Source organism: Streptomyces sp. NPDC058291 (assembly GCF_042880855.1).
Lineage (GTDB): Bacteria > Actinomycetota > Actinomycetes > Streptomycetales > Streptomycetaceae > Streptomyces.
The window spans coordinates 84074-141744 of record NZ_JBHVYK010000007.1 but is presented as its reverse complement, the minus strand read 5'-3'; the positions used below and the strand labels follow the sequence as shown (position 1 = coordinate 141744).

Annotated in this window: 48 protein-coding genes; 31 read left to right on the top strand and 17 right to left on the bottom strand. The window is 71.5% G+C overall.

Translation table 11 applies throughout. The features are described 5' to 3' along the window. Window positions 1-60 precede the first annotated feature (60 nt). A complete protein-coding gene (gene mshC / locus ACFVYK_RS05840; protein WP_389768995.1) occupies window positions 61-1290 on the top strand; it encodes a cysteine--1-D-myo-inosityl 2-amino-2-deoxy-alpha-D-glucopyranoside ligase in 1230 nt (409 codons plus the stop codon). A 148-nt stretch (window positions 1291-1438) separates the two neighbouring features. On the opposite strand, the gene ACFVYK_RS05835 is transcribed toward mshC, so the two are convergent. Next, window positions 1439-2374: a PAC2 family protein gene (locus ACFVYK_RS05835; protein WP_389768992.1), complete on the bottom strand. Its 936-nt coding sequence runs from the start codon at window positions 2372-2374 to the stop codon at window positions 1439-1441. Window positions 2375-2588: 214 nt separating this feature from the next. Beyond that, a complete protein-coding gene (locus ACFVYK_RS05830; RefSeq protein ID WP_389768989.1) occupies window positions 2589-3260 on the bottom strand; it encodes a FadR/GntR family transcriptional regulator in 672 nt (223 codons plus the stop codon). A gap of 263 nt (window positions 3261-3523) precedes the next feature. Between ACFVYK_RS05830 and mtnA the strand changes: the two genes are divergently transcribed. Then, complete coding sequence (mtnA, locus tag ACFVYK_RS05825) at window positions 3524-4555, top strand: S-methyl-5-thioribose-1-phosphate isomerase (protein ID WP_389768986.1); 1032 nt, start codon at window positions 3524-3526, stop codon at window positions 4553-4555. A 51-nt stretch (window positions 4556-4606) separates the two neighbouring features. Here the strand turns inward: mtnA and mtnB are convergent, their stop codons facing one another. Genes mtnB through ACFVYK_RS05810 form a run of 3 tightly spaced genes read right to left on the bottom strand, consistent with a single transcriptional unit; the run spans window position 4607 to window position 6539 of the window. Further along, window positions 4607-5215, bottom strand: coding sequence for a methylthioribulose 1-phosphate dehydratase (gene mtnB / locus ACFVYK_RS05820; protein WP_389768983.1), 609 nt, complete (start codon window positions 5213-5215; stop codon window positions 4607-4609). Next, entirely contained in the window at window positions 5212-5946 is a 735-nt protein-coding gene (mtnC, locus tag ACFVYK_RS05815) for an acireductone synthase (RefSeq protein ID WP_389768980.1), read from the bottom strand. The genes mtnB and mtnC overlap by 4 nt, the downstream gene beginning before the upstream one ends. Continuing rightward, complete coding sequence (locus tag ACFVYK_RS05810; protein WP_389768978.1) at window positions 5943-6539, bottom strand: acireductone dioxygenase; 597 nt, start codon at window positions 6537-6539, stop codon at window positions 5943-5945. Before ACFVYK_RS05810 ends, mtnC begins: the two co-directional genes overlap by 4 nt. A gap of 490 nt (window positions 6540-7029) precedes the next feature. Here ACFVYK_RS05810 and ACFVYK_RS05805 point away from each other — a divergent pair, with 490 nt between their 5' ends. Genes ACFVYK_RS05805 through mtnK form a run of 4 tightly spaced genes read left to right on the top strand, consistent with a single transcriptional unit; the run spans window position 7030 to window position 11921 of the window. Then, window positions 7030-8130 carry a substrate-binding domain-containing protein gene (locus ACFVYK_RS05805; protein WP_389768975.1) on the top strand — a complete coding sequence of 367 codons (1101 nt, stop codon included), beginning with the start codon at window positions 7030-7032 and terminating at the stop codon, window positions 8128-8130. After that, window positions 8117-9652, top strand: a complete 1536-nt coding sequence (locus ACFVYK_RS05800; RefSeq protein WP_389768973.1) for a sugar ABC transporter ATP-binding protein — start codon at window positions 8117-8119, stop codon at window positions 9650-9652. Before ACFVYK_RS05805 ends, ACFVYK_RS05800 begins: the two co-directional genes overlap by 14 nt. A 34-nt stretch (window positions 9653-9686) precedes the next feature. After that, window positions 9687-10733 (top strand): ABC transporter permease, encoded by a 1047-nt coding sequence (locus ACFVYK_RS05795; RefSeq protein ID WP_389768970.1) that lies wholly within the window; start codon window positions 9687-9689, stop codon window positions 10731-10733. Window positions 10734-10748: 15 nt separating this feature from the next. Next, window positions 10749-11921, top strand: a complete 1173-nt coding sequence (gene mtnK, locus ACFVYK_RS05790; protein WP_389768968.1) for an S-methyl-5-thioribose kinase — start codon at window positions 10749-10751, stop codon at window positions 11919-11921. A 237-nt stretch (window positions 11922-12158) separates the two neighbouring features. Here mtnK and ACFVYK_RS05785 read toward each other — a convergent pair whose 3' ends face one another. From ACFVYK_RS05785 to ACFVYK_RS05770, 4 genes are all read right to left on the bottom strand, one after another. Further along, on the bottom strand, window positions 12159-13775 hold the full coding sequence (locus tag ACFVYK_RS05785; protein WP_389768965.1) for an FAD-dependent oxidoreductase: 1617 nt from the start codon (window positions 13773-13775) through the stop codon (window positions 12159-12161). 8 nt (window positions 13776-13783) lie between these two features. After that, window positions 13784-15322, bottom strand: coding sequence for a glycerol kinase GlpK (gene glpK, locus ACFVYK_RS05780; protein ID WP_389768962.1), 1539 nt, complete (start codon window positions 15320-15322; stop codon window positions 13784-13786). Window positions 15323-15396: 74 nt separating this feature from the next. Continuing rightward, window positions 15397-16191, bottom strand: coding sequence for an MIP/aquaporin family protein (locus ACFVYK_RS05775; protein WP_389768960.1), 795 nt, complete (start codon window positions 16189-16191; stop codon window positions 15397-15399). A gap of 412 nt (window positions 16192-16603) precedes the next feature. Next, window positions 16604-17368 (bottom strand): IclR family transcriptional regulator, encoded by a 765-nt coding sequence (locus ACFVYK_RS05770; RefSeq protein ID WP_389768958.1) that lies wholly within the window; start codon window positions 17366-17368, stop codon window positions 16604-16606. A 354-nt stretch (window positions 17369-17722) separates the two neighbouring features. Between ACFVYK_RS05770 and metH the strand changes: the two genes are divergently transcribed. From metH to ACFVYK_RS05755, 3 genes are all read left to right on the top strand, one after another. After that, window positions 17723-21238, top strand: coding sequence for a methionine synthase (gene metH, locus ACFVYK_RS05765; protein WP_389768956.1), 3516 nt, complete (start codon window positions 17723-17725; stop codon window positions 21236-21238). A 136-nt stretch (window positions 21239-21374) separates the two neighbouring features. Next, the gene (locus tag ACFVYK_RS05760) at window positions 21375-22073 is read left to right on the top strand and encodes an HAD family hydrolase (RefSeq protein ID WP_389768954.1); all 699 of its coding nucleotides are present in this window, start codon (window positions 21375-21377) and stop codon (window positions 22071-22073) included. Between the two features lie 476 nt (window positions 22074-22549). Further along, a complete protein-coding gene (locus ACFVYK_RS05755; RefSeq protein WP_389768952.1) occupies window positions 22550-24157 on the top strand; it encodes an ABC transporter substrate-binding protein in 1608 nt (535 codons plus the stop codon). Window positions 24158-24263: 106 nt separating this feature from the next. On the opposite strand, the gene ACFVYK_RS05750 is transcribed toward ACFVYK_RS05755, so the two are convergent. Both ACFVYK_RS05750 and ACFVYK_RS05745 read right to left on the bottom strand, forming a co-directional pair. Beyond that, entirely contained in the window at window positions 24264-24935 is a 672-nt protein-coding gene (locus ACFVYK_RS05750; RefSeq protein WP_069771826.1) for a response regulator transcription factor, read from the bottom strand. Window positions 24936-24949: 14 nt separating this feature from the next. Beyond that, the gene (locus ACFVYK_RS05745; protein WP_389768949.1) at window positions 24950-25993 is read right to left on the bottom strand and encodes a RecB family exonuclease; all 1044 of its coding nucleotides are present in this window, start codon (window positions 25991-25993) and stop codon (window positions 24950-24952) included. A gap of 188 nt (window positions 25994-26181) precedes the next feature. On the opposite strand from ACFVYK_RS05745, the gene ACFVYK_RS05740 reads away from it, so the two are divergent. The 3 genes from ACFVYK_RS05740 (at window position 26182) to ACFVYK_RS05730 (ending at window position 29659) form a co-directional block, all read left to right on the top strand. Beyond that, window positions 26182-27912 (top strand): site-2 protease family protein, encoded by a 1731-nt coding sequence (locus tag ACFVYK_RS05740; protein WP_389768947.1) that lies wholly within the window; start codon window positions 26182-26184, stop codon window positions 27910-27912. Between the two features lie 58 nt (window positions 27913-27970). Further along, entirely contained in the window at window positions 27971-28873 is a 903-nt protein-coding gene (locus tag ACFVYK_RS05735; protein ID WP_389768945.1) for a tRNA (adenine-N1)-methyltransferase, read from the top strand. A gap of 219 nt (window positions 28874-29092) precedes the next feature. After that, window positions 29093-29659, top strand: a complete 567-nt coding sequence (locus ACFVYK_RS05730; RefSeq protein ID WP_389768942.1) for a hypothetical protein — start codon at window positions 29093-29095, stop codon at window positions 29657-29659. Between the two features lie 67 nt (window positions 29660-29726). Here ACFVYK_RS05730 and ACFVYK_RS05725 read toward each other — a convergent pair whose 3' ends face one another. Next, window positions 29727-30032, bottom strand: coding sequence for a ferredoxin (locus tag ACFVYK_RS05725; RefSeq protein ID WP_389768940.1), 306 nt, complete (start codon window positions 30030-30032; stop codon window positions 29727-29729). Between the two features lie 242 nt (window positions 30033-30274). Here ACFVYK_RS05725 and arc point away from each other — a divergent pair, with 242 nt between their 5' ends. The 6 genes from arc to prcA all read left to right on the top strand — a co-directional run bounded on the left by arc (window position 30275) and on the right by prcA (window position 36446). Further along, window positions 30275-32041 carry a proteasome ATPase gene (arc, locus tag ACFVYK_RS05720; RefSeq protein WP_389768938.1) on the top strand — a complete coding sequence of 589 codons (1767 nt, stop codon included), beginning with the start codon at window positions 30275-30277 and terminating at the stop codon, window positions 32039-32041. Between the two features lie 233 nt (window positions 32042-32274). Continuing rightward, on the top strand, window positions 32275-33786 hold the full coding sequence (gene dop, locus ACFVYK_RS05715) for a depupylase/deamidase Dop (protein WP_389768935.1): 1512 nt from the start codon (window positions 32275-32277) through the stop codon (window positions 33784-33786). 189 nt (window positions 33787-33975) lie between these two features. Continuing rightward, on the top strand, window positions 33976-34194 hold the full coding sequence (locus ACFVYK_RS05710; RefSeq protein WP_190148692.1) for a ubiquitin-like protein Pup: 219 nt from the start codon (window positions 33976-33978) through the stop codon (window positions 34192-34194). A gap of 49 nt (window positions 34195-34243) precedes the next feature. Continuing rightward, a complete protein-coding gene (locus ACFVYK_RS05705) occupies window positions 34244-34849 on the top strand; it encodes an endonuclease VII domain-containing protein (protein WP_389768933.1) in 606 nt (201 codons plus the stop codon). Further along, the gene (prcB, locus tag ACFVYK_RS05700) at window positions 34801-35646 is read left to right on the top strand and encodes a proteasome subunit beta (RefSeq protein WP_389768930.1); all 846 of its coding nucleotides are present in this window, start codon (window positions 34801-34803) and stop codon (window positions 35644-35646) included. The genes ACFVYK_RS05705 and prcB overlap by 49 nt, the downstream gene beginning before the upstream one ends. 62 nt (window positions 35647-35708) lie before the next feature. Then, window positions 35709-36446: a proteasome subunit alpha gene (prcA, locus tag ACFVYK_RS05695; protein WP_389768927.1), complete on the top strand. Its 738-nt coding sequence runs from the start codon at window positions 35709-35711 to the stop codon at window positions 36444-36446. An 89-nt stretch (window positions 36447-36535) separates the two neighbouring features. On the opposite strand, the gene ACFVYK_RS05690 is transcribed toward prcA, so the two are convergent. After that, window positions 36536-37552 carry a LacI family DNA-binding transcriptional regulator gene (locus ACFVYK_RS05690; RefSeq protein ID WP_389768924.1) on the bottom strand — a complete coding sequence of 339 codons (1017 nt, stop codon included), beginning with the start codon at window positions 37550-37552 and terminating at the stop codon, window positions 36536-36538. 119 nt (window positions 37553-37671) lie between these two features. On the opposite strand from ACFVYK_RS05690, the gene ACFVYK_RS05685 reads away from it, so the two are divergent. From ACFVYK_RS05685 to ACFVYK_RS05630, 12 genes are all read left to right on the top strand, one after another. Next, on the top strand, window positions 37672-38931 hold the full coding sequence (locus ACFVYK_RS05685; RefSeq protein ID WP_389768921.1) for an MFS transporter: 1260 nt from the start codon (window positions 37672-37674) through the stop codon (window positions 38929-38931). 9 nt (window positions 38932-38940) lie between these two features. After that, on the top strand, window positions 38941-40302 hold the full coding sequence (pafA, locus tag ACFVYK_RS05680) for a Pup--protein ligase (protein WP_389768918.1): 1362 nt from the start codon (window positions 38941-38943) through the stop codon (window positions 40300-40302). Window positions 40303-40436: 134 nt separating this feature from the next. Next, the gene (locus ACFVYK_RS05675; protein WP_389768916.1) at window positions 40437-41441 is read left to right on the top strand and encodes an FKBP-type peptidyl-prolyl cis-trans isomerase; all 1005 of its coding nucleotides are present in this window, start codon (window positions 40437-40439) and stop codon (window positions 41439-41441) included. Between the two features lie 65 nt (window positions 41442-41506). Then, on the top strand, window positions 41507-41878 hold the full coding sequence (locus tag ACFVYK_RS05670; protein ID WP_020128331.1) for an FKBP-type peptidyl-prolyl cis-trans isomerase: 372 nt from the start codon (window positions 41507-41509) through the stop codon (window positions 41876-41878). 154 nt (window positions 41879-42032) lie between these two features. Then, window positions 42033-43010, top strand: a complete 978-nt coding sequence (locus tag ACFVYK_RS05665) for a helix-turn-helix transcriptional regulator (protein WP_389768913.1) — start codon at window positions 42033-42035, stop codon at window positions 43008-43010. 18 nt (window positions 43011-43028) lie between these two features. Beyond that, window positions 43029-44090, top strand: coding sequence for a helix-turn-helix transcriptional regulator (locus ACFVYK_RS05660; protein WP_389768911.1), 1062 nt, complete (start codon window positions 43029-43031; stop codon window positions 44088-44090). Next, window positions 44087-44371 carry a hypothetical protein gene (locus ACFVYK_RS05655; RefSeq protein WP_389768908.1) on the top strand — a complete coding sequence of 95 codons (285 nt, stop codon included), beginning with the start codon at window positions 44087-44089 and terminating at the stop codon, window positions 44369-44371. The genes ACFVYK_RS05660 and ACFVYK_RS05655 overlap by 4 nt, the downstream gene beginning before the upstream one ends. Window positions 44372-44466: 95 nt before the next feature. Beyond that, window positions 44467-44661, top strand: coding sequence for a hypothetical protein (locus tag ACFVYK_RS05650; RefSeq protein WP_389768906.1), 195 nt, complete (start codon window positions 44467-44469; stop codon window positions 44659-44661). A gap of 305 nt (window positions 44662-44966) precedes the next feature. Continuing rightward, window positions 44967-45254 (top strand): Sec-independent protein translocase subunit TatA, encoded by a 288-nt coding sequence (tatA, locus tag ACFVYK_RS05645; protein ID WP_389768903.1) that lies wholly within the window; start codon window positions 44967-44969, stop codon window positions 45252-45254. Window positions 45255-45301: 47 nt separating this feature from the next. Then, window positions 45302-46246 carry a twin-arginine translocase subunit TatC gene (gene tatC, locus ACFVYK_RS05640; protein WP_389768900.1) on the top strand — a complete coding sequence of 315 codons (945 nt, stop codon included), beginning with the start codon at window positions 45302-45304 and terminating at the stop codon, window positions 46244-46246. A 31-nt stretch (window positions 46247-46277) separates the two neighbouring features. After that, the gene (locus tag ACFVYK_RS05635) at window positions 46278-47168 is read left to right on the top strand and encodes a diacylglycerol kinase (RefSeq protein ID WP_389768897.1); all 891 of its coding nucleotides are present in this window, start codon (window positions 46278-46280) and stop codon (window positions 47166-47168) included. 131 nt (window positions 47169-47299) lie between these two features. Next, complete coding sequence (locus tag ACFVYK_RS05630) at window positions 47300-50152, top strand: DEAD/DEAH box helicase (RefSeq protein ID WP_389768894.1); 2853 nt, start codon at window positions 47300-47302, stop codon at window positions 50150-50152. A 76-nt stretch (window positions 50153-50228) separates the two neighbouring features. Here ACFVYK_RS05630 and atzF read toward each other — a convergent pair whose 3' ends face one another. From atzF to ACFVYK_RS05610, 4 genes are read right to left on the bottom strand one after another with little or no spacing between them, the layout of a single operon-like run. Further along, entirely contained in the window at window positions 50229-51899 is a 1671-nt protein-coding gene (atzF, locus tag ACFVYK_RS05625) for an allophanate hydrolase (RefSeq protein WP_389768892.1), read from the bottom strand. Between the two features lie 14 nt (window positions 51900-51913). Then, window positions 51914-55420, bottom strand: coding sequence for a 5-oxoprolinase/urea amidolyase family protein (locus ACFVYK_RS05620; RefSeq protein WP_389768889.1), 3507 nt, complete (start codon window positions 55418-55420; stop codon window positions 51914-51916). Continuing rightward, on the bottom strand, window positions 55417-56031 hold the full coding sequence (locus ACFVYK_RS05615) for an urea amidolyase associated protein UAAP2 (protein WP_389768886.1): 615 nt from the start codon (window positions 56029-56031) through the stop codon (window positions 55417-55419). The genes ACFVYK_RS05620 and ACFVYK_RS05615 overlap by 4 nt, the downstream gene beginning before the upstream one ends. Further along, complete coding sequence (locus ACFVYK_RS05610; protein WP_389768884.1) at window positions 56028-56855, bottom strand: urea amidolyase associated protein UAAP1; 828 nt, start codon at window positions 56853-56855, stop codon at window positions 56028-56030. The genes ACFVYK_RS05615 and ACFVYK_RS05610 overlap by 4 nt, the downstream gene beginning before the upstream one ends. 171 nt (window positions 56856-57026) lie before the next feature. On the opposite strand from ACFVYK_RS05610, the gene ACFVYK_RS05605 reads away from it, so the two are divergent. Beyond that, a complete protein-coding gene (locus ACFVYK_RS05605) occupies window positions 57027-57653 on the top strand; it encodes a TetR/AcrR family transcriptional regulator (protein ID WP_389768881.1) in 627 nt (208 codons plus the stop codon). Window positions 57654-57671 lie beyond the last annotated feature (18 nt).

Below are 57671 nucleotides of genomic sequence, written 5' to 3'. Positions count from 1 at the left end.
CCCGGCCGTCTGCACCGCTCCGGTTCGTATACGCAACTTCGGTCCGGTTACGCTCATGACATGCATGCCTGGCCCGCTTCCGAGGTCCCCGCCCTGCCTGGTCAGGGCCGCGACCTGAGGATCCACGACACCGCGACCGGCGGTCCGGTCTCCCTCGACCCCGGTCCCGTCGCCCGTATCTACGTCTGCGGCATCACGCCGTACGACGCGACCCACATCGGTCACGCGGCGACCTACAACGCGTTCGACCTCGTCCAGCGCGTGTGGCTCGACACCAAGCGGCAGGTTCACTACGTCCAGAACGTCACCGACGTCGACGACCCGCTCCTGGAGCGCGCCGAACGCGACGGCGTCGACTGGGTCGCCCTCGCCGAGAAGGAGACGGCCCTCTTCCGCGAGGACATGACGGCCCTGCGGATGCTCCCGCCGCGGCACTACATAGGCGCCGTCGAGGCCATACCCGGCATCGTCCCGCTCGTCGAGCGGCTGCGGGACGCGGGCGCCGCCTACGAACTCGACGGCGACGTCTACTTCTCCGTCGAGTCCGACCCCCATTTCGGCAAGGTCGCGAACCTGGACGCGGCGGCCATGCGGCTGCTGTCCGCGGAGCGCGGCGGCGACCCGGACCGCCCGGGGAAGAAGAACCCGCTCGACCCGATGCTGTGGATGGCCGCCCGCGAGGGCGAGCCCAGCTGGGACGGCGGCTCGCTCGGCCGCGGCCGGCCCGGCTGGCACATCGAGTGCGTGGCCATCGCCCTGGACCACCTGGGGATGGGCTTCGACGTGCAGGGCGGCGGCTCCGACCTCGCCTTCCCGCACCACGAGATGGGCGCCTCCCACGCCCAGGCGCTCACCGGCGAGTTCCCGATGGCCAAGGCGTACGTCCACGCCGGCATGGTCGCCCTCGACGGCGAGAAGATGTCCAAGTCCCGGGGCAACCTCGTCTTCGTCTCCCGGCTCCGCCAGGACGGCGTCGACCCGGCCGCGATCCGGCTCGCCCTCCTCGCGCACCACTACCGCGCCGACTGGGAGTGGACCGACCAGGTGCTGACGGACGCCGAGGCCCGCCTCGGCCGCTGGCGCGCCGCCGTCTCCCGCCCCGACGGCCCGCCCGCCGAGGCGCTCGTCGAGGAGCTGCGCGAAGCACTCGCCGACGATCTCGACGCCCCGGCCGCGCTCGCCGCCGTCGACCGCTGGGCCGCGCTCCAGCAGGAGCGGGGCGGCGCCGACATCGGCGCCCCCGGCGTCGTCTCGCGGGCGGTGGACGCGCTGCTCGGCGTGGCGCTGTAAGACGTCGGCACCGTCAGACGAGAGGGGCGCCTCCCGATCCCGGGAGGCGCCCCTCGGCCGCTCACGGCCCCGTACGTTCCGCGGGTTCCGTCGTCCCGCGTGATCGTGCGCGATCCTCACCGCGGGGCGAACGCCCGGGGCGATCCGCTCAGTCGTCGGACGAATCGCTGTCGTCCGGAGTGTCCCCGCTGGACTTCGGCGGCTTGGGGGGCCGGGTGCGCTCCCCGGGGTCGGGCGGGCCGCCGCCGTCCCGACGCCGCAGGTAGCGCTCGAACTCGCGGGCGATCGCCTCGCCCGACGCCTCCGGCAGCTCCGCGGTGTCCCGGGCCTCCTCCAGCGTCTGCACGTACTCGGCCACCTCGGTGTCCTCGGCGGCCAGCTGGTCCACGCCCACCTGCCAGGCCCGCGCGTCCTCGGGCAGCTCGCCCAGCGGGATGCGCACGTCGATCAGGTCCTCCAGGCGGTTGAGGAGGGCCAGCGTCGCCTTCGGGTTCGGTGGCTGCGAGACGTAGTGCGGCACCGCCGCCCAGAGGCTCACCGCGGGCACGCCCGCATGCGTGCACGCCTCCTGCAGGACGCCGACGATGCCCGTGGGGCCCTCGTACTTGGTCTCCTCCAGGTCCATCCGCTGCGCCAGGTCGGCGTCCGACGTGGTCCCGCTGATCGGCACCGGACGCGTGTGCGGGGTGTCGCCGAGCAGCGCGCCCAGGATGACCACCAGCTCCACGCCCAGCTCGTGGGCGAAGCCCAGCAGCTCGTTGCAGAACGAGCGCCAGCGCATGGACGGTTCGATGCCGCGCACGAGCACCAGGTCGCGCGGTTTGTCGCCGCCGACCCGGACGACCGACAACCTTGTCGTGGGCCATGTGATCTTGCGCACGCCGGCGTCCAGCCACACCGTGGGGCGGTTCACCTGGAAGTCGTAGTAGTCCTCGGCGTCCAGCGCCGCGAACACCTCGCCCTTCCACTCCCGCTCCAGGTGCGCGACCGCGGTGGAGGCGGCGTCGCCGGCATCGTTCCAGCCCTCGAACGCGGCCACCATGACCGGGTCGATCAGCTCGGGAACCCCCTCGAGCTCGATCACCCAGCGCCTCCTTCCGACGTGCCCTCGCTTGACCACCCAACCTTACGGCGTTCTGCGGGGGCGCCCGCAGCCCCCTCGCACGGGGGAGTGACCGGATCACTGCCCCGTTCGCCACCCCGGGACACCCCGCGTCATCGGATCTGTCGCCGACCGGCGAAGCCCCGCGAAGACGCCCGTGGCCAACCGCCGTCATGAGCCGCCCCTCGTCACCGGACTACAGCGAGGACCGCAGCCACTGCTCGACGCTCGCGATGTGCACCGTCGCCCATGAACGCGCGGCCTCCGCGTCCCGGTCGCGCAGCGCCGCCAGGATCGCCCGGTGCTCGCGCAGGGTCCCGGCGACCGCGTCCTCCTGCGTCAGCCCGCGCCAGATACGGGCCCGGGTGGTGGGCCCGGACAGTCCGTCGAGCAGCGAGCACAGCACCGAGTTGCCGGCGCTCTGCACGATGCCCCGGTGGAACTCCAGGTCGCAGGCGACGAGTTCCTCCACCGACGGATCGCCCCCGAGCTTGTCCAGCTGGGACTCCAGCGCGTCCAGCTGCTGCTCGCTGACGCGCAGCGCGGCCATCGCGGTGGCGGCCGGCTCCAGGATGCGGCGCACCGCGAGGAACTCCAGGACGGTGTCGTCGCGGTGGAAGTCGACGACGAAGCTCAGCGCCTCCAGGAGCAGTTGGGGATCGAGGCTGGTCACGTACGTGCCGTCGCCCTGCCGTACGTCCAGGATCCGGATCAGCGACAGGGCGCGCACCGCTTCGCGCAGTGAGTTGCGGGACAGGCCCAGCTCGGCGGCCAGCTCGCTCTCCTTGGGCAGCCGGTCCCCGGGGCGCAGCGCACCCGAGACGATCATGCCCTTGATCCGCTCGATCGCCTCGTCGGTGACTGCCATGTCGGTCCTCCTGTCGTTCGCCGCCCGAGACATCCGATGTCTCAGCGGCCATTATGAGGCCAGATCGGCGCACTGCCCCCGAAGCGGGGATCGCCGACCGCCCTCCGGGCCCCTCCCCGGCGCGCGTCTCGCCATACGGACGAGAGGGGAGGGTCGGGTCCGCCGGGCGCCGCCCACTCGGACGCCTGCTCGACGGCTCGAACGGTGGTTCCCCAGGTCGGGTACGGTTGCTGACGCCACCGGAACATCAGGAGCGTCCCGTAATGTCCCAGGAACTGCGTGCCGTCGAGTGGACCGGAGACGGTCTGGTCCTCATCGACCAGACGCTGCTGCCGTACCGATACGAGACCGTGGTCGTCCGCGATGTGGACACGCTGGTCGACGCCATCCGCCGACTGGTCGTGCGGGGAGCTCCCGCCATCGGCGCGGCCGGCGCGTACGGCGTCGCGACGGCCCTGCTCCAGGGCGAGCGCGAGGGCTGGTCCGAGGGCGAGGTGCGCGCGGCCGTCGCCCGCGTCCGCGAGGCGCGTCCGACAGCGGTGAACCTCATGGTGTGCGTCGACCGGGTCATGACCCGCTTCGCCGAGGGGCTCGACGCGGTCCTCGCGGAGGCGGCCGCCGTCCAGCGCGAGGACGTCGACGCCAACCGCGCGATGGGCGCCGCCGGCGCGGACTGGCTGCTGAAGCGGGTCGGCGAGGACCGCCCCCTGCGCGTCCTGACGCACTGCAACACCGGCGCGCTGGCCACCGCGGGCTGGGGCACCGCCCTCGGCGTCGTCCGCGAACTGCACGCGCGCGGACGTCTGGAGGTGGTGTACGCCGACGAGACCCGCCCGCTGCTCCAGGGCTCGCGGCTGACCGCCTGGGAGCTCGTCCAGGAGGGCATCGCGCACTTCGTCCAGGCCGACGGCGCGGCGGCCGGCACGATCCTGCGCGGCGAGGTCGACGCGGCGATCGTCGGCGCCGACCGCATCGCGGCCAACGGCGACACCGCCAACAAGGTCGGCACCGTGGGCGTGGCCCTCGCCTGCGCCGACGTCGGCGTCCCGTTCCTGGTGGCCGCGCCCACCACCACGGTCGACCTCTCCACGGCGACCGGCGCGGACATCCACATCGAACTCCGGGGCGAGGAGGAGGTGTTGGAGTGGGCGGGCGTGCGCACGGCGCCGGTCGGCTCACGCGGCCACAACCCCGCGTTCGACGTCACGCCGGGCCGCCTGGTGACGGGCCTGGTCACCGAGCGGGGCGTGCTGGAGGTCTCCGCCGGGGAACTGCCCGGCGACCGACTGCGCTGAACCCCCGGCGCGTGTTCGGGCGGCCCGCGCGTCGGGGGCGGTGCGCTGCGCTCAGCGGCGGGTGAGTTCCAACTCCAGCAGCCACTCGACGACTTCGGTGTGGTGGCGGGCCTGACGCGGGTGGTCGCCCCACACGTACAGACCGTGCCCGGCCACGACCACGGCGGGCATCCGGGGGTCGCGGGCCGCCTCCAGCCGGTCGCCGAGCACCTTCATGTCCTGGCTGTTGGCGATGACCGGCAGCGTCACCTCGACGTCGTGGGCGGGCTGGCCGACGCCCTTGAGCATCTCCAGGTCCCGGAAGACGATGCCCCCCGGGTGCCGGTACCCCAGGGCCACGGACGCCACCGTGTGCACGTGCACCACGGCCCCGGCGCCGGTCAGCGCGGCCACGCGCGCGTGCAGTTCGGCCTCCGCGGACGGCCGTCCGCCGTTCACCGCGGCGCCCTGGGCGTCCACCAGCACCACGTCGGCCGGCGTCAGTTCGCCCTTGTCCCGGCCGCTCGCCGTGACGGCGAGCCGCAGCGGCTCGCGGGTCAGGACGACCGACAGGTTGCCGGACGTGCCGCGCATCCAGCCGAAGGAGGCGAAGCGGGCGGACTCGGCGGCCAGGACCGCGCCCGCCTCCTCCAGGTCCGGTGCGGTGATCTCGGCGGTCATACGGTGCTCCCGGTGGTGCTGACGGTGATCTCGTCGAACGACCCCGCCTGCGCGTGGTCCCCGACTCCCTGCTCGAAGAACGGTTCGCCGGGCCGCCGCACGCCGACGGTGTGCCAGCCCGCCGCGCGGGCCGCGTCCAGTTCGCCCGGCCGGTCGGACAGGAACAGCAGACGGGACGGCTCGACGCCGGTCGCGGCCGCGATGCGGCGGTACGACGGCGGCTCCTGCTTGGGACCGGCGTTCTCGGTGTCGTACAGGCCGCTGACGAGCGGCGTGAGGTCGCCCTCCGGGCTGTTCGCGAACCAGGCCCGCTGTGCGGCCACCGATCCGGACGAGTAGACGTACAGCCGCAGCCCCGCCGCGTGCCAGGCGCGCAGCCGCGGTACGACGTCGTCGTAGAAGTGCGAGACGAGGTCGCCGCGGGCGAAGCCCTCGGACCAGATGACGCCCTGGAGGGTCTTCAGCGGGGTCGCCTTGCGGTCGTCGTCCAGCCAGGCGTTCAGCGTCTTCTCGACCGCGGCCGCGTCGGCGTCGGGCTCGCCCGTCAGCTCCCGCACCTGGGCGATCGCGCGCGCCACCGCCGGCTCCTCGGCCCGTTCGGCGAGCAGTTCGGCGAACCGTGCGCGTGAGTACGGGTACAGCACGTCGACGACGAAGCCCGTGGCGCTCGTGGTGCCCTCGATGTCGAGCACCACGGCGTCCACGCCGAACGTCAGGTGCCGCACGCTCACGCGGCGTCCCGGTCGGCCGCGTGGCCGGCCGCGATCGTGTCGTAGTCGGGGAAGCGGGCGGCGATGGCGGAGCCGGTGAAGGTGCCGATCCAGCCGTCCTCCTCGTGGAAGAAGCGGATCGCCGTGAACGACGGCTCGGTGCCCATGTCGAACCAGTGGGTGGTGCCGCGCGGGACGCCCAGCAGGTCGCCCTTCTCGCACAGGACCGCGTGCACCTCGCCCCCGACGTGCAGATAGAAGATGCCCGAGCCGGAGACGAAGAAGCGGACCTCGTCGTCGTCGTGGGTGTGCTCCTGGAGGAACTTCTCGCGGGCGGCCTTCGCCTTCGCCGGGAACTCCGGGTCGTCGCTGGGGTGCAGGCCGAGGACGTCGACGGTGGTGAAGCCCTCCTCGGCGTTCAGCTTCTCGATCTCCGGGCCGTACGCGGCGAACACCGTGTCGCTGTCGGCGTCCGCGGGCACGTCCTCGCGGACCGGCCACTGCTCGTAGCGCACGCCCAGCGGCTTGAGGGCCCGCTCGATCTCGGCGGGGTCGCTGGTGCGGCGGACCAGCGTCTGCGGGCCGGACTCGGACCAGGTCGTCAGCAGCGTCATGGGAGCAACTCCGGAAGTCTGGAAGGAGAGTGGGGGAGAGGAACGGGGGCGAAGAGTGGGGGAGCGCGCGGGGGCGGGGCGGTGGAGGAACGGCACTCGACCGCGACACGTCAGGGCGCATGCCGGTTCCGTGATGGTAACCGCCGATGCTGGACGCACCGGCTGTGATGAGGCCGTTGTCTCATATGGCGAGATTAGATGTCCATTCCTTTGACGTCTGGCTGAAAACGTTCTCATCATCTGCATATGAAGACGCTGCTGCTCGTGCGGCGGCTGTACGTGGACCTGCTCCGGTCGACCACGGCCAGCTGTCGCTGACCCCTCCCGGAGCCCCGCCGCGCCCCCGTACCCGGGGCGTCTCCCGCCACCTCGCCGTGGCTCGTTCCCGCCTCCCGCTCCGGTCGCGCACTCTCCCGCCCGCTCGCCCCACGCGCCTGTTCTCGCGCCCCTCTTCGCGCCTTTTCGCGTCACCCCGTACCTGGAGCTCCTCATGTCCCGTGCCCGTCTGCCTCTCGCCGCGCTCTCCCTCGCCTCCCTCTCCGCGCTAGTCCTGTCGGGTTGCTCCCAGTCCTCGGACGCCTCCACGGGCACGGGCGGCGACACCGCGGCCCCGGCCGCCGCCGCCACCGGCAAGAAGCCCGCGCCGTTCGACGCCGGCGCGGTGAAGGTGGCCCTGGTGCGGCAGAGCGGCGCCGGCGACTACTTCGAGCAGTGGGGCAACGGCGCGAAGGCCCAGGCCAAGGCCCTCGGCATCGACCTGACCGTGTACGACGCCCAGGCCGACAACGCCAAGCAGGCCACCGACCTGTCCTCGGCGATCAACTCCGGCGCGAAGGCCATCATCATCGACCACGGCTTCCCGGCCACCATCCAGCCGGAGATCGACAAGGCCGTGAAGAAGGGCGTCAAGGTCGTCGTCTACGACGTGGACACGCCCACCAAGGGCGTCGTCTCCACGGAGCAGGACGACGCGAGCATGGCGAAGGCCGTCCTCGACGTGATGGCCCGGAAGATCGGCAAGAACGCCAAGGTCGGCTATGTCAACGTCGCCGGGTACGCGGCCCTCGACAAGCGCGACACCGTCTGGAAGTCAACGGTGACCGCCGAGGCCTGGAAGCAGCAGTTCAAGGTCGGCAAGGTCACCGACTCCACGGCCACCGACAACGTGCCCCTGGTCTCCGCCGCGCTCACCCAGCACTCCGATGTCACCGGCCTCTTCGCGCCCTACGACGAGCTCGCCAAGGGCGCCGTGCTCGCCGTGCAGAACAAGAAGCTGCAGGACAAGGTCAAGGTGTTCGGCGCGGACGTCTCCAACGCCGACATCCAGCAGATGACCGCCGCCGACAGCCCCTGGGTCGCGACGGCCGGCACCGACCCGTCCGCCGTCGGCGCGGCCGTCGTGCGCACGACCGCCCTGGAGCTGGCCGGCCGGCTCGGCAAGACCTCGGTGGAGTTCCCGGCCGTCGCCATCACCCAGGACTTCCTGCGCGAGAAGAAGATCGCGAACATGGACCAGCTGCGGAAGGCGCTTCCCGCGCTGAACCTGTCCCAGGTCTCCACCGCGGACTGGATAGCGAATGTCGCCCACTGAGCCCGTCGAGCCCGCGGCCCCGGCCGTCACGCTCACCGACGTCAGCATGGCCTTCGGCGGCAAGACGGTGCTCGCCTCCGTCTCGCTCGACATCGCGCCGGGCAGCGTGGTCGCGTTGCTCGGCGCGAACGGCGCCGGCAAGTCGACGCTGATCAAGGTCCTCTCGGGCGTCCACACCGGCCACGGCGGCCAGGTACGCGTCGGAGGCGTCCCGGTCGCCCTCGACTCCCCGCTCGCCGCCCGCCAGTTGGGCATCCAGACGGTGCACCAGCGGATCGGCGAGGGCATCGTGCCCGGGCTCACCGTCGCCGAGAACCTGGTGTTCGAGGAGCTCGCGCAACGGCGCGGCAACCCGTTCGTCAGCGGCCGCGCCACACTGGCCCGCGCCCGTGAGATCCAGGCGGGCCTCGGCCTGGACTGGAGCGATGCGGTGCTGAAGCAGGACGTCACCGAACTGGGCATCTCCGACCGGCAGTTGCTCATCCTGGCCCGCGCGCTGGCGACCCGCCCCCGGCTGCTCATCCTCGACGAGCCCACGTCGGCGCTCTCCGCCACCGAGGCGGAGCGGCTGTTCGCGCTCGTCGCGAGGATGCGCGAGGACGGCATCGCGGTCCTGTACGTCTCCCACCGGCTCGGCGAGATCGACGCGCTCGCCGACCGGCTGGTCGTCCTGCGCGACGGTCTCCTCACCGAGGACCAGGTCAGGCCCTTCGACTGGGACGCCGCCCTGCGCGCCATGCTGGCCCAGGCGCAGGAGGCCACGACCGCCCGGCCCGTCCGGGAGGGCGCCCCGGGCGAGATCCTGCTCTCCCTGCGCGGCGTGCGGCTCTTCGAGGGCCGCGCGCCGCTCGACCTCGACCTGCGCGCGGGCGAGGTGACCGGCGTCGTCGGCCTGCTGGGCGCGGGCAAGACCGAGCTGGCCCGGGGTCTGTTCGGGGCCGAGCCCTTCGCCGCGGGAGCCGTCGAACTGGACGGCGACGCCTACGCGCCCCGCCGCCCCGCCGACGCCATCCGCGCCGGCGTCCACCTGGTCCCCGAGGATCGGCACGCCGACGCCCTCGTGCCCGGCTGGTCGGTCGCCCGGAACGTCTCGCTGCCGTTCCTGAGATCCCTGTCCAGGGGCGGGCTCGTGAGCCGCTCCCGCGAGGACGCCCTCGGCCGCGACACGATCGGCGCGCTCGGCGTCGTCGCCCGCGACGAGCACAGCACCGTCGAGGAGCTGTCCGGCGGCAACCAGCAGAAGGTCGTCGTCGGCCGCTGGCTGGCCGCCACCCCCCGTGTCCTCATCCTGGACGAGCCGTTCCGAGGCGTGGACATCGGCGCCCGGCGCGACATCGGCCGCCGGGCCCGCGCCCTGGCCGCCGAAGGCGCGGCCGTCCTCGTGCTGTCCGCGGACGTCGACGAGGTCCTGGAGGTCGCCGACCGCGTCGTCGTCCTCGCGGGCGGCGAGGTCCACCTGGACGCGTACGGCGAAGAAGCGGAACGCGACCGCGTGATCCAGACCATCTCGGCGTCCCTCTGATGCCGGCCCCCCACGAAGGCCCAGGAAGCACCCCATGACCACTGCCCAGAGCACCGAGGTCCCCACCAAGGCGGCGCTCCCGCCGGTGACCTCCACCGCGGTGCGCGTCCAGAACGCCGTCATCAAGTACGGCTTCATCTTCGTGACGGTCGCGCTGTTCCTCTACTTCGCGCTGAGCGAGGCATCCTTCCGCGAGTCCGCGACCCTCCTCGACACCCTGCGCTACGTGTCCGTCGCCGCGATCCTCGGTCTGGGCGTCACCTTCACCATGGCCGTCGGCGGAATGGACATGTCCGTCGGCGCCGTCGCCGGTCTGGGCGTCTCGGTCGCCGCGCAGACGATGGTCGTCCAGAACCAGGTCGGCACGGTCGCGATACTCGCCGTCCTGCTGGCCGGCGCGCTCGCCGGCCTGCTCAACGCCCTGCTGATCGTCGTCCTGAAGATCCCCGACATGCTCGCCACGCTCGGCACGATGTTCGTCATCCAGGGCGGCAAGCTCATCCTCGTCGACGGTCAGTCGATCACCCCGGGCATGACCCTGTCCGACGGGTCGACCGCGCCGGGCAGATTCACCGACGGTTTCCTCAAGATCGACCGCGGGACGGTCCTCGGCGTGCCGATCTCCGTGGTCGTCTTCGCCGGCCTGACGGTCGCCGCCTGGGTCTTCCTCGCCCGTACCCGCTGGGGCCGCGTCCTCTACGCCATCGGCGCCAACCCCGAGGCCTCCCGACTGGCCGGCATCCGGGTCGGCGCCTACCGCGCCCTCGCCTACGTCATCTCCGGAGTCCTCGCCTCCGTCGGCGGCCTCATCCTGGCCTCCCGGATCGGCCAGGGCGACGTCTCGGCCGGCACCTCCCAGCTGCTGGAGGCGGTCGCGGTGGCGCTCGTCGGCACCTCCGTCCTGGGCCGCGGCCGTCCCAACGTCTGGGGCACGGCCCTCGGCGCGGTGCTCATCGGCGTCATCACCACCGGCCTCACCATCAAGGGCCTGCCGTACTACACGCAGGACGTCGTCGAGGGCGCGGTGCTGATCCTCGCCCTGGTCTTCAGCTTCACTCTGTCCAAGCGCCGCACCGCATAAGGGAGTTCACCGACCATGGGCTACCGCATCCTGGAGACCGACGACATCCCCGCCTACCTGAGCGAGCGGGGCCACTGGCCCGACCCGGCCGACATCGAGGTCCGGGAGGTGTCGGACGGCAACATGAACCGCGTGTTCCTGGCCTCCTCCGCCGACGGCGCCCGCCGCCTCGCCGTCAAGCAGGCCCTGCCGTGGGTCCGCGTCGCCGGGCCCTCCTGGCCGATGAGCCCCGACCGCGCCGACGCCGAGGCCCGCGCCTACCGGCAGGTCGCCAGGGTCGCCCCCGACAGGATCCCGACGGTCCACGGCTACGACCCCGAGAACCACGCCCTCGTCATGGAGGACATGTCCGACCTCGATGTCCTGCGCACCCTGCTCAACGCGGGGGCCCCGTACGGCCCGCATACCTCGGCGGGGGTCGGCGAGTTCGTCGCCCGGCTCTCCTTCGCCACCAGCGACTTCGGCATGCCGTCCGCCGAGCGCAAGGCGCTGATCGCCGCCTCCGTCAGCCCGGAACTGTGCAAGATCACCGAGGACGTGGTCCTGTCCGAGCCGTATGTCGAGCACGAACACAACCACTGGCTCCCGGACCTCGACGACCTGGCCACCGCCTTGCGCGCCGACACCCGCCTGCGCACCGAGGTCGCCGACCTCCGCCACACCTTCATGACCGGCGCCCAGGCACTCCTGCACGGCGACCTGCACACCGGCAGCGTCATGGTCGGCGCCCGCGAAGGCGCCCCCGTCGTACGGGTCTTCGACCCCGAGTTCTCCTTCGTCGGCCCGATCGGCTACGACCTGGGCCTGTACTGGGCCAACGCGCTGGTCTCCGAGGAGCGGGCCCGCGCCCTCGGCGCCCTGTCCGACCACGCCGACCAGCTCCGCCTCTCCTGGGAGGCGTTCGAGGCCGACTTCCGCCGCCTGTGGCCGACCCGCGTCGACACCTTCTTCGACGACGCCTATCTCGACCGGTTCCTGCGCCGCGTGTGGACCGACTCCGTCGGCTACGCGGGCGCCGAGATCGTCCGCCGCGTCATCGGCTTCGCCCACCTGACCGACCTGACGACCCTGCCGGACCCGGTGCCGGCGTCCAGGCGCGCGCTGCTGCTGGGACGTGAACTCATCGTGCGGCGCGGGGAGCTGGAGGACGTCGAGGCGGTCCGTGCGCTCGTGGAGTCGCTCGCCTGACCGGCTTCGGGTCGGGTGGCGCCGCTCCGTGCGGGCGGCGCCGCCCGGCGCGCGCAGCCGTGCGGGCGCACGGGCAGGCGAAAGGGGCGGCTCCATAGGGGTGGAGCCGCCCCTTTCCCGGTTCCGGCCCCGGTACGGAGGGGCCGTCCCCCGGCGCCGGCCCCGGTCAGGGGAGTGGGGGCCGGCGGAGGGTCTGGTGCGCAAGGGCCGGGACTCGCCGGCCTTCTTCCGGCGGAACTACTTCTTGTCGAGCAGGTCCTGCACCTTGGCGCGGACCTCGTCCGTGGCCAGGCCGCGGATCGTCAGCGTCGTACGGCGGCGCAGCACGTCGTCCGCCGTCTCGGCCCACTCGTTGTCGCGGGCGTAGACGACCTGCGCCCAGATCTCCGGCGCGTCCGGGTGGACCCGCTCGCGCAGCCCGGGGTCGTCGTTGGCCAGCCGGGCGATGTCGAAGGCGAGCGAGCCGTAGTGGGTGGCCAGGTGCTTGGCGGTGTCGGCCGCCATGCGCGGGCCGGGCGCCGGGCTGTCGACCAGCAGCCGGTGGGCGACCGCGCGCGGGTTGGCGACGCCGGGCAGCGGCAGCTTCCTCGGCAGGGAGGAGACCGGCTCGAAGTCGTCGCCCAGGGGGTGGCCGGGCAGCGCCTCCAGCTTCTGCATGACCGTCCGTCCGATGTGCCGGAACGTCGTCCACTTGCCGCCCGCGACGGACAGCATGCCGCCACGGCCTTCCGTGACCACAGTCTCGCGCTTGGCCTTGGCCGTGTCGCCGGGCCCGCCCGGCAGCACGCGCAGACCCGCGAACGCGTACGTGATCAGGTCGCGGTCGAGCTGCTGGTCGCGGATGGAGAACGCGGCCTCGTCGAGTATCTGGGCCGTGTCCTTCTCGGTGACCGCGACGTCCGCCGGGTCGCCCTCGTACTCCTCGTCGGTGGTGCCGAGCAGCAGCATGTCCTCCCAGGGGAGGGCGAAGGTGATGCGGTACTTGTCGATGGGCGTCGCGAGCGCGGCACGCCAGGGCGCGGTGCGCTTGAGCACCAGGTGCGCGCCCTTGGACAGGCGGATCGAGGGCGCCGCGTTCGGGTCCTCCATCCGGCGCAGGTGGTCCACCCAGGGGCCGGTCGCGTTCAGCACCAGCCGGGCGTCGACGCCGAACTCGTCGCCGGAGAGCCGGTCGCGCAGCTCGGCGCCGGTGACCCGGCCCCTGGTGAAGCGCAGACCGCGGACCTCGGCGTGGTTGAGGACGACCGCGCCCGCCTCGACGGCCGCGCGGACCGTCATCAGCGCCATGCGCGCGTCGTTCATCTGGTCGTCGCCGTAGACGGCCACGGCCTTGAGGTTGTCGGTGCGCAGCTCGGGCACGTCCTGCGCGGCCTTGGCCGGGGACAGGAGGTGACCGACGCCGTCGCCGAACGCCGACAGCGCGGAGTAGGCGAAGACGCCCGCCCCGAGCTTCGCCGCGCCGTGCGGCCCGCCCTTGTACACGGGGAGGTAGAACGTGAGCGGGTTCGCCAGGTGGGGGGCCACCTGGCGGGAGACCGCACGGCGCTCGAAGTGGTTCTCCGCGACCAGCTTCACCGCGCCGGTCTGCAGGTAGCGCAGACCGCCGTGGAGAAGCTTGGAGGAGGCGGAGGAGGTGGCGCCGGCGAAGTCGCCGGCGTCGACCAGAGCCACCCTGAGGCCGGACTGCGCGGCGTGCCAGGCGGTGGAGATGCCCAGGATGCCGCCGCCGATCACGAGAAGGTCGTACGACGCCTTGGAGAGCTGCTCCCGGGTCTCGGCGCGGCTCGGGTTGGAGCCGGACGCCGGGTGCGTCCCCAGGGCAGGTACGGACTGCAGGGTGGGCTGACTGGTCATTTCGGGTCTTACTCCTCGTCCTCGAGCCAGCCCATGGTCCGCTCGACGGCCTTGAGCCAGCTCTTGTACTCACGGTCGCGGGTGTCCGCGTCCATGCGGGGGGTCCACTCGGCGGCCCGTCGCCAGTTCGCGCGCAGGTCGTCGGTGCTGTTCCAGAAGCCGACGGCGAGGCCGGCGGCGTAGGCGGCGCCGAGGCAGGTGGTCTCGGCGACCATCGGGCGCACCACCGGCGCGTCCAGGAAGTCGGAGAGCGTCTGCATCAGCAGGTTGTTGGAGGTCATGCCGCCGTCGACCTTGAGGGCCGCGAGCTCGACGCCGGAGTCCTTCGTCATGGCGTCGGTGATCTCGCGGGTCTGCCAGGCCGTCGCCTCCAGGACGGCGCGCGCGAGGTGCGCCTTGGTGACGTACCGGGTGAGGCCGGCGATCACACCGCGGGCGTCGGAACGCCAGTACGGGGCGAACAGACCGGAGAAGGCCGGCACGAAGTAGGCGCCGCCGTTGTCCTCGACGGAGAGCGCGAGCGTCTCGATCTCGGCGGCGGTGGAGATGAGGCCCATCTGGTCGCGCATCCACTGCACCAGCGAGCCGGTGACGGCGATCGAGCCCTCCAGGGCGTACACCGGCTTGTCGTCGCCGATGCGGTAGCCGACCGTGGTCAGCAGGCCCGAGTAGGAGTTGATGATCTTCTCGCCGGTGTTCATCAGCATGAACGTGCCGGTGCCGTACGTCGACTTGGCCTCGCCCTCGGCGAAACAGGTCTGGCCGAACAGGGCCGCCTGCTGGTCGCCGAGCGCGGAGGCGACCGGGATGCCGCCCAGCAGGTCGCCCAGCCGGCCGCCGGCGACCTCGCCGTAGACCTCGGCGGAGGAGCGGATCTCGGGGAGCATGGACAGCGGGACGCCGATGGACTCGGCGATCTTCTCGTCCCACTCCAGGGTGTGCAGGTTCATCAGCATGGTGCGGGAGGCGTTGGTGACGTCGGTGTAGTGCTTGCCGCCGTCGACGCCGCCGGTCAGGTTCCAGATGACCCAGGTGTCCATGGTGCCGAAGAGGATGTCGCCCGCCTCGGCGCGCTCGCGCAGGCCCTCGACGTTGTCGAGCAGCCAGCGGGCCTTGGGGCCGGCGAAGTACGAGGCCAGCGGAAGGCCGGTCTCGCGGCGGAAGCGGTCCTGGCCGACGTTGCGGCCGAGCTCGCGGCACAGGGCGTCGGTGCGGGTGTCCTGCCAGACGATGGCGTTGTGGACGGGCTCGCCGGTGTTCTTGTCCCACAGCAGCGTGGTCTCACGCTGGTTGGTGATGCCGATCGCCTTGATGTCGTCGCGGGTGATGCCGGCCTTCTCGATGGCTCCGGCGACGACCTCCTGGACGTTGGTCCAGATCTCGTTGGCGTCGTGCTCGACCCAGCCCGGCTTGGGGAAGATCTGCTCGTGCTCCTTCTGGTCGACGGAGACGATCCGGCCGTCGCGGTCGAAGACGATGCAGCGGGAGGAGGTGGTGCCCTGGTCGATGGCGGCGATGAAGGGGCCGGCGGTGTGCGCGTCGGTCACGGTGTGCTCCTGGGGTTCCGTGGAGAGAGGGCTGTCTGTACGGCGCTGCTGACTACGCGGTGCAACTGGTGCTCTCAAGCAAAAGCGACGTTGTAGATGCCTGCAGCGATCGCGCCGCCGATCAGCGGGCCGACCACCGGGATCCAGGCGTAGCTCCAGTCGGAGCCGCCCTTGTTGGGCAGGGGCAGGAGGGCGTGCACGATGCGGGGGCCGAGGTCGCGGGCCGGGTTGATCGCGTACCCGGTCGGGCCGCCGAGCGACAGGCCGATCGAGACGACCACGAGCGCGGTGATCAGCGCGCCCAGGTTGCCCAGGCCGTTGCCCTTGTCGTTCAGGCCCTGCGTGAGGACGGCGAGCACCAGCACGATGGTGCCGATGATCTCCGTGGCGAGGTTCTGCCAGACGACGCGGATCTCCGGGCCGGTGGAGAAGACGCCCAGGACCGGGCCGGCGCCCGCTTCCTGCGCCTCGACGGCCTTGGCCTCGGTGGCCTGCGCGCCCGGACCGCCGACGATCTCGCGGTCGGTCAGGTGCGCGTGGAACTGGCCGTAGTAGGCGACCCAGACCAGGGTCGCGCCGATGGCGGCGCCGAGCAGCTGGCCGGCCCAGTAGACCGGAACGTTGCCCCAGTCGTCGTCCTTGATCGCGAGTGCGAGGGTGACCGCAGGGTTGAGGTGGGCCCCGGAGAGGGGGGCCGAGGTGTAGACGGCCGTCAGAACGGCGAAACCCCACCCGAAGGTGATGGCGAGCCAGCCGGCGTTGCGGGCCTTGGAGGCCTTCAGCGTGACGGCGGCGCAGACGCCACCGCCCAGCAGGATGAGTATGGCGGTACCGATGGTCTCGCCGATGAAGATGTCGGAGCTGGACACCCGCGACTCCTTTGTCCTTCGTCCAGGGAAGCCGAACCCCGGGTCCCACCGGGGGTTCGAGCGCCCTCGGGGGTGAGAGCGATGCCGGCCTTTGGCGTTGTCACACTCTAGCGCGTATTGCCGGTAGGTGTTCGACAATGCCGACCGATGGACGGGAGTCTTGCCCGGCGGTTACGTGTGCGTCAAGAGTGCTGTTATCGAAAACGCGATCGTTATTGATCGGCGTAAGTCATCGATCTTCGCGTGGGTGCGCATGCACTCGCCCCCGATGTCCGCTTCGGATGACTTGCGCAGGGTGGGGCAGCGGCCGGAACGTCGTCCGACGCCCCGGCCCAGGTCGTGCACACGGCTCGGACGGCCGCTCGGACGGCCTGCTCGGGCGGCCTGCTCCGGCGAGGCGGCCGCCGACGGCTCAGAAGCGCCCGGCGCCCAGGTCCCGCGACACCGCGCGGGCGCAGTCGCGCACCGCCGCGATCAGCTCGGGACGCAGCTCGCCGTCCCGCGCCAGGCGCTCCACGGCGCCGGTGACCCCGACCGCGCCCACGGGCATGCGCCGGCGGTCGTGGATGGGCGCGGCGATGGACGCCACGCCCTCCCAGGTCTCCTCCACGTCGGCCGCGTACCCGCGCGCGCGGGTGAGGTCGAGGATGTTCTCGAAGGCGTCCGGCTCGCACACCGTGCGGTCGGTGAACGGCTTGCGGTCGGCCTCCAGGGCCTCGCTGTGGGCCACCGGGTCGTAGGCCGACAGCACCTTGCCCAGCGCCGTGGAATGCAGCGGCTGCATGGCCCCGATCTCCAGCACCTGCCGGCTGTCGTCGGGCCGGAAGACGTGGTGCACGATCAGCACGCCCTGCTGGTGCAGCACTCCCAGGTGGACGCTCTCTCCGCTGGAGCGGGCCAGGTCGTCCGTCCACACCAGGGCACGCGCGCGCAGTTCGTGCACGTCCAGATAGGTCGTGCCCAGGCGCAGCAGCTCCGCGCCCAGCTGGTAGCGCCCGGAGACGTCGTCCTGCTCGACGAAACCCTCGTGCTGCAGGGTGCGCAGGATTCCGTGCGCGGTGCCCTTGGCCAGGCCCGTGGACGAGGCGATGTCCGACAGACCCAGCCGCCGCTCGCCGCCGGCCAGCAGTCGCAGCATCGCAGCCGCACGTTCGACCGACTGGATGTTCCGTGCCATCGCCGTCCTGCCTCCGTCCCCTTCGGCCGTCAACGCCCGGCATCTGCTGCCGTCGTTCGGCAATGTCGAACACTACCGGTCCATGCCGACCCTTCGCTAATGGTCGGTCGATACGTGTTACGCCACGCGTCTCCCGGCGGCGACGCGCCCGTCGCCCGGCCGTGCCCGGCCGCCCGTCGCCCCCGCCGGGGCCCGTATCCGCCCCCGCGGGACCCGTCCGCCCCGTGGACGCCCCTGACCATAAGGCCTCCGTCCCGGCTACCCTGACGGCGTGCGCACTCCTCGGGACGCTTCGTCACCCGCATCCTGAGAACACGCAAAGCCGACAGCCGTCGCATCTGAGGGAGCCCTTTCATGGCCTCTGTGCCGCCGACCCCTTCCGCCGACAGCCGGACCCGTGTGTCCGCGCTCCGAGAGGCCCTGGCCACCCGTGTGGTGGTGGCCGACGGAGCGATGGGCACCATGCTCCAGGCCCAGGAGCCCACCCTGGAGGACTTCGAGAACCTCGAGGGTTGCAACGAGATCCTCAACCTGACCCGCCCGGACATCGTCCGCTCGGTGCACGAGGAGTACTTCGGCGCGGGCGTGGACTGCGTCGAGACCAACACGTTCGGCGCAAACCACTCCGCCATGGCCGAGTACGACATCGCCGACCGCGTGTACGAGCTCTCCGAGGCGGGCGCCCGCATCGCCCGCGAGACCGCCGACGCCTTCGCCGCACGCGACGGACGCACCCGGTGGGTCCTGGGCTCCATCGGCCCCGGCACCAAGCTGCCCACCCTCGGCCACATCGCCTACGGCACGCTGCGCGACGGCTTCCAGGCCAACGCCGAGGGCCTGCTCGCCGGCGGCGCCGACGCCCTCATCGTCGAGACGACCCAGGACCTCCTGCAGACGAAGTCGTCGATCCTGGGCGCCAGGCGGGCGATGGAGGCCGCCGGGGTCGACGTGCCGCTGCTGGTGTCCATGGCGTTCGAGACGACCGGCACCATGCTGCTCGGCTCCGAGATCGGCGCCGCGCTCACCGCGCTGGAGCCCCTCGGCATCGACATGATCGGCCTGAACTGCTCCACCGGTCCCGCCGAGATGAGCGAGCACCTGCGCTACCTGGCCCGCCACTCGCGCACCCCGCTGCTGTGCATGCCGAACGCCGGCCTGCCGATCCTCACCAAGGACGGCGCCCACTTCCCGCTCGACGCCGAAGGCCTGGCCGACGCGCAGGAGAACTTCGTCCGCGACTACGGGCTGAACCTGGTCGGCGGCTGCTGTGGCACCACCCCCGAGCACCTGCGCCGGCTCGTGGAGCGGGTGCGGGGGGCCTCGCCCGCCGAGCGCAGCCCGCAGCCCGAGCCGGGCGCCGCCTCGCTGTACCAGAGCGTGCCGTTCCGGCAGGACACCGCGTACATGGCGATCGGTGAGCGGACGAACGCCAACGGGTCGAAGAAGTTCCGCGAGGCCATGCTGGAGGGCCGCTGGGACGACTGCGTGGAGATGGCCCGGGACCAGATCCGCGAGGGCGCGCACATGCTCGACCTGTGCGTCGACTACGTCGGCCGCGACGGAGTCGCGGACATGGAGGAGCTGGCCGGCCGTTTCGCCACCGCCTCCACCCTGCCGATCGTGCTGGACTCCACCGAGGTGGAGGTGCTCCGGGCGGGCCTGGAGAAGCTGGGCGGCCGCGCGGTGATCAACTCGGTGAACTACGAGGACGGCGACGGACCCGAGTCGCGGTTCGTGAAGGTCACCGAGCTGGCCAGGGAACACGGCGCGGCCCTGATCGCCCTGACCATCGACGAGGAGGGCCAGGCCCGCACCGTCGAGACGAAGGTGGCGATCGCCGAGCGGCTCATCGAGGACCTGACGACGAACTGGGGCATCCAGGAGTCGGACATCCTCATCGACACGCTGACGTTCACCATCTGCACCGGGCAGGAGGAGTCCCGGGGCGACGGCGTCGCCACGATCGGGGCGATCCGCGAGCTCAAGCGCCGCCGTCCCGACGTGCAGACCACCCTGGGCCTGTCGAACATCTCCTTCGGGCTCAACCCCGCGGCGCGGATCCTGCTGAACTCGGTCTTCCTCGACGAGTGCGTCAAGGCGGGCCTGGACTCGGCGATCGTGCACGCCTCGAAGATCCTGCCGATCGCGCGGTTCAGCGACGAGGAGGTCCGAACGGCCCTCGACCTGATCTACGACCGCCGGCGGGAGGGCTACGACCCGCTGCAGAAGCTGATGGCGCTGTTCGAGGGCGCGACGACGAAGTCGCTGAAGGCGGGCAAGGCCGAGGAGCTGGCCGCGCTGCCGCTGGACGAGCGGCTCAAGCGCCGGATCATCGACGGGGAGAAGAACGGCCTGGACGCCGACCTCGCCGAGGCCCTGCGCTCCCGCCCGGCCCTCGACATCGTCAACGAGACGTTGCTGGACGGCATGAAGGTGGTCGGCGAGCTGTTCGGCTCGGGTCAGATGCAGTTGCCGTTCGTGCTGCAGTCCGCCGAGGTGATGAAGACGGCGGTGGCCTACCTCGAACCGCACATGGAGAAGTCGGACGCCGACGGCAAGGGCACGATCGTGCTGGCCACCGTGCGCGGGGACGTCCACGACATCGGCAAGAACCTCGTGGACATCATCCTGTCCAACAACGGCTACAACGTCGTCAACCTCGGCATCAAGCAGCCCGTCTCCGCGATCCTGGACGCGGCCCAGGAGCACCGGGCCGACGTGATCGGCATGTCCGGGCTCCTGGTGAAGTCCACGGTGATCATGAAGGAGAACCTGGAGGAGCTCAACCAGCGCAAGATGGCCGCCGACTATCCGGTCATCCTCGGTGGCGCGGCTCTGACCAGGGCCTATGTCGAGCAGGATTTGCACGAGATCTACGAGGGCGAGGTGCGCTACGCACGGGACGCCTTCGAGGGGCTGCGGCTGATGGACGCCCTGATCGGGGTGAAGCGGGGGGTGCCGGGTGCGAAGCTGCCGGAACTGAAGCAGCGCCGGGTGCGGGCCGCCGCGGCCGTGGAGGTGGAGGAACGCCCGCAGGAGGGGCACGTCCGCTCCGACGTCGCCATCGACAACCCGGTCCCGAAGCCGCCGTTCGAGGGCACCCGGGTCATCAAGGGCATCCAGCTCAAGGAGTACGCCTCCTGGCTCGACGAGGGCGCCCTCTTCAAGGGCCAGTGGGGGCTCAAGCAGGCCCGCACCGGCGACGGACCGACCTACGAGGAGCTCGTCGAGACCGAGGGCCGGCCCCGGCTGCGCGGTCTGCTGGACAAGCTCCAGACCGAGAACCTGCTCGAAGCCGCCGTCGTGTACGGCTACTTCCCCTGCGTGTCCAAGGACGACGACCTGATCGTCCTGGACGAGCGAGGCAACGAGCGCACCCGGTTCACCTTCCCCCGCCAGCGCCGCGGCCGCAGGCTGTGTCTGGCCGACTTCTTCCGCCCGGAGGAGTCGGGGGAGACGGACGTCGTCGGCTTCCAGGTCGTCACCGTCGGCTCCCGCATCGGCGAGGAGACGGCCCGCCTCTTCGCGTCGGACTCCTACCGCGACTACCTCGAACTGCACGGCCTGTCCGTGCAGTTGGCCGAGGCCCTCGCCGAGTACTGGCACGCGCGCGTGCGCTCCGAACTCGGTTTCGCCGGCGAGGACCCGGCAGACGTCGAGGACATGTTCGCCCTGAAGTACCGCGGCGCCCGCTTCTCCCTCGGCTACGGCGCCTGCCCCGACCTGGAGGACCGCGCCAAGATCGCCGAGCTGCTGCAGCCGGAGCGGATCGGGGTGCACCTGTCGGAGGAGTTCCAGCTCCACCCGGAGCAGTCCACCGACGCCATCGTCATCCACCACCCCGAGGCGAAGTACTTCAACGCCCGGTGACCCGCGGCGCCGCGCGGTGGCCCCCGGCAGGCGCGCCACCGAGCGCACCGATCCGACAAGTCGTACACTGGTCGGTCCACCGCAGGCCGGTTCCCCCACGGGAACCGGCCTGCTCGGCCCTCCAGGAGGTACGTGGATGACCAGCACGGTTCCCGCGCCAGTGACCCGCACGGCCCAGGGCTCAGCCCTGCAGGCCGTGCTCCTCGACATGGACGGCACTCTGGTGGACACCGAGGGCTTCTGGTGGGACGTGGAGGCCGAGGTCTTCGCCGGCCTCGGCCATCCCCTCGACGACTCCTGGCGCCATGTCGTGGTCGGCGGCCCGATGAGCCGCAGCGCAGGGTTCCTGATCGAGGCGACCGGGGCCGACATCACCCTCGCGGAACTCACCGTCCTGCTCAACGAGGGGTTCGAGGACCGCATCACCCGCACCCTGCCCCTGATGCCCGGAGCCGCCCGGCTGCTGGCCGAACTGGCCCAGCACGAGGTGCCCACGGCCCTCGTCTCCGCCTCGCACCGGCGCATCATCGACCGCGTCCTCGCCGCGCTCGGCGCCGGGAACTTCCGGCTCACCGTGGCCGGCGACGAGGTCCCGCGCACCAAGCCCCACCCCGACCCCTACCTGTTCGCGGCCGCGGGCCTGGGCGCGGACCCCGCCCGATGCGCCGTCATCGAGGACACCGCCACCGGGGTCGCCTCGGCGGAGGCGGCGGGCTGCCACGTGGTCGCCGTGCCCTCGGTCGCCCCCATCACGCCGGCCCCGCGCCGCAACGTCGTCTCCTCGCTGGAACAGGTCGACCTGACTTTTCTGCGCGGCCTGATGCCGCTCCGATGATCGCGACGACGATCATTGGTGTGCGGCCGATGACGGAAATGCGATAGGCGTTCACCCAGCGTGCACCGCCCATAACGAGGAATTCGGCGGGCGTGCGCGCACGCGAATTCGGACCGTCACCGGGCGCTCTCCGGCCTTCGAATTCCAGGTCGCCCGAACCTTTTATGCATGTGACGTTCCCCACCCGCCCAGGGGTCGACAGATGACTCTCCGCATGCATCGGGGCCCCGTCGGGGGCCCCGGGACGCATCCTTGTGTCCCGATTGATGAGCGGCTGTACGAATCCTTCCACTGACGGCTGTTCAGTGCGTCCGCAGCCGGTTTCGCTGCGTGATGGGGTTTCAACTCCGGTGAGCGCCAACCGCCGTGCCGGTGCGGACTAACCTCATCGCGAGAACATCGCCCTAACCCCGTGATCCGCAGCGCCACCCCTGCATGCCGGGTACACGGACCGACAGCTCTGGAGAAACTCGAGCATGAACCGTAAGACTTTGGTGCTGCCGGCCGTGGTCGGTCTGCTCGCGCCCGCGCTCGCGGCCTGCGGCGGAACCGACAGCGGGAGCGGCAGCGGCGACGCCATCGTCGTCGGCACCACCGACCGGTTCACGGCCACGAAGGCAGCCCCGGCCCCGCTCGACCCGGCCTACTCCTACGACGTCGGCACCTGGAACATCCTGCGCCAGACGGTGCAGACCCTGATGATCCAGCCCAAGGGCGAGGGCGAGCCGGTCCCCGAGGCGGCGCAGAGCTGCGGCTTCACCGACACCGGCAACGAGCGCTACTCCTGCAAGCTGCGCAGCGGCCTGAAGTTCGCCAACGGCGACGACGTCACCGCCCAGGACGTCAAGTTCTCCATCGAGCGCGCCCGCGCCATCAAGGCCGACTCCGGCGTCTTCGCCCTGCTGTCGACGATCGACACCATCGAAACGCAGGGCGACAACGAAGTCATCTTCCATCTCAAGACCGCCGACGCCACCTTCCCCTTCAAGCTGTCGACCCCGGTCGCCGGCATCGTCAACCCCGACGACTATGACAAGGGCAAGCTGCGCGACGGCTTCGGAGTCGACGGCTCGGGCCCCTACACCCTCAAGGCCGAGACCGACGGCGACGAGATGACCAAGGCCGTGTTCACCAAGAACCCCCACTACAAGGGGACGCTGACGGTGAACAACGACGAGGTCGACATGGTCTCGTACAAGGACGCCGACGCCATGGGAACCGCCCTCGAAAAGGGCGACATCGACCTCATGACCCGCACCATGTCGCCGAAGCAGATCCAGAAGCTCTCCGACTCCTCCGCGGCCGGCGACATCGACCTGGTCGAGCTGAACGGCCTCGAGATCCGCTACCTCGCCTTCGACACCACCGACTCGACGGTCAAGTCGAAGGCCGTGCGCCAGGCGATGGCCCAGGTCGTCAACCGCGGCCAGCTCGTCTCCGAGGTCTACGGCTCCCAGGCCGAGCCCCTCTACTCGCTGGTCCCGGCCACCGTCACCGGCCACTCCAACTCGTTCTTCAACGCCTACGGCGACCCGAACGTCACCAAGGCCAAGTCCCTGCTGACCGACGCCGACATCACCACCCCGGTGAAGCTGACGCTGAACTACACGACCGACCACTACGGTTCGGCCACCAAGCAGGAGTTCGAGACGCTGCAGAAGCAGCTCAACGGCAGCGGACTGTTCGACGTCACCATCAAGGGCACCGCCTGGGACGCGTTCGTCCCCGCCGAGCGCAAGGGCGAGTACGCCGTCTACGGCATGGGCTGGTTCCCCGACTTCCCCGACGCCGACAACTTCGTCGCGCCGTTCCTGGACAAGGACAACTTCCTCAAGTCCCCGTACGCCAACAGCACCATCATCAACAACCTCATCCCGGCCTCGCGCCGCGAGGCCGACCGCCTCAGCGCGGCGAAGACCCTCACCGAGGTCCAGGACATCGTCGCCAAGGACGTCCCGATCCTGCCGCTGTGGCAGGGCAAGCAGTACGTCGCAGCCAACAACGACGTCACGGGCACCGCCTACGTGCTGAACTCCTCCGCGACCCTTCAGCTGTGGGAGCTCGGCCGAGGCTCCAGCAACTGACCCAGCCCGGCACCACGCACGACGAAGGGCGCCCCTTGCGGACAAGGGGCGCCCTTCACCGTCGTACCCGTGGTCCACCCGTGCTCACGCGCCTGCTGAGTCGCGCCTACTGAGCGCCCGGACGCACCAGACCGCTCTCGTACGCGTACACCGCGGCCTGCACCCGGTCGCGCAGCCCCAGCTTCGTCAGCACATGCCCGACGTGCGTCTTCACCGTCGTCTCGCTGACGAACAGGTCAGCCGCGATCTCGGCGTTCGACAGCCCCCGCGCCACCAGCTTCAGCACCTCCACCTCACGGTCGGTGAGCGTGTGCAGCGTGTCCGGCACCGGCTCGTCGCCCGACGGCAGATGCGTGGCGTACTTGTCCAGCAGCCGACGCGTGATGCTCGGCGCCAGCAACGCCTCACCCGCCGCCACCACCCGGATCGCCTGGACCAGTTCGACGGCCGGCGCGTCCTTCAGCAGGAACCCGCTCGCCCCGGCACGCAACGCCTCCACCACGTACTCGTCGAGGTCGAACGTCGTCAGCACCAGCACCTTCGCCGGCCCGTCCCGCCCGGGACCGGTGATCTGACGGGTCGCCTCCACCCCGTCCATCCGCGGCATACGAATGTCCATCAGCACCACATCGGGCTGCAACGCCCGCACCTGGTCGAGAGCCTGCAGTCCGTCTCCGGCCTCACCGACGACCGCGATGTCCTGCTCGGCCTCCAGGATCATCCGAAAGCCGGTGCGCAGCAGCGGCTGGTCGTCAACCAGTAGGACGCGGATGGCCACGTGAATCTCCTTCTCTAGCCCGGGCCCATTCTGCCCTGCGCCCCGCCCTCGGACTCGGCCGCCCTCACGGGCTCCGGCCCGGGCACCGTCACCGCCAGCGGATACGGCGGGGGAGTGCCGCCGAACTCCGGACAGTGCGCCTGGTGGTCGCACCAGCCGCACAGCTTCGTCGGCCGGGGCCGCCACTCACCCGTCTGCGTCGCCTGCCGGATCGCCTCCCACAACGCGAGCAGCTTGCGCTCCACCCGTTCGAGGTCCGCCGGCACCGGGTCGTACGTCAGCACGTCCCCGCTGCCCAGGTAGACCAGCTGCAGCCGCCGCGGGACCACGTTCTTGAGCCGCCACACCACCAACGCGTAGAACTTCATCTGGAACAGCGCGCCTTCGGCGTACTCCGGCCGCGGCGCCTTGCCCGTCTTGTAGTCGACGATCCGCACCTCACCGGTCGGCGCCACATCGACCCGGTCGATGATCCCGCGCAACCGCAACCCCGAATCCAGCTCCGTCTCCACGAACAGCTCCCGCTCGGCGGGCTCCAACCGCGTCGGATCCTCCAGCGTGAACCAGCGCTCCACGAGTTGCTCCGCCTCCGCCAGCCACCCCGCCAGCCGCTCGCCCTCCGGATCGTCGGCGAACAGCTCCACCACCTCCGGCCGGCTCTCGCGCAGCCGGTCCCACTGCCCCGGGATCAGCGACTTGGCCCGCGGGGCCGTCCGCTCCGCCGCCGGAGCGTCGAACAGCCGCTCGAGGACCGCGTGCACCAGCGTCCCCCGCGTCGCCGCCGGACTCGGCTTCTCCGGCAACCGGTCGATCACCCGGAACCGGTACAGCAGCGGGCACTGCATGAAGTCACCCGCGCGCGACGGCGACAGCGAGGCGGGCGCCACCGGGACGAACACCGGCGCCGCCTCCTCCGCCCCACCCGCACGCGTGGCCTCACCCGCGTCCGAGCCCTCACCCGCGTCCGAGCCCTCGCCCGCACCCGCGACCACGTCCGCCGGACCCTCCACGGCGCCGCCGGCGCCTACCTGGACGACGTCCTCGCTGCTGCTTTCCATGACCACAGACCTTACGGCCCGCCACCGACAGTCACTCCCACCCATGGCGCGCCCGCGCCCCGAACACCGAGGACCGGCGGGGAAACACGGGGGGTGCCGGGGCGGAACACCTCACCACCGCCGCATACCATCGGTCCCAGACCCTCCCGCCCGGCACCGGCGGGGGACGCTTCGATCGAGGGGACACCGTGGTGGAAAGCGGCGGGAGCGGGCGGCCGCGGCCGGACAACGAGCAGTCGGCCGAGCACCCCGCGACACCTGCGCCCCCGGCCTCCGACCTCCCACCGAGCCAGTCCCCGGCCGACGATCCCGCGGGCGCCTCCCGCCGGCCGCCGGCGTCCGACGACGACAGTGCGACCCACCGGGCCGACGATCCCGACGGCGCCCCCCGCGCCACCGCCCCCGACGGGCCCGCCGAAGCCGAAGCCGAGACCCCCCGGCGGAACCGCGCCGAACCGGCGGACGAAGCGGCCCGGGCGAACCAGGCCGACCAGGTCGGGCAAGTCGACCAGGCCGACCAGGTCGGGCAAGTGGACCAGGCCGACCAGGTCGGGCAAGTCGACCTGGTCGGGCAAGTCGACCAGGCCGACCAGGCCGACCAGGCGGACCGGGCCGGTCAGGTCGAGGAGGCCGGTCGAACCGGGCGGGCCGTTCCCGCGGACCAGGCCGATCCGGCAGCCCCGACCGACGCCGCAGCCCGGGCCGGGGACCCACGCCCCGCACCCACCGCCCTCCCCAAGGGCCCCCCGCCCGCACGCCCCCCGGAGCAGCCCCGCGGCGGCATCCTCATGGGCCGCCCCTTCGGTGTACCCGTCTACGTCGCCCCCAGCTGGTTCCTCGTCGCCGCCCTCATCACCTGGGTCTTCGGCGGCCAGCTCGACCGCGTGCTGCCCGAACTCGGCGCGGCCCGCTACCTCGTCTCCCTCTTCTTCGCGGTCGCCTTCTACGCCTCCGTCCTCGTCCACGAACTCGCCCACACCGTCGCCGCCCTCCGCTTCGAACTCCCCGTCCGCCGCATCCAGCTCCAGTTCTTCGGGGGCGTCTCCGAGATCGAGAAGGAAGCCGAGACCCCCGGCCGCGAGTTCTGGCTCGCCTTCGTCGGCCCCCTCCTCTCGCTCGTCCTGTCCGGCCTGTTCTACCTCGCCATGCAACCGGTCGAGCGCGGCACCGTCCCCGGCGTCCTGCTGGCCGGCCTGATGATCTCCAACCTCATCGTCGCCGTCTTCAACCTGCTGCCCGGCCTCCCCCTCGACGGCGGCCGCATGCTCCGCGCCGTCGTCTGGAAGCTCACCGGCAAACCCATGAGCGGCACCATCGCCGCCGCCTGGGTCGGCCGCGCCCTCGCCGTCTCCGTCCTCATCGGCCTCCCCCTGCTCACCCAGTCCGGCGCCCTCGGCTCCAGCGCCGAGGACAGCGTCGGCATGGACACCGTCACCGACGCCCTCCTGGCCGCCATCCTCGCGGCGATCATCTGGACCGGAGCCGGCAACAGCCTGCGCATGGCCCGGCTGCGCGAACACCTCCCCGAGCTGCGCGCCCGCACCCTCACCCGCCGCGCCGTCCCCGTCGAGACCCACACCCCCCTCTCCGAAGCCCTCCGCCGCGCCAACGACGCCGGCGCCCGCGCCCTCGTCGTCGTCGACGCCCACGGCGAACCCCTCTCCCTCGTCCGCGAGGCCGCCATCGTGGGCGTACCCGAACACCGCCGCCCCTGGGTCGCCGTCAGCGGCCTCGCCCAGGACCTCACCGACGGCATGCGCGTCTCCGCCGAACTCGCCGGCGAAGACCTCCTCGACGTCCTGCGCGCCACCCCCGCCACCGAATACCTCGTCGTCGAGGAGAGCGGAGAGATCTTCGGCGTGCTGTCCGCCGCCGACGTCGAGCGGGCCTTCGTCAAGGCGATGGCCCGCCCCAGCTGAGCACCGGAACCCCGAAGCGGTGGTCGGCGACCCCGCCAAACGCCGGTAGGCTGGTCACATGTCCGAACCGACCGGTGCCGCCCGCAGGCGCGGGCCCTTCAAGGTCGGGGACCAGGTTCAGCTGACCGACCCCAAGGGCCGCCACTACACGTTCACGCTCGAAGCCGGGAAGAACTTCCACACCCACAAGGGTTCCTTCCCGCACGACGAACTGATCGGCTCGCCCGAGGGCAGCGTTGTCCGCACCACCGGGAACGTCGCCTATCTCGCGCTGCGCCCCCTGCTCCCCGACTACGTCCTGTCCATGCCCCGCGGGGCAGCCGTCGTCTACCCCAAGGACGCGGGGCAGATCCTCGCCTTCGCCGACATCTTCCCCGGCGCACGCGTCGTCGAAGCCGGCGTCGGCTCCGGCTCCCTGAGCAGCTTCCTGCTGCGCGCCATCGGCGACCAGGGCATGCTGCACTCCTACGAGCGCCGCGAGGACTTCGCCGACATCGCCCGGCAGAACGTCGAGCGCTACTTCGGCGGACCGCACCCCGCCTGGCAGCTCACCGTCGGCGACCTCCAGGACAACCTGAGCGACACCGACGTCGACCGCGTCATCCTCGACATGCTCGCGCCCTGGGAGTGCCTGGAGGCCGTCTCCAAGGCCCTGGTCCCCGGCGGCATCGTGTGCTGTTACGTGGCGACCACCACCCAGCTCGCGCGCACCGTCGAGTCCATCCGCGAGATCGGCTGCTTCAACGAGCCGAGCGCCTGGGAGTCGATGATCCGCAACTGGCACATCGAGGGCCTGGCCGTCCGCCCCGACCACCGGATGATCGGCCACACCGGCTTCCTCCTCACCGCCCGCCGCCTCGCCGACGGTGTCGAGCCGCCCATGCGCCGCCGCCGCCCCGCCAAGGGCGCCTACGGCGAGGACTACGCCGGCCCCAACGCCGACGGAGGCAACGGCCGCTGACCGGCCCCCGCACCACCCACAACGACAAGGCGCCGTGGCCGAGTTCCCCCGTCACACCGGGAACTCCACCACGGCGCCTCGCCAGTTCACCCCCGCCCCGGACACCACGCCCGGCACGTCCGAAATCCCGTACCCCGCCGTTCCCCCGCCCTGTGACGTGTGGCACGATGCTGGCCGATCCCACCCCCACCGGCACAGCCATCGCAGGAGACACTCCTAGTGCAGCACTCCGCCGTCCCGGAACTGGCACACACCCACACCCGGCCCGTCCACTGGGTCGCGACCGCCACCGCCGTCGCCGGCGTCGTCGCCCTCTCCTCGCTGCTGCAACCCAAACCCGCCACGGCCGCCCAGACCGCCGGCCCCCCGGCCCGGCCCGCCGCCGCCCCCGTCACCACCGGCGTCGACTTCCCCCTCCAGTGCGGCCCCGTCACCGCCCTCGTCGTGAAGAAGGCCAGCGGCGACCTCGACGGCGACGGCGCCCCCGAAACCGTCGCCGTCGTCCACTGCGACGCCCCCATGGGCACCCCGCCCGACGGCGTCTACGTCCTCACCCACGGCGCGAACGGCACCCCCGCGCGCGTGGTCGCCACACTGGTCGACCCCAAGGCCCGCAACACCGTCACCGACCTCCGCATCGCCGACGGGGCCGTCCTCGCCACCCTCCTCGGCTACTCCACGGCCGACGTGCCCAGCTGCTGCCCCGACCTCAAGGACAGCGCCCGATGGCAGTGGAAGGACCACAAGTTCATCCGCTCGACGCCCGCCGGCGCCCGCGACGTCTGACCCGGCCGTTCGCCCTGTGAGAAATCAGACAGCGGTCACGAACTGAAGCAGGACGCTCACGCGACGCTCACTCGGCGTCGGGACCGTAGACCTCGACCCCGTCCGAAACGCGCCGCACATGGATGCAGTCACCCGGGCACTCCCGCGCCGAGTCCACCACGTCCACCACCAACGGCAACGGCACCGGCGTCACAGCCCCCTTGGCCTGCAACAGCTCGTCCTGCTCACTCTTCACATACGCCAGCCCGTCGATGTCCAGCTCGAAGACCTCCGGCGCGTACTGCGCGCAGATCCCGTCACCGGTGCAGAGATCCTGATCGATCCACACCTCCAGGGCCTCGCCACCGACACCGGTCTCCTGCTGCACGCCCATGACTCCTGCCGTTTACCGTCGAACCGCCAGGGAACCATGCAGGCTCTGACGGGTGTTGAACACTTCGACCCTACCCTCGGCGGCTTCCCAAGCACGTTCGGTGGGTATTCCCCTGGCGTGAGGGAGAGCGCAAGGGTGAAGATCGGACACACCCGACAGTCTTTTTGATCTAGGGGTTTCAATCGACACCCACCCAGGTAGGGTCTGGAAGCGTCCAGCTCCCCTTGGAGGAGGTGAGGACCGTGGCAGCCCACGACGACGACATGAACCGCGGCATCCGCCCGGGACGAGGGTCCGACGACCCGTCCGGGCAGATTGCCTACCTTGAGCAGGAGATCGCCGTCCTGCGACGCAAGCTCGCCGACTCTCCGCGACACACGAGGATTCTCGAAGAGCGGATCGTCGAGCTGCAGACCAACCTGGCCGGCGTGTCCGCCCAGAACGAACGACTGGCCAACACGCTCCGCGAGGCCCGCGACCAGATCGTGGCCCTCAAGGAGGAAGTCGACCGGCTCGCCCAGCCGCCGGCCGGCTTCGGCGTCTTCCTCACGGCGAACGAGGACGGCACGGCCGACATCTTCACCGGAGGCCGCAAACTCCGCGTGAACGTCAGCCCCGGAGTCGAGCTCGACGGGCTCCGACGCGGCCAGGAAGTCATGCTCAACGAAGCGCTCAACGTGGTCGAGGCCATGGAGTACGAGCGCGTCGGCGACATCGTCACCCTCAAGGAGATCCTCGAGGACGGCGAACGAGCCCTGGTGCTCGGGCACACCGACGAAGAACGAGTGGTCAGGCTCGCCGAGCCCCTGCTGGACGTCACCATCCGGCCCGGCGACGCCCTCCTGCTCGAACCCCGCTCCGGCTACGTCTACGAGATCGTGCCCAAGAGCGAGGTCGAGGAACTCGTCCTCGAAGAGGTCCCCGACATCGGCTACGAGCAGATCGGCGGCCTCGGCGGACAGATCGAGATGATCCGCGACGCCGTCGAACTGCCCTACCTGTACCCCGACCTCTTCAAGGAGCACGAACTCCGTCCGCCCAAGGGCGTCCTCCTCTACGGACCCCCCGGATGCGGCAAGACGCTCATCGCCAAGGCCGTCGCCAACTCACTGGCCAAAAAGGTCGCCGAAGTCACCGGCCAGGCCACCGGCAAGAGCTTCTTCCTCAACATCAAGGGCCCCGAGCTCCTCAACAAGTACGTCGGCGAGACCGAGCGGCAGATCCGCCTCGTCTTCCAGCGCGCCAGGGAGAAGGCCTCCGAGGGCACCCCCGTCATCGTCTTCTTCGACGAGATGGAATCCCTCTTCCGCACCCGCGGCTCCGGCGTCAGCTCCGACGTCGAGAACACCATCGTCCCCCAGCTCCTCGCCGAGATCGACGGCGTGGAAGGCCTGCAGAACGTGGTCGTCATCGGCGCCTCCAACCGCGAGGACATGATCGACCCCGCCATCCTGCGCCCCGGCCGCCTCGACGTGAAGATCAAGATCGAGCGCCCGGACGCCGAAGCGGCCAAGGACATCTTCCAGAAGTACCTCACCGAACGCCTCCCCCTGCACCCCGAGGACGTCGGCGAACACGGCGGCGACAAGACCACCACCGTCCAGAGCATGATCCAGACGGCAGTGGAACACATGTACGCCGAATCCGAGGAGAACCGCTTCCTGGAAGTCACCTACGCCAACGGCGACAAGGAAGTCCTCTACTTCAAGGACTTCAACTCCGGCGCCATGATCGAGAACATCGTCGGCCGCGCCAAGAAAATGGCCATCAAGGACTTCCTCGACCACAACCAGAAGGGCCTGCGCGTCTCCCACCTCCTCCAGGCCTGCGTGGACGAGTTCAAGGAGAACGAGGACCTCCCCAACACCACCAACCCCGACGACTGGGCTCGCATCTCCGGAAAGAAGGGCGAACGGATCGTCTACATCCGTACCCTCATCACCGGAAAGCAGGGCGCGGACACCGGACGCTCCATCGACACGGTGGCGAACACCGGACAGTACCTGTAAAAACAGGGCGGCTGCGGGTGCCCACCACGGGTACCCGCAGCCGACTGCTTTCCGGGCCACGGCTGGAGCAAGGCAATGACGCAAATGATCTCCCCGCCGGCGCGGAGGCGTTCTAGGCTCTTCGGTACCGCCGGGTCGCGAGGTGCGGGGACGGGCACCGCGCACGCACCGGAGCACCACCGGTATCTGAGCGGCGCCCACGACCGAGGGCGCCGCCGGGCAAGGAGGGCCGCATGACCGTACGGCGAGTAATGGGCATCGAGACGGAGTACGGCATCTCCGTCCCCGGCCACCCCAACGCCAATGCCATGCTCACCTCGTCCCAGATCGTCAACGCCTACGCGGCGGCGATGCACCGGGCCCGCCGGGCCCGCTGGGACTTCGAGGAGGAGAACCCGCTGCGGGACGCGCGTGGCTTCGACCTCGCCCGCGAGACCGCCGACTCCAGCCAGCTCACCGACGAGGACATCGGCCTCGCCAACGTCATCCTCACCAACGGTGCGCGGCTCTACGTCGACCACGCACATCCCGAGTACAGCGCCCCCGAGGTGACCAACCCCCGCGACGCCGTCCTCTGGGACAAGGCCGGCGAACGCATCATGGCCGAAGCCGCCGAACGCGCCGCCGCGCTCCCCGGCGCCCAGCCCATCCACCTCTACAAGAACAACACCGACAACAAGGGCGCCTCCTACGGCACGCACGAGAACTACCTGATGAAGCGCGAGACCGCCTTCTCGGACATCGTGCGCCACCTCACGCCCTTCTTCGTCTCCCGCCAGGTCTTCGCCGGCGCCGGCCGCGTCGGCATCGGCCAGGACGGCCACGAACACGGTTTCCAGCTCAGCCAGCGCGCCGACTACTTCGAGGTCGAGGTGGGCCTGGAGACGACGCTGAAACGCCCCATCATCAACACGCGCGACGAACCGCACGCCGATGCCGAGAAGTACCGCCGCCTCCATGTGATCATCGGCGACGCCAACCTCTCCGAGATCTCGACCTACCTCAAGCTCGGCACCACGGCCCTGGTCCTGTCGATGATCGAGGACGGCTTCATCGCCGTCGACCTCGCCGTCGACCAGCCGGTCCGCACCCTCCACCAGGTCTCCCACGACCCCGGCCTCAAGCGGCTGGTCACCCTGCGCAGCGGCCGCACGCTCACCGCCGTCCAGCTCCAGATGGAGTACTACGAGCTGTCGCGCAAATACGTCGAGGAGCGGTTCGGCGCGGACGCCGACGATCAGACCAAGGACGTCCTCGCCCGCTGGGAGGACACCCTCACCCGCCTGGAGAACGACCCCATGAGCCTCGCCGGCGAACTGGACTGGGTCGCCAAACGGGAGGTCATGGAGGGCTACCGGCGCCGGGACGACCTCGACTGGGACGCCGCCCGCCTCCACCTCGTCGACCTCCAGTACGCCGACGTCAGGGCCGAGAAGGGCATCTACAACCGTCTCGTGGCCCGCGGCCGCATGAAGCGCCTCCTGGACGAGACCGAGGTCGAGCGGGCCGTCACCAAGCCCCCGGAGGACACCCGCGCCTACTTCCGCGGCCGCTGCCTGGAGCAGTACGCCGACGACGTCGCCGCGGCCTCCTGGGACTCCGTGATCTTCGATCTGCCGGGCCGGGACTCGCTCCAGCGCGTCCCAACCCTCGAACCCCTTCGCGGAACGCGAAATCACGTCAAAGCGCTCCTGGACCGCTGTCGCACGGCAGAAGACCTGGTCAGGGTCCTGTCGGGCGGCTGAACCGTGACCCGGACGGAACCTGCGCGGCGGGTGGAACGGCCCCCGTCCGGGAATCATCGAGATGACCCTCGTACGTTGACGCAACTGCGAGGCCGATGTCGGACCCGGCTTGTAGGGTTCTGATCATCACCGATCGGCAGGGATGCCGACCCTGTCGACCATGTCGGGCGAAAGAGCGGGGTGAGGGTTATGGCGACCAAGGACACCGGCGGCGGCCAGCAGAAGGCGACGCACTCCACCGAGGAGGTCGAGGAGCAGGCCGCGGAGACGCAGGGCTCCGAGGACCTCAAGGAGCGCCACGAGAAGCTGAGCGACGACGTGGACTCGGTTCTTGACGAGATCGACGATGTCCTCGAGGAAAATGCCGAGGATTTCGTGCGGTCCTTCGTACAAAAAGGCGGAGAGTGAAGGCCGCTTGATCAGCACGCCTTCGAATTGAAAGCTGCGGAGGGTGGGGGTGGCTGACGAAGGAAACCCGAAGCGGTGCGGGAAGTGTGGCCGAGGCCTACCGCTTGCTGCATCCGCGCGGGACAGGAACCGGGGGGACGGCCTACGGGCGCATTGCCGGGAGTGCGTGGCGGAGTGCAGCGCCGCGCACTACCGGCGGCACCAGGAGGCCAGGGGCAGGACGGTTCGGGAAAAGGTGGTTGTCCCGACCGGGTACAAGCTCTGCAGGACGTGCGGCGAGGTCAAGCCACACGGTGAGTGGCATCGCAACGCCACCGCGCCCGACGGCCTGTCGACGAGCTGCAAGGCGTGCCGGGCGGTCCAGAGCAGGCAGGGCCACCTGAAGCGCCGATACGGGCTGACCGAGGCCGAACGGGACGAGCTGATCGTCTCTCGAGGCGGTGTCTGTTGCATATGTTCGGCGGCCCTGCCCCAGCATGTGGATCACTGCCACAAGACGGGTAGGGTCCGAGGCGTACTGTGCTTCAGCTGCAATGCCGCGCTGGGGCAGTTCAAGGATCGGCCCGAAGCCATAAGGCGGGCTGCCGCTTACGTGGAAGGAAACGCGTGGAAGCCAACACTCGTAGCACCGGGCGTCTACCAGCTGCCTTCCTGACGCCCGGGTCCTCGTCCTTCATGGACTTCCTCTCCGAGCACCAGCCGGAGATGCTGCCCGGCAGGCGGCAGCTGCCTCCGACGCAGGGAGTGGTCGAGGCTCCGCACGGGACGACGATCGTGGCCGTCACGTTCCCCGGGGGCGTCGTGCTCGCCGGTGACCGTCGGGCCACGATGGGCAATGTCATCGCGCAGCGGGACATCGAGAAGGTCTTCCCGGCCGACGAGTACTCGGCTGTCGGCATCGCCGGCACCGCGGGTCTGGCCGTGGAGATGGTGAAACTGTTCCAGCTGGAGCTGGAGCACTTCGAGAAGGTCGAGGGGGCGCAGCTCTCGCTGGAGGGCAAGGCGAACCGGCTGTCGACCATGATCCGGTCGAATCTGGGCATGGCGATGCAGGGTCTGGCGGTGGTGCCGTTGTTCGCCGGGTTCGACGTGGACCGGGACCGGGGCCGGATCTTCTCGTACGACGTGACGGGCGGCCGGTCCGAGGAGCGTCACTTCGCGGCGACCGGTTCGGGTTCGATCTTCGCGCGGGGGGCGATGAAGAAGCTCTACCGTGACGATCTGTCCGAGGAGCAGGCCACGACGCTGGTGGTGCAGGCGTTGTACGACGCGGCCGACGACGACTCGGCGACCGGTGGTCCCGACGTCGCGCGTCGGATCTACCCGATCGTCACCGTGATCACCGAGGACGGTTTCCGTCGGTTGACCGACGAGGAGTCGTCGGAGATCGCCCGTTCCATTCTCGAGCGTCGCCTGGAGCAGCCGGACGGCCCGCGTGCCGCTCTGCTGTAGCCGGCGGTCTCGTTCTTGTCTCAGGTGATCCAGTGACTTCGACAGAAAGGGACGGTTAACCGGTGTCGACGCCGTTCTATGTCTCTCCCCAGCAGGCGATGGCGGACCGCGCGGAGTATGCGCGCAAGGGCATCGCCCGTGGCCGCAGTCTGGTCGTGCTGCAGTATGCCGACGGCATCGTGTTCGTCGGCGAGAACCCGTCCCGTGCGCTGCACAAGTTCAGCGAGATCTATGACCGGATCGGCTTCGCGGCCGCCGGCAAGTACAACGAGTACGAGAATCTGCGGATCGGCGGTGTGCGGTATGCCGATCTGCGGGGTTACACCTATGACCGTGACGATGTGACCGCTCGTGGTCTGGCCAACGTGTATGCGCAGACGCTGGGCACGATCTTCTCTTCGGCGGGCGAGAAGCCCTATGAGGTGGAACTGGTCGTGGCGGAGGTCGGGGCGACCGCGGACGGTGACCAGATCTACCGGCTGCCGCATGACGGGTCGATCGTCGACGAGCACGGTTCGGTGGCGGTGGGCGGTAACGCGGAGCAGATCAGCAGTTATCTGGATCAGCGTCATCGGGACGGGATGAGCCTGGCCGATGCGTTGAAGCTGGCTGTCCAGGCGTTGTCGCGGGACACGAACGGCACGCAGCGGGAGATCCCGGCGGAGCGGCTGGAGGTGGCGGTGCTGGATCGCACGCGGCCGCAGCAGCGCAAGTTCAAGCGGATCGTGGGTCGCCAGCTGGGCCGGTTGCTGGAGACGGACGGTGCGTCCACGGAGGCGGAGAGCTCCGAGGAGGAGTAGTCCGCGTCTGGTGTGCCGTGGCGCCGTGGTCGTGCGCTGGGTGTGCGTCCTGTGTGCCCCGGTCGGTCGTCGGCCGGGGCACAGGGCGTTCAGGGGGTGCTGGGAGGGGCCGTGGAGGCTCGTACGACGAGGTGGACCGGGATGTCCGCGGCGTCGGGTGTGCGGCCTTCCAGGACGTCGAGGAGGGCTTGCATGCCGCGTTCGCCGAAGAGTTCGGCGTCGAGTCGGACGGTGGTGAGCTCGGGGTCGAGGGCGGTGGCGAGGGCGAGGTCGTCGAGGCCGGTGACGGAGACGTCGTCGGGGATGCGCAGGCCGAGGCGGCGGAGGGCTTTGTAGGCGCCGGCGGCGAGTTTGTCGTCGTCGCAGACGACGGCCGTGGGGCGGGGGCCGGGGGCGGTGAGGGCGGTTTCGGCGGCGGTGCGGGCTTCGTCGATGGAGATCGGGGCGGGTGCGGTGCGCAGGGTGGCGCCGGGGGTGGCGGCGATGCGTGCGGTGAGGGCGTGGGCGCGGACGTGAAAGGTCCAGGAGGGCACGTCGGCCGCGAGGTGCAGGAAGCGGCGGTGGCCGAGGGCGAGGAGGTGGTCGGCGATCTGGCGGGCGCCGTCGGCGATGTCGAGGTTGACGGTGGCGGCGCCGAGGCTTCCGGCGGGGTCGCTGTCGAGCATGACGAGGGGGAGCTGGTCGCCGCGGATGGCGGTGAGGGCGTCGGCGGCCATGGAGGAGGCGAGGACGCCGTCGAGGGCGGCCTGTGCGGAGGCGAAGGGGTCGCGGGCGGGGCCGACGCCTTCGGGGGAGGGGTAGAGGACGACGCCGAAGCCGTGTTCGGCGGCCACGCGTGCGGCTCCGGTGTAGACGCCGGCGAAGAACTCGGTGGTGAGGGCGGGGACGACGAGGAGGACGGTGCGGGTGCGGCCGAGGCGGAGGTTGCGGGCGGCGAGGTTGGGCCGGTAGCCGAGGTCGCGCGCGGCGTCGCGTACGCGTTGGGCGGTGGTCTCGGAGACCCGGCCGCGCCATTTGTCGCCGAGGACGAGGGAGACGGCGGCCTGGGAGACGCCGGCGGCCCGGGCGACGTCGCGGCTCGTGGGGCGGGTGCTACCTCGTGCCACGGTGGGGCTGCTCCTTCGTCTGGACTGGCGAACAGCGCACATGGTACGTATGACGGGAGACGTTATACGTAAAACCTCGGGGTGGCCCACTGCCTCGGCAAGCCGACGGAGGCAGGACATTGGCCGCGGGATACCTGGAGATCCTCAGGGCGAGGCACGCGGCCCGGCTGCTGGCCGGCACGCTGGTGGGCCGGCTGCCCAACGCGACGGCCGCGATCGCGATCGTGCTGTTCGTGCGGGCGCAGGGCGGCACGTACAGCCTGGCGGGGGCGCTGGCCGCGGTGTACGGCCTCGCGAACGCCGTGGGTCAGCCGTCGCTGGGCCGGCTGGTCGACGTGTACGGGCAGCCGCGGGTGCAGTTGCCGGCGGCGCTCGTCTCGGCCCTGGCGATGGCGGGGTTCGCGTTCGCGGGCGTCGATCCGCCGCCGGTCGCGTATGCGGCGGTGGCCGCGGCGGGGCTGTTCACGCCGCCTCTGGAGGGCGGTCTGCGCGCCCTCTGGCCGGCGGTGCTGCGGCGCGAGGACCAGGTGCACACGGCGTACGCGATGGACGCGGTGGCGCAGGAGGTGATGTTCACCGTCGGGCCGCTGTTGGTGACGGTGTGCGTGTCGGTGTGGTCGGCGCAGGCCGCACTGCTGGTGCTGAACGGCCTGGGGGTGCTGGGCGCGCTGTGGGTGGTGGCGTCGCCGCCCTCGCGCGCGTGGCGGTCGGACCCGCGGGAGGCGCACTGGCTGGGCGCGCTGCGGTCGCCGGGGCTGCTGGCGCTGCTGGGGGCGTTCCTGTTCGTCGGGGTGGCGCTGGGGTCGATCACGGTGGCGTCGGTGCCGTACGCGGACGATCACGGCGGGGACGCGGTGTACGGCTGGCTGATGGCGGCGCTGGGGCTGGGCGCGTTGGCGGGCGGCGTGGTGTACGGGGCGCGGCAGTGGGCGGGGGCGCCCGAGCGGCGACTGCGCGGGCTGGTGGCCGCTCTGGCGGTGTGTTATCTGCCGTTGACGCTCACGCCGGGGGCGGTGGCCATGGTGGCCCTGACGGCGCTGTCGGGCGTGTTCCTGGCCCCCGCCCTCGCGTGCGCGTTCGTGATCGTGGACCGGCACGCCCCGCGCGGGACGGTGACGGAGGCGTTCTCCTGGCTGGTGACGACGTTCACGGTCGGGGCGTCGGTGGGAACGGGCCTGGCGGGTCCGGTCGTGGAGGCCGGTGGGGCCGTGTGGGGGTTCGCGGTGCCGGGCGCCGCGGGCGCGGTGTCCTTGGTGGTTTTGCTCGCCACAGGGCGGGTAATGGCAGGTCCCGCCGGAAGTGGGGTGGTTGCGGCTTCATCGGAAAATGATCCGAACCGTGCTGCCGAACCCCGTTTCAGTTCAGGGGATCGGGCGTAATGTTCATGCATGGACCGCCGCATTTTCGGGCTGGAGAACGAGTACGGCGTCACATGTACGTTCAGGGGACAGCGTCGGCTGTCTCCCGACGAGGTGGCGCGGTACCTCTTCCGCCGTGTCGTGTCATGGGGCCGAAGCAGCAACGTCTTTCTGCGGAACGGCGCCCGCCTTTATCTCGACGTGGGTTCGCATCCGGAATACGCGACACCGGAATGTGACAACGTGACCGAGCTGGTCACCCACGACAAGGCCGGCGAGCGCATTCTCGAAGGACTCCTGGTGGACGCGGAGCGACGCCTGCACGAGGAAGGAATCGCGGGCGACGTCTACCTCTTCAAGAACAACACGGACTCGGCGGGCAACTCTTATGGTTGTCACGAGAACTATCTGGTGGCGCGGCACGGAGAGTTCTCCCGGCTCGCCGACATCCTGATCCCGTTCCTGGTGACCCGGCAGCTGCTGTGCGGGGCGGGCAAGGTGCTGCAGACGCCCCGTGGGGCGGTCTACTGCGTCAGCCAGCGGGCCGAGCACATCTGGGAGGGCGTCTCCTCGGCGACGACCCGCTCGCGACCCATCATCAACACGCGGGACGAGCCGCACGCGGACGCGGAGCGGTACCGCCGTCTGCACGTCATCGTCGGCGACTCGAACATGTCCGAGACGACGATGCTGCTGAAGGTCGGCGCGACCGATCTGGTGCTGCGCATGATCGAGGCGGGCACGGTGATGCGGGACCTGACGCTGGAGAACCCGATCCGGGCGATCCGCGAGGTCAGCCATGACATCACGGGTCGGCGCAAGGTGCGGCTGGCCAGCGGCCGTGAGGCCTCCGCGCTGGAGGTGCAGCGGGAGTACTACGAGAAGGCCGTTGACTTCGTCGAGCGTCGTGGGATCCGCACCGGCACCGTCGACCAGGTCCTGGAGCTGTGGGGCCGCACGCTGGACGCGATCGAGGCGGAGGACCTCGACCGGATCGGCACCGAGATCGACTGGGTGATGAAGTACAAGCTCATCGAGCGGTACCGGGCCAAGCACGACATGACGATGTCGCATCCGCGGGTGGCGCAGATAGACCTCGCCTACCACGACATCCACCGTCGTCGTGGTCTGTACTACCTGCTGGAGCGCAAGGGGCAAGCGGCGCGGATCTGCAACGACTTGAAGATCTTCGAGGGCAAGTCGGTGCCGCCGCAGACGACTCGGGCGCGGTTGCGCGGTGACTTCATCCGCCGTGCGCAGGAGCAGCGCCGGGACTTCACGGTGGACTGGGTCCACCTGAAGCTGAACGACCAGGCGCAGCGCACCGTGCTGTGCAAGGACCCGTTCCGTTCGGTGGACGACCGGGTGGAGAAGCTGATCGCCGGCATGTGAGCAGGTGTTGCGCGCTGCCCGGCGCGTGGTGCGGAACGCAACACGGGCACCGTACGTTTCCCGTACGGTGCCCGTTGCACGTCGTAGAGTTGCGCGCACGCCATCCGAAGATCGACCGATTACGAGGCTTCATCGTGCGCCGACGCTCCCTCATCCTCGCCGCCGTACCCGCGGGACTGGTCACGCTGTCCGCGTGCGGTGACGACAAGTCCGATTCGAGCAAGGCGAGCGACAGTGCGTCGCCCTCGGCCTCGGCCCCGTCGGCCGCGCCGCCGCCGAAGATCGTGGACGGTCCGCTGCCGGCCATCACGGCGGGGGTGAAGTTCGGCCAGAAGCCCACGATCGCCAAGGGCCCGGGCGCGCCGTCGGATCAGCTGGCGGTGAAGACGGTGATCGCGGGCGGCGGGAAGACGGTCGCGGAGGGGGACTACATCCAGGCGGACTACCTGGCCCAGGTGTGGGACACGGCGAAGGTCCTGACCAACACCTACGACCACAAGGTGCCGCTGCTTACCCAGATCGCGAAGGGCAGCACCCTGGAGGGCTGGCGCTACGCGCTGACGGGGAAGAAGGCGGGCAGCCGGGTGGAGTTCTCGGTGCCGCCGGCCTGGGCCTTCGGCAAGCAGGGGAACCCGCAGGCGGGGGTGAAGGGCACCGACACGCTGGTCTTCGTGTTCGACATCAAGAACACGTACAACGGCAAGAGTTCCGCCAAGGGCGGGAAGACCGCCCAGGACGACGCGGATCTGCCGAAGGTCGGCACGAACACCGACGGCAAGGCGCCCTCCGTCGAGATCCCCAAGGCCGACCCGCCGAAGAAGCTGGTGTCGAACTACGTCATCGAGGGCGCCGGCCCGGCGGTGGCGGCGACCGAGAGCGTCCTCGTGCAGTACAAGGGCGTCATCTGGGACACGGGCAAGGAGTTCGACTCGACGTACAGCCGTGGTCAGCTGACGATGTTCTCGCTGCAGCAGGTGGTCAAGGGCTGGGCGCAGGGACTGACCGGCAAGAAGGTGGGCAGCCGGGTCGTCATCGTCGTCCCCCCGTCGTTGGGCTACGGCGACAACCCGCCGAGCGGCAGCGGCATCGAGAAGGACTCCACCATGGTGTTCTCGGTGGACATCCTCGCGAAGATGTGAGGCCGCCGGAGGTGTAAGACTGTCCGTGTTGTTGCCTTTCCGTGAGACACGCAGGAGCCAGTGACGTGAGCATTGACAAGCCCGAGATCGACTTTCCCGGCGGCGAGCCCCCGGCGGACCTCGAGATCAAGGACATCTGGGAGGGCGACGGCGAGGTGGCGCAGGCCGGCCACAACGTCAGCGTCCACTACGTCGGCGTCGCCTTCAGCACCGGTGAGGAGTTCGACGCCAGCTGGAACCGTGGGACGCCGTTCCGCTTCCCGCTGGGCGGCGGCCGGGTCATCAAGGGCTGGGACCAGGGAGTGCAGGGCATGAAGGTCGGCGGCCGTCGCCAGCTGACCATCCCGGCCCACCTCGCCTACGGCAACCAGAGCCCGACCCCGGCGATCAAGCCCGGCGAGACGCTGATCTTCGTGGTGGACCTGCTCGGCGTCTGATCGTCGTGCAGCCGGTCCGAGCCGGTCGCGGTGCGACCGGTGTCGATCATCTGGGGCCCATGCCCGCCCGGGCATGGGCCCTCGGCTTTTGTCCGGGCACCACGGAGCGGTACGGTCTCGATCGTAAGCACCATAGGGGAGGCGAAGGGCGTCGATGGCCATTGCCAAGGCCGAGCGGCTGATGAACCTGGCGCTGTGTCTGCTCGGGACGCGCCGGCCGCTCAGCAAGCGTGAGCTGCGCGATTCCATCGAGGCGTACGTCGAGACCTTCCGCGCCGGCGGCGGGACCGCGGCGTCGGACGACTCCTTCAACCGGATGTTCGAGCGCGACAAGGACGATCTGCGCGAGCTCGGCCTGGTCATCGAGACCGTGGAGAGCCTGGACGGCGAGATCGGCTACCTCGCGCGCCGCGACAGCAACCGGCTGCCGCCCATCACCCTCGACGCCGAGGAGGCCGCGGCCCTCGGCCTGGCCGCCAAGGTGTGGCAGCAGGCGCGGCTGGCGGGCGCGGCCAGCGGCGCGCTGCAGAAGCTGCGGGCGGCGGGCCTGCCCGAGGACGTGGACCCCTACGAGGCGCACGGCGCGCTGGAGCCCCGCATCCCCGTGCACGAGGCGGCGTTCGAGCCGTTGATGCTGGCCTGCCGGGACCGTCGGCCGGTGGTGTTCGACTACCGCAAGGCCACCGCGGCGCGCCCGGAGCCGCGGCATGTCGAGCCGTGGGCGCTGGAGTGCTGGCGCGGCCACTGGTATCTGGCCGGTTTCGACCGTGACCGGGGCGCCGAGCGGGTGTTCCGGCTGTCGCGGATCACCGGCCGGGTGCGTTCGCGCGGGACGACGTTCACGGTGCCGGTCCCCGACGTCGTCACCGTGCGCGAGACGGTCGCGAGCTGGGCGGGGGAGACCGCCGACCGCAGCGCGCTGATCCGGCTGCGGACGGGCGCCGGGTACCCCTTGCGGGCGAAGGCCACCTCGGTGCGGGAACTCGGGGACGGATGGGACGAGTTGGAGATTCCGTACGGGCACGGACTGGACGCCTGGCTGGTGGAGTTCGGGCCGGACGTGGTGGTTCTGGAACCGGCCGAGCTGCGGGCGGACGTCGTGGACCGGCTGCGGGCCGTGGCCAAGGGCTGAGGGGGAGCGAGCAACACAGTGGCAGGCAAACCGGTCAGGCCGGCGAACGCGATCGACCAGACCCGGCGGATGCTCTCCCTGGTGACGTATCTCAGGGAGCGCCCCGGCGCGCGCATCGAGGACGTGGCGCGCGCCTTCGGCATCACCGAGGACGAGCTGGTCTCGGACCTCGACGTGCTGCCCATGTGCGGTACGAGTTTCCGCGGCGGCGACCTCCTCGACATCGACACCGACGGTGAACGGATCTGGTGGCACAATCCGGCCGCGCTGGGCGCGGACGCGGCCGAGCCGCTTCGGCTGGCCGCCGACGAGGCGACCGCGCTGCTGGTGGCGGCGCGGGCCGTGGCCACGCTGCCGGGGCTGCGGGAGGGCGACCGGCAGGCGCTGCTGCGGGCGACGGCGAAGGTGGAGGCGGCGGCCGGCGAGGCGGCGGGGGCCAGTGCGCGGCTGTCGGTGACGTTCGAGTCGGAGGGCGGGGTCTTCGCGGACGTCGACCGGGCGATCTCGGAGCGGCGCAGGCTGTGGATCCGCTACTACTCGCCCGCTCGTGACGAGCTCAGCGAGCGCGAGATCGACCCCATCCGACTGGTCAGCGTCGGGCACACCTACGTCGAGGCCTGGTGCCGTCGCTCGGAGGCCCGCCGCACGTTCCGGCTGGACCGGGTCGCCGAGATCAAGATCCTGGACGAGCCCTCGGCGCCGCCCGAGATCGAGATGCGGGACCTGTCGGAAGGGCTGGTGCAGCCGTCCGCGGAGGATCCGGAGGTCGTGGTCGAGGTGGGTCCGGGCGGCCGCTGGGTCGCCGAGTACTACCCGCATGACAGTGCGGATGAACTGCCCGACGGCGGTCTGCGTATCGCTCTGCGTACGCCCGACCCGGCCTCGCTGAGGCGGCTGGCCCTGCGGCTCGGTCGGGACGGCCGGATCGTCTCGCCGTCCGAGCTCGCCGACAGCGCCCGCCGGGCCGCCCGCGAGGCACTGGCGGCGTACGACGTGATCGGGGCGGGCGGCGCGGCCGGCGTGCCGGTCGCGGTGCACGGCGAGGGTGGGTCGGACGGACGGGAGCAGGGGGAGTCGTGAGCGAGTCGACGGTGACCGGTGTGCGGGGCGTCTCGGCGGCGTCCGCGTTCGCGGGGATGCGCAGCGTGGCCCCGGTGCGGTTCAGAGCCGGGTGCCCGGACTGCCGGGGCGCCTTCGAGCTCGCCGCGAGTGCGCTGCGGCTGGCCATCGGCGCTTCCAGCCGCACCACCTTCTACTCGTTCACCTGTCCGGACTGCGGGGCGGCGGTGCGCAAGCCGGCCGGCGAGCGGATCGTGGAACTGCTGACCGGCGGCGGCGTCAGGACCCTGCGGCTGCACTAGGGCCTGTCCAAGCCCCGCTCACGGGGGTGACCGTCGGACTCCTGCAGCCCGATCCGGACGACAGGCCCCGGCCGCGAGGGGTCTAGGCTCGCCCCATGTTCTGGGCGATGTTCGCGGTTGCGTTGGGTTTTGCAGGTCTCGCCGTCCTCGCGGTGTTCGCCGTGCGGGTCTTCGTCGAGGCGCAGCGGCTGGGGCGGCAGGTCGCGGAGTCCGCGAGCCGTATCGACCGGGCCGCCCAGGACCTGGAGCGGGCGGCGGTGAGCGCGGCGCGCGCCGTGGACACGCTGTGACGGTCGCCGTCGCGCGCCCGCCGGGCGCCGCGGCGGTTCCTCCCCGCCTGTCGAGGTTCCTCCCCGCCTGCCGAGGTCGACGCGTTGCGGGCCGCTTCGGCCTCCCGCGTCGGCGGTAGGGGCGGGTACGCTGCTGGTCGCGGCTCGGAGAACGAGGCCCGGACCGCATACCGGGAGTACGCACGGGGATTGCCTCACGTTTACCCCTGAGCGTTACGATCGCTGTCAACACGATCGTTCGGACACGCGTCCGACCGGTCGGACGGCAACCCGCCCCCGCAGCCTCGGTGAGAAGGTAAAGACTTATGTTCGGAAGGCTCGGCGCCCCCGAGATCATTCTCATCCTCGTCGTCGTCATCCTGCTGTTCGGCGCGAAGAAGCTTCCCGACATGGCGCGCTCGCTGGGCAAGTCCGCTCGCATCCTCAAGAGCGAGGCCAAGGCGATGAAGGAGGACGGCGGCAGCACGGCCACCCCGGCCGGCCCGCCCCACAACGACGAGCAGACCCCGGCGACGCGCACCATCCAGGCCGCTCCCGGCGACGTGACCAGCTCCCGTCCGGTCACCGAGCCGACGGACACGACCAAGCGCTGACGCAGGGCCGGTGACCTCCGGCCCGCCGCACGAGATGGGAACGTGGGTTGCTGAAGTCTGCCCGCAAAGAGGAGAAGGACCCCGAGGGGCGGATGCCCCTCGCGGAGCACCTGCGTGAGCTTCGCAACCGGCTCGCGAAGGCCATGCTGGCCATCGTCGTCGTGACGATCGTGGCCGCCTTCTTCTACAAGAACATCATCGAGTTCTTCACGAACCCGATTCTCAACGCGGTGGGGTGCGACTCGACCTTCTCCGAGCTGGCGACCCAGCGCAGCGGCACCTGCGCCCGCATCGTGCTGAACGGTCTGCTCACCCCCTTCACGCTCGCCCTCAAGGTCTCCCTGATGGCCGGCGTGATCTTCGCGTCCCCGGTCTGGCTGTACCAGCTGTGGGCGTTCGTCGCGCCCGGTCTGCACCGGCACGAGCGCAAGTACGCCTACGCGTTCGTCGGCACCGGCGTCCCGCTGTTCCTCGGCGGAGCGTTCTTCGCGTACAAGACGCTGCCGACGATGGCCAAGGTGCTGCTCCAGTTCTCGCCGGCGGACCTGGACAACCAGCTGCCGCTGGACGATCTGCTCGATCTGATCGTCCGCATGGTGCTGGTCTTCGGTCTCTCCTTCGAGCTGCCGTTGCTGCTGGTCATGCTGAACCTGACCGGGGTGCTGACCGGCAAGCGCATGCTCGGCTGGTGGCGAGGGATGATCATCGGCATCACGGTGTTCGCGGCGGTCGCCACGCCCAGCACCGACCCGCTGACCATGCTGGCGCTCGCCGGTCCCATCTGGGTCCTGTACTTCTGCGCGACCGCCTTCTCCCTGCTGAACGACCGCCGCAAGTTCCGCCGCGACGCCCTCGGACCGGCCGACGACGAGGCGTCCGAGCTGGATCTCACCCCCGAGGACATCGGCGAGGTCGAGACGGTGGCCGCCTCGCGCGCCCTGCCGGAGCAGTCGAGCACGGACCGGGTCAACGGTTATGACGACGTGACCTGACCGGCGTCGCCCAACTCGTAGGGTCATCCTCGTGACCTGCGAGATCACCCTCTTCGTCAATCCCGCGGCGGGCCGCGGCCGGGGCGCCCGAGCGGCGCAGCCGGCCGCTTCGGCGTTGCGGGCGGCCGGCTACCGCGTGCGCACCGTCGTCGGCGAGAACGCCGCGGACGGCCTCGTCCGCGCGCGGGCCGCCGTCGCGGACGGCACCGGCGCCCTGGTCGCCGTCGGCGGCGACGGGATGGCCCACCTCGCCCTCCAGGCCGTCGCCGGCACCGACACCCCGCTGGGCCTGGTCGCCGTCGGCACCGGCAACGACTTCGCCCGCGCCCTCGGCCTGCCCGTGCGCGACCCGGCGGCCGCCGGACGCCTGATCGCCGACGCCCTGAAGGCGTCCCGGATCCGCGCCGTCGACCTGGGCCGGGTGGACGAGCGCTGGTTCGGCACCGTCCTCGCCTCCGGCTTCGACTCGCGCGTCAACGACCGCGGAAACCGCATGCGCCTGCCCGCCGGACGCGCCAGGTACGACCTCGCGATGCTCGCCGAACTGGCCGCCCTGCGCCCGTTCGCCTACCGGATCACCCTGGACGACGGCGCGGTGCGGGAGGTCGAGGCGACCCTCGTCGCCGTCGGCAACGGCCCCTCCTACGGCGGCGGCATGCGGATCTGCCCCGGCGCCGACCTCGCCGACGGCCTGTTCGACGTCACGGTGGTCGGCGACTGCGGCCGGGCGACGCTGCTGCGGGTCTTCCCCCGGGTGTACCGGGGCACGCACGTGGACCACCCCCGGGTCACCGTGTACCGGGCCGCACGGGTCGAGATCGCCGCCGAGGACGTCTCCGGGTACGCGGACGGGGAGCGGCTCGGGGAGCTGCCGCTCACCGCGCACTGCGTGCCCGGCGCGGTGCGGGTCGTCGGCCCCTGAGCGCAGGCCGTCGGCCCCGACCTGTGGGGGCGCCGGTTCGCGGGCCGGGGTGCGCTCCCGGCGCTCGGACGGGGCAGGACCGCCCCCGTGAACTGGGGCGGACCCGCATCGGGAAGCACCTGATCCGGATAATGATCGTCCTGTTGTCAGTGCGGCCCGGTACGCTCGAAAGCACGATGACAGAGGATCTCTCACCGGCCGAGCGGTACGCGGCAGCACGCAAGCGCGCTGTCGAGCAGGCCACCGCGCTCGCGTCCTTCCGCGAGATGTACGACTTCGGTCTCGACCCCTTCCAGATCGAGGCCTGTCAGGCGCTGGAGGCGGGCAAGGGCGTCCTGGTGGCCGCCCCCACCGGCTCGGGCAAGACGATCGTGGGCGAGTTCGCCGTCCACCTCGCCCTCCAGCAGGGCAAGAAGTGCTTCTACACGACGCCCATCAAGGCGCTGTCGAACCAGAAGTACTCCGACCTGAGCCGGCGCTACGGCAGCGACAAGGTCGGCCTGCTCACCGGCGACAACAGCGTCAACTCCGACGCCCCGGTGGTCGTGATGACCACCGAGGTGCTGCGGAACATGCTCTACGCCGGCTCGCAGACCCTCCTCGGCCTCGGCTACGTGGTCATGGACGAGGTGCACTACCTCTCCGACCGCTTCCGGGGCGCCGTGTGGGAGGAGGTGATCATCCACCTCCCCGAGTCGGTCACCCTGGTCTCGCTGTCGGCGACCGTGTCCAACGCCGAGGAGTTCGGCGACTGGCTCGACACCGTGCGCGGCGACACCGAGGTGATCGTCTCCGAACACCGGCCGGTGCCGCTGTTCCAGCACGTGCTCGCCGGACGCCGGATGTACGACCTGTTCGAGGAGGGTGAGGGGCACCGCAGGGCCGTCAACCCCGACCTCGCGCGGCTGGCCCGGATGGAGGCCTCCCGGCCCTCGTACCAGGACCGCAGGCGCGGCAGGAACGTGCGCGAGGCCGATCGTGAGCGCGAGCGCCGGCAGCGCTCGCGCGTGTGGACGCCGGGCCGGCCCGAGGTCATCGAGCGGCTCGACGCCGAAGGGCTGCTGCCCGCCATCACGTTCATCTTCAGCCGCGCCGCCTGCGAGGCCGCCGTCCAGCAGTGCCTGTACGCCGGGCTGCGGCTGAACGACGAGGAGGCGCGGGCCGAGGTCCGCGCCCTCGTCGAGGAGCGCACCGCCGCCATCCCGCACGAGGACCTGCACGTCCTCGGCTACTACGAGTGGCTGGAAGGCCTGGAGCGGGGCATCGCCGCCCACCACGCGGGCATGCTGCCGACGTTCAAGGAGGTCGTCGAGGAACTGTTCGTGCGCGGCCTGGTCAAGGCCGTCTTCGCGACCGAGACCCTCGCCCTGGGCATCAACATGCCCGCCCGGTCGGTGGTGCTGGAGAAGCTCGTCAAGTGGAACGGCGAACAGCACGCCGACATCACCCCCGGCGAGTACACCCAGCTGACCGGGCGCGCGGGCCGCCGGGGCATCGACGTCGAGGGACACGCCGTCGTGCTGTGGCAGCGCGCGATGAACCCCGACCACCTCGCCGGCCTCGCGGGCACCCGCACCTACCCGCTGCGCTCCAGCTTCAAGCCGTCGTACAACATGGCGGTCAACCTCGTCGAGCAGTTCGGGCGGCACCGCTCGCGCGAGCTGCTGGAGACGTCGTTCGCGCAGTTCCAGGCCGACCGTTCGGTGGTCGGGATCTCCCGGCAGGTGCAGCGCAACGAGGAGGGCCTGGAGGGCTACCAGGCCTCCATGACCTGCCACCTCGGCGACTTCGACGAGTACGCGCGGCTGCGCCGCGAGCTCAAGGACCGCGAGACGGAGCTGGCCAAGCAGGGTGCGGCCCAGCGGCGCGCGGAGGCGGCCGTGGCGCTGGAGAGGCTCAAGCCCGGCGACGTCATCCACGTGCCCACCGGCAAGTACGCGGGGCTGGCGCTGGTGCTCGATCCGGGCCTGCCCGCCGGGCGGGCCAACGGTCACCGCGGCTTCGAGCAGCACGACGGGCCGCGCCCGCTGGTCCTCACCGCCGAGCGCCAGGTCAAGCGGCTGGCGTCGATCGACTTCCCGGTGCCGGTCGAGGCGCTGGAGCGGATGCGGATCCCGAAGACGTTCAACGCGCGCTCGCCGCAGTCCCGCCGCGACCTCGCCTCCGCGCTGCGCACCAAGGCGGGCCACATCCCGCCGGAGCGGGCCCGCAAGCAGCGTTCCCAGGCCGCGGACGACCGGGAGATCGCCCGGCTGCGCACCGAGATCCGGGCGCACCCCTGCCATGGCTGCGCCGACCGTGAGGACCACGCCCGCTGGGCCGAGCGCTACCACCGGCTGCTGCGCGACACCTCGCAGCTGGAGCGCCGCATCGAGGGACGCACCAACACCATCGCCCGCACCTTCGACCGGATCGTGGCGCTGCTGACCGAGCTGGACTATCTGCGCGGCAACGAGGTCACCGAGCACGGCAAGCGGCTCGCCCGCCTCTACGGCGAACTCGACCTGCTCGCCAGCGAATGCCTGCGCGCGGGCGTCTGGGAGGGGCTCACGCCCGCGGAACTCGCCGCCTGCGTCTCGGCGTTGGTGTACGAGGCACGGGTGAGTGACGACGCGACGGCGCCGAAGCTGCCCTCGGGCAAGGCGAAGGCCGCGCTCGGCGAGATGGTGCGGATCTGGGGCCGGCTGGACGCGCTGGAGGAGGACTTCCGGATCAGCCAGACCGAGGGCGTGGGACAGCGCGAGCCGGATCTGGGCTTCGCCTGGTCCGCGTACATGTGGGCGTCGGGCAAGGGGCTGGACGAGGTGCTGCGCGAGGCGGAGATGCCCGCCGGCGACTTCGTGCGGTGGTGCAAGCAGGTCATCGACGTCCTCGGGCAGATCGCGGCGGCGGCTCCCGCGCAGAGTTCGACGGTGGCGAAGAACGCCCGCAAGGCGGTCGACGGGCTGCTGCGGGGCGTGGTGGCCTACTCGTCGGTGGGATGAGCGAGGGCACGGCGGTGTTCCGGGAGTGCGCGGCCGGTCGCGCACTCCCCGCGTCCGCTGTGCCGGCGAACAGGCCTCAGGCGCGCTGTTCCTGACGCCGGCTCAGGTAGGCGCGCCAGCTGCCGTGGGCGGTGATGTCCTCGGCGTCCGCCAGGGCGGAGGGTTCGCAGAGGAAGCCGGGGACCCGGGCGCCGTCGGCGAGTTCCACGCGGCCCAGGGCCATCGGGCGGGGCAGGCCGGCCAGCAGGGATCCGAGGCCCTCGGCCGGGATGCGCCACACCTCCGTCTCGATGGCCGCTCCGGAGCCGTCCTGGCGGCCGACGTGCACCAGGCCCGGCTTCGGCGGGCTGGTGCGCAGGGCGTGCAGACGGTAGACGGGGGCGGTCGTGGTCGTCCGCTCCAGGCGGGCGCCCAGGGCGAGGAGCTGCCCGTTCAACGGCTGGCCCGTCAGGTGGGCGCCCACCACCGCCACCCGCGTCTCGGGCCGCAGCAGTGCGGCGATCCGGGCCAGCCGTTCGTCCGTGTGCGCCGGCCCGATCAGCATGACGCCGAACGGGAGGCCGTTCACCTCGCCGGCCGGGACGGCTGCCGCCGCCAGGTCGAAGAGGTTGGTGGAGTTGGTGAAGCGGCCCAGGCGGGCGTTGGCGCCCAGCGGGTCGGCGGCGACCTCGGCGAGGGTGGGATGGCCGGGCGCGGTGGGCAGGAGCAGGGCATCGGCGCCGGCCAGTTCGGCGAGGGCCCGGGTGCGCAGGGCGGCCAGGCGGTCCTGGTCCGCGAAGAGGCGGTGGGCGGGGACGTCGCGGGCGCGGGTGATGATGCCGGCGACCGTCGGGTCCAGGCCGGCGCCGCCGTCGGCGAGCAGCTTGTCGACGAAGCCGCCCACGGCGGTGTAGCGCTCGGCGACGAACGCGCCCTCGTAGAGCAGCGCGGCCGCCTCGGTGAACGGGGCGAGGTCGAGGGTGCGGATCTCGGCGCCGGCCGACGCGAGCTGCCGCGCCGCCGCCTCGTAGGCCTCGGCCCAGCCCGCGTCCAGCTCGCCGAGCTGTTCGAGCGGCGGGACCGCGACGCGCCAGGGGCCGGCCGGCCGCCCCGGCAGGGGCGGGGCGGCGCCGGTGGTCATGTGGGCGAGGGCCTGCTCGGCCTCCGGCAGGGTGCGGGCGAAGACGGTCACGCAGTCGAGCGAGGCGCAGGCGGGGACGACGCCCTCGGTCGGGACCAGACCGCGGGTCGGCTTCAGGCCCACGACGCCGTTGAGGGCGGCCGGCACCCGGCCCGAGCCCGCCGTGTCCGTGCCGAGGGCGAGGTCGACGAGGCCGAGGGCCACCGCGACCGCCGAGCCGGAGCTGGAGCCGCCGCTGATCCGCGCCGGGTCCCGGGCGTTGCGGACCGCGCCGTGCGGGGAGCGGGTGCCCACCAGGCCCGTCGCGAACTGGTCGAGGTTCGTCGTGCCCACCACCAGGGCGCCGGCCGCGCGCAGGCCGGCCACCGCCGGGGCGTCCCGGGCGGGCCGGTAGGCGTACGCGGGGCAGCCGGCCGTGGTGGGCAGACCGGCCACGTCGATGTTCCCCTTCACGGCGAGCAGCCGGCCGGCCAGCGGGAGGCGGGCCCCGGCGGCGACGCGTTCGTCGATCGCCCGGGCCTCCGACTCGACCTCCTCCCTGGGGCGCAGGTCGATCCAGATCTCGGGGCGGGCCGTGGCCTCGATGCGGTCGTAGGCGGCACGGACGCGGCTGAGCGTGCTGGACATCTCCGGTTCCTCTCTCACGCGCCGGCCGGGGCGAGGACGAGCAGCGCCGACCCCGCCTCGACCTGGTCGCCGGGTCGGGCCAGGACCTGTGCCACCACGCCGTCGACCGGCGCGTGCACCCTGGACTCCATCTTCATCGCCTCCAGCGCGAGCAGCGGCTGGCCGGCCGTCACCTCGTCGCCCGGCGACACGTTCAACTGCCATACGGACGCGGCGAACTCGGCCTCCACGAGGCGTCCGCCGGGAGGGACGGTCACCTCGGCCGGCGCGGCCGCCGGCGCGTCCGCGGCCTGCGCCCGGGCGAACTCGCCCGCAAACTCCCAGGCGTCGCGCTCGGCCGCGAAGGCGGTCCGCTGGCGGGCTCTGAACTCCGCCACGGCGTCAGCGTGTTCGGCGAGGAAGGCCTGGTGTTCGGCGAGCGAGAAGGAGCCCTCCTCGATGCGCGGCACGAAGCGGCCGGAGACGATGTCGGCCCGCAGGTCGAGGAGTTCGTCCGGGCCGACCGGGTACCAGCGGATCCGGTCGAAGAACCGCAGCAGCCAGGGCGAGCCCGCCTCGAACGCGCCACGCTGCTGCCAGGGCGACCAGACCTGGGTCGTCCGGCCCACGAACTGGTAGCCACCGGGGCCCTCCATGCCGTAGACGCACAGATACGCTCCGCCGATGCCGACCGAGTTCTCGGCCGTCCAGGTGCGGGCCGGGTTGTACTTCGTCGTCACCAGCCGGTGGCGGGGGTCGAGGGGGGTGGCGACCGGGGCGCCCAGGTAGACGTCGCCGAGGCCGAGGACCAGGTACTCGGCGGCGAACACGGTGTCGTAGACGTCCGCGGTCGACTCCAGTCCGTTGACGCGGCGGATGAACTCGATGTTCCAGGGGCACCAGGGGGCGTCGTCGCGCACGCCCGCCATGTAGCGGGCGATCGCCTCGCGGGTGGCCGGGTCGTCCCAGGACAGCGGCAGGTGCACGGTGCGGGAGGGCACGACCAGCTCGTCCGAAGGGGGCAGCGTCGCCGCCATCTCCCGGACGAAGGCGAGGAGTTCGCGCTGGGGCAGGCGGCTCGGGTCGGTCCGGATCTGCAGCGAGCGGATGCCCGGGGTGAGGTCGGTGACGCCCGTCAGGTCCGCCGCGGCCACCGCCTCCATCAGGGCGTGGACGCGCATCCGCAGGGCGAGGTCCAGCTGGGGCGGCCCGAACTCGACCAGGAGGTTGTCGTCGCCGCTGCGGCGGAAGGCGACGTCGCCGTCGCGCGCCAGGATCCCGCCGTCGACGATCTCGGGGCGCGGCCGGCCGTCCACGTCCACCGGCCGGAAGCGGACGGTGTCGCCGGGGCGCAGCTGGCCGAGCTTCCAGCGTTCGCGGGTGAGCACCGTGGCCGGGCAGACGAACCCGCCGAGCGAGGGCCCGTCCGGGCCGAGCAGCACCGGCATGTCGCCCGTGTAGTCCACGGCGCCGACGGAGTACGGGGTGTCGTGGATGTTGGAGGGGTGCAGGCCCGCCTCGCCGCCGTCGGTGCGCGCCCATCGCGGCTTGGGGCCGACCAGGCGCACTCCCGTGCGGGCGGAGTTGAAGTGGACCTTCCAGTCGGCGGCGTAGAAGTCGCGGATGTCGTCCTCGGTGAAGAACTCCGGCGCCGCGTGCGGGCCTTCCACGGCGCCGATGTGCCAGACGGAGGTGAACTCGGGGCGCTCCGGTGTGCCCGGGCCCTCGGTGACGGCGCCGCCGTGCAGGACGTCCCCCGTGCGCAGCGCGCGGCCGCCGTGTCCGCCGAACCGGCCCAGCGTGAAGGTGCTCGCGCTGCCCAGGAAGGCGGGGACGTCGAGGCCGCCCGCGAACAGGACGTAGGTGCGCAGACCGTGTTCGCCGGGCGCGCCGACCTCCAGCAGGGATCCCGCGGGGACGGTCACCGGTTCCCACTGCGGGGCGGCGGCGCCGTCCACCGTGACCGGCGCCGGCGCGCCCGTGACGCACACCGTCGTGGCGTGGGTGAACCGCAGCGAGGGGCCCTGGAGGGTGCACTCCAGGCCCGGCGCGCCCTCGGGGTTGCCGAGCGCCCGGTTGCCCAGCCGGAACGAGCGGTCGTCCATCGGGCCGGACGGCGGGACGCCGACCTGCCAGTGACCGGTGCGGCCGGGCCAGTCCTGCACGGTGGTGAGGGTGCCGCCGGCCACGACCTCGACACGCGGGGTGGGATCGCGCACCTCGGCGAGGGTCGCCGTCGAGTGGGACGCCGTCACGAAGCGGGGGTCCGCGAGCGCGGCCCGCACCAGGCCCAGGTTCGTCTCGATGCCGTCGACGCGGGTGCGGGCCAGGGCCTCGTCGAGGCGCCGCAGCGCGTGGGCGCGGTCCGCGCCGTGGGCGATCACCTTGGCCAGCATCGGGTCGTAGGACGTCGTCACCTCGCAGCCCGTCTCCACCCAGCCGTCGACGCGCACGCCGGCCGGGAACTCGACCCGGGTCAGCAGGCCCGCGCTGGGCCGGTGGCCGCGGCTGGGGTCCTCGGCGTACAGGCGCGCCTCGACGGCGTGGCCGCGCGGCGGCCCCGGCTCGCGGACGACGTCCCGCTCGCCGCGCGCCAGGCGCAGCATCCAGGCGACGAGGTCGACGCCGTAGATCTCCTCGGTGACCGGGTGTTCCACCTGCAGCCGGGTGTTGACCTCCAGGAAGTAGGCCTCCTCGCGGGCCGCGTCGTAGACGAACTCGACGGTGCCGGCCGAGCGGTAGCCGACGGAGGCGCACAGCTCGCGCGCGGACGAGGCCAGTTCCCGGCGCACCCGGTCGGGCAGTCCCGGCGCGGGGGCCTCCTCCAGGACCTTCTGGTTGCGGCGCTGCAGCGAGCAGTCGCGGTCGCCGAAGGTGACGACCTGGCCGGCGCCGTCGCCGAAGACCTGGACCTCGACGTGGCGGGCGTTCTCGACGAGCCGTTCCAGGAAGACGCCGGCCGAGGAGAAGGAGGCGGCCGCGACGCGCTGGACGCGCTCCCAGGCGTCGGCGAGCTCACCGGCCGAGCGGCAGGCCGACATGCCGATCCCGCCGCCTCCGCCGGTCGCCTTGAGCATGACGGGATAGCCGATGGCCTCCGCCGCCCGCTCCGCCGCGGTCAGGGACTCCAGCAGGCCGGTGCCCGGCGCCAGCGGCACCCCGGCGGCCCGGGCCGCCGCGCGGGCCGTGTGCTTGGCGCCGAAGAGTTCCAGCTGGTCGGGGGTGGGGCCGACGAAGACGATGCCGGCGTCGGCGCAGCGGCGCGCGAAGGCCGCGTCCTCCGAGAGGAACCCGTAGCCCGGGTGGATCGCGCCCGCGCCGGTCGCCTCGGCCGCCTTCAGGACCAGGTCGGCGTCGAGGTAGGACTCCTTCGCGGGCGCGGGGCCGAGCCGCACCGCCTCGTCGGCGAGCCGGACGTGGGGCGCCGACCGGTCGGGGTCGGAGTACACCGCGACGGTGCGCAGGCCCAGTTCGCGGGCGGTGCGCAGGATGCGGACGGCTATCTCGCCCCGGTTGGCCACGAGCAGCTTGTCGAAGGTCATGTCGGGTCCTCGTCGCCGGCGGGGCCGCTGATCGTCATCTCCACCGCGGTCGGCTCGAAGCCGTTGCAGGGGTTGTTGACCTGGGGGCAGTTGGACACCAGGACGAGGACGTCCCGTTCGGCCCGCAGGGTGAGCGCGAGTCCGGGGGCGGAAAGGCCGTCGACGATGCCGAGGGCGCCGTCCTTCTCGACCGGCACGTTCATGTACCAGTTGACGTTGGAGACGAGGTCGCGCTTGCCCAGGCCGTGTCGCGCGCCCTCGGCCAGGAAGTTGTCGACGCAGGCGTGCTGCGAGAAGGTGTGGTGGCCGTAGCGCAGGGTGTTGGACTCCTTGGAGCAGGCGCCGCCGACGGTGTCGTGGCGGCCCACGGCGTCGGCGGTGACCGTCATCAGCGGGGTGTGCTCGTTGGACATCAGCACGCTGCCGGTGGTGAGGAAGACGCCGCCCTGCGCCTGGATCGTGTCGGGCGCGCTGTAGCGCACGGACGTGTCGTGGGCGTCGTACGCGAGGAAGTCGACGGCCTGGTTGCCGTGCAGGTCGGTGATGGTGAGCGTGTGGCCGGCGGGGACGACGGCCGACCAGGCCGCCCGTGCCGGGACGACGGTCTTCACACGAGCCCCCTGGCGGCGAGGAATTCGGCGGTGTTGAGGAAGGCGCGGCGGCCCTCCGGGGTCGCGTCCCACAGCGGGTCGCCCGGCCGGGTCGGCTCGGCCCGCCAGGCCAGCACCTCCAGCGGGGTGCTGACGTACCCGGGGCGGGGATCGGCCGGGTGCGGCACGTTGGCGATCAGGACCGTCACGTCCTGCTCGGCGCGCAGGGTGACGCTGCCGCCGGGGCCGGCCGAGCCGGTGAAGTCGAGGGAGCCGTCCTCGCGGACCCGCACGCCCTGGAAGAAGGAGAGCGAGGGCGGCAGGTCGCGGGGGTCAAGGCCGTTCTTGGCGGCGGCCAGCTTGAACAGCTCACGGCCGGCGGGGGAGGGGCCCTGGGGCGAGCCGTCGCCGTAGCGCTCGGTGTTGCGGACGAGGGTGGAGGTGCCGCACAGGGCGTCGTGCCGGCCGGAGGCGTCGGTGACGACCGAGGCGAGGACGCGGCCCTGGTCGGACAGGAGCAGCACGCCCTCGCCGAGGTAGGCGTTCCACTGGACCTTGACGGTGTCGGCCACGTTCAGCCGCTCCCAGGGGCGGCCCTCCACATAGAGGAGCAGATGCGCGCAGGCGTCGCCGTGCGGGTCGGTCAGGCGCAGCTCCGTGCCGCGGGCGAGGACCCGATGGGTGTAGTTGCCGCCCCCGACCGTCTCGGCCCACACCAGATGGCCGGCCTCGCAGGGCGGGTTCGGCCAGTCCCGGGCCGGGACGACCGGCATCGCCTCGGCCCGGGCGCCCTCCTGCGCCCGGGCGTGGGCGCGTGCCCCGTAGGTGGTCGCTGTCGCCGCCATTGCGGACCTCCGCAGCTCGGTTCCGTCGCTGTCGCGGTATTTCTGTCGCGCGACAGAAATTAGGGCCCCGCCGGGTCGAGGCCGTTGCCCGAGGGTTGCGGGCCGGTTACCGACTCCTCACCGGTCCCGGCCGAAGATCGTCGCCGGACGCCGTGTGCGAGGATCGAGCGCATGGAGACGGGCAGCGGGCGCCGAGTGGGCCGGCCGCGCGCCGCGCAGCGCCCGGACAGCGGCCTCGCGCCGCGCGCGGAACTCCTCGCGGCCGCCGCGGAGTTGTTCACCACCCGCGGCTACGCCGCCACCACCACCCGGGCCGTCGCCGAGCGGGCGGGGATGCGCCAGGCCTCCATGTACCACTACGTCTCCGGCAAGGAGGAGCTGCTCGCCGCGCTGCTGGAGTCGACGGTCACGCCCTCGCTCGCCTACGCGGGCGAGCTGCTCGCGGACGACGGGCGGCCCGCCGCGGACCGGCTGTGGGAGCTGTGCCGCGCCGACGTGGAGCTGCTGTGCGGCGGCTCCCACGACCTCGGCGGCCTCTATCTGCTGCCCGAGGTGCGCACCGAGCGGTTCGCCGGGTTCCACGCCGTGCGCGCCGAACTCAAGGACGCCTACCGGCGGTTGATCGCCGCCACCACGGCGGGCGGCGCGCTGCCCGGGAGCGCGCTCGCGCTGCGCACCGATCTCGTCTTCGGGCTCATCGAGGGCGTCATCCTCGTCCACCGCTCCGACCCCGACCGCTCCGTTACTGAGTTCGCCCGCGCCACCGCCGACGCGGCGCTGCGCATCGTCGGCGTCTGAGCAACCTGTCGGCGTCCG

What these genes read in the sequence shown, in the direction of transcription:
- mshC (WP_389768995.1), top strand. Translation starts at nt 61, where the DNA reads ATGCATGCCTGGCCCGCTTCCGAGGTCCCCGCCCTGCCTGGTCAGGGC.
- ACFVYK_RS05830 (WP_389768989.1), bottom strand. Translation starts at nt 3,260, where the DNA reads ATGGCAGTCACCGACGAGGCGATCGAGCGGATCAAGGGCATGATCGTC.
- mtnA (WP_389768986.1), top strand. Translation starts at nt 3,524, where the DNA reads ATGTCCCAGGAACTGCGTGCCGTCGAGTGGACCGGAGACGGTCTGGTC.
- mtnB (WP_389768983.1), bottom strand. Translation starts at nt 5,215, where the DNA reads ATGACCGCCGAGATCACCGCACCGGACCTGGAGGAGGCGGGCGCGGTC.
- ACFVYK_RS05810 (WP_389768978.1), bottom strand. Translation starts at nt 6,539, where the DNA reads ATGACGCTGCTGACGACCTGGTCCGAGTCCGGCCCGCAGACGCTGGTC.
- ACFVYK_RS05805 (WP_389768975.1), top strand. Translation starts at nt 7,030, where the DNA reads ATGTCCCGTGCCCGTCTGCCTCTCGCCGCGCTCTCCCTCGCCTCCCTC.
- ACFVYK_RS05800 (WP_389768973.1), top strand. Translation starts at nt 8,117, where the DNA reads ATGTCGCCCACTGAGCCCGTCGAGCCCGCGGCCCCGGCCGTCACGCTC.
- ACFVYK_RS05795 (WP_389768970.1), top strand. Translation starts at nt 9,687, where the DNA reads ATGACCACTGCCCAGAGCACCGAGGTCCCCACCAAGGCGGCGCTCCCG.
- mtnK (WP_389768968.1), top strand. Translation starts at nt 10,749, where the DNA reads ATGGGCTACCGCATCCTGGAGACCGACGACATCCCCGCCTACCTGAGC.
- ACFVYK_RS05785 (WP_389768965.1), bottom strand. Translation starts at nt 13,775, where the DNA reads ATGACCAGTCAGCCCACCCTGCAGTCCGTACCTGCCCTGGGGACGCAC.
- ACFVYK_RS05770 (WP_389768958.1), bottom strand. Translation starts at nt 17,368, where the DNA reads ATGGCACGGAACATCCAGTCGGTCGAACGTGCGGCTGCGATGCTGCGA.
- metH (WP_389768956.1), top strand. Translation starts at nt 17,723, where the DNA reads ATGGCCTCTGTGCCGCCGACCCCTTCCGCCGACAGCCGGACCCGTGTG.
- ACFVYK_RS05760 (WP_389768954.1), top strand. Translation starts at nt 21,375, where the DNA reads ATGACCAGCACGGTTCCCGCGCCAGTGACCCGCACGGCCCAGGGCTCA.
- ACFVYK_RS05755 (WP_389768952.1), top strand. Translation starts at nt 22,550, where the DNA reads ATGAACCGTAAGACTTTGGTGCTGCCGGCCGTGGTCGGTCTGCTCGCG.
- ACFVYK_RS05745 (WP_389768949.1), bottom strand. Translation starts at nt 25,993, where the DNA reads ATGGAAAGCAGCAGCGAGGACGTCGTCCAGGTAGGCGCCGGCGGCGCC.
- ACFVYK_RS05735 (WP_389768945.1), top strand. Translation starts at nt 27,971, where the DNA reads ATGTCCGAACCGACCGGTGCCGCCCGCAGGCGCGGGCCCTTCAAGGTC.
- ACFVYK_RS05725 (WP_389768940.1), bottom strand. Translation starts at nt 30,032, where the DNA reads ATGGGCGTGCAGCAGGAGACCGGTGTCGGTGGCGAGGCCCTGGAGGTG.
- dop (WP_389768935.1), top strand. Translation starts at nt 32,275, where the DNA reads ATGACCGTACGGCGAGTAATGGGCATCGAGACGGAGTACGGCATCTCC.
- ACFVYK_RS05710 (WP_190148692.1), top strand. Translation starts at nt 33,976, where the DNA reads ATGGCGACCAAGGACACCGGCGGCGGCCAGCAGAAGGCGACGCACTCC.
- pafA (WP_389768918.1), top strand. Translation starts at nt 38,941, where the DNA reads ATGGACCGCCGCATTTTCGGGCTGGAGAACGAGTACGGCGTCACATGT.
- ACFVYK_RS05665 (WP_389768913.1), top strand. Translation starts at nt 42,033, where the DNA reads ATGGCCATTGCCAAGGCCGAGCGGCTGATGAACCTGGCGCTGTGTCTG.
- ACFVYK_RS05650 (WP_389768906.1), top strand. Translation starts at nt 44,467, where the DNA reads ATGTTCTGGGCGATGTTCGCGGTTGCGTTGGGTTTTGCAGGTCTCGCC.
- tatA (WP_389768903.1), top strand. Translation starts at nt 44,967, where the DNA reads ATGTTCGGAAGGCTCGGCGCCCCCGAGATCATTCTCATCCTCGTCGTC.
- ACFVYK_RS05630 (WP_389768894.1), top strand. Translation starts at nt 47,300, where the DNA reads ATGATCGTCCTGTTGTCAGTGCGGCCCGGTACGCTCGAAAGCACGATG.
- atzF (WP_389768892.1), bottom strand. Translation starts at nt 51,899, where the DNA reads ATGTCCAGCACGCTCAGCCGCGTCCGTGCCGCCTACGACCGCATCGAG.
- ACFVYK_RS05620 (WP_389768889.1), bottom strand. Translation starts at nt 55,420, where the DNA reads ATGACCTTCGACAAGCTGCTCGTGGCCAACCGGGGCGAGATAGCCGTC.
- ACFVYK_RS05610 (WP_389768884.1), bottom strand. Translation starts at nt 56,855, where the DNA reads ATGGCGGCGACAGCGACCACCTACGGGGCACGCGCCCACGCCCGGGCG.
- ACFVYK_RS05605 (WP_389768881.1), top strand. Translation starts at nt 57,027, where the DNA reads ATGGAGACGGGCAGCGGGCGCCGAGTGGGCCGGCCGCGCGCCGCGCAG.